At 34.6% G+C, this 57,671-nt stretch carries 45 protein-coding genes and 1 tRNA gene (2 of these 46 only partly in view); 35 read left to right on the forward strand and 11 right to left on the reverse strand.

Annotation, left to right across the window (positions count from 1 at the left end; all coding sequences use genetic code 11):
- Nucleotides 1-455: the 5' portion of a DUF3575 domain-containing protein gene (locus ACFOWM_RS00975; RefSeq protein ID WP_379705773.1), read on the reverse strand. It extends 181 nt beyond the left edge of the window; the window shows 455 of its 636 coding nt (coding positions 1-455); its start codon is at nt 453-455; the stop codon falls past the left edge of the window.
- A 262-nt stretch (nt 456-717) separates the two neighbouring features.
- Here ACFOWM_RS00975 and plsY point away from each other — a divergent pair, with 262 nt between their 5' ends.
- From plsY to tpiA, 4 genes are all read left to right on the forward strand, one after another.
- A complete protein-coding gene (gene plsY / locus ACFOWM_RS00980; RefSeq protein WP_379705776.1) occupies nt 718-1,371 on the forward strand; it encodes a glycerol-3-phosphate 1-O-acyltransferase PlsY in 654 nt (217 codons plus the stop codon).
- Nucleotides 1,372-1,438: 67 nt separating this feature from the next.
- The gene (locus ACFOWM_RS00985; RefSeq protein ID WP_379705779.1) at nt 1,439-2,239 is read left to right on the forward strand and encodes a M48 family metallopeptidase; all 801 of its coding nucleotides are present in this window, start codon (nt 1,439-1,441) and stop codon (nt 2,237-2,239) included.
- A gap of 88 nt (nt 2,240-2,327) precedes the next feature.
- A complete protein-coding gene (locus ACFOWM_RS00990; RefSeq protein WP_379705782.1) occupies nt 2,328-3,356 on the forward strand; it encodes a putative sugar nucleotidyl transferase in 1,029 nt (342 codons plus the stop codon).
- A gap of 13 nt (nt 3,357-3,369) precedes the next feature.
- Nucleotides 3,370-4,131: a triose-phosphate isomerase gene (gene tpiA, locus ACFOWM_RS00995; RefSeq protein WP_379705785.1), complete on the forward strand. Its 762-nt coding sequence runs from the start codon at nt 3,370-3,372 to the stop codon at nt 4,129-4,131.
- A gap of 54 nt (nt 4,132-4,185) precedes the next feature.
- Here the strand turns inward: tpiA and ACFOWM_RS01000 are convergent, their stop codons facing one another.
- Nucleotides 4,186-5,142, reverse strand: a complete 957-nt coding sequence (locus ACFOWM_RS01000; RefSeq protein ID WP_379705788.1) for an ion channel — start codon at nt 5,140-5,142, stop codon at nt 4,186-4,188.
- Between the two features lie 84 nt (nt 5,143-5,226).
- Between ACFOWM_RS01000 and ACFOWM_RS01005 the strand changes: the two genes are divergently transcribed.
- The 4 genes from ACFOWM_RS01005 to ACFOWM_RS01020 all read left to right on the forward strand — a co-directional run bounded on the left by ACFOWM_RS01005 (nt 5,227) and on the right by ACFOWM_RS01020 (nt 8,636).
- Entirely contained in the window at nt 5,227-6,510 is a 1,284-nt protein-coding gene (locus ACFOWM_RS01005) for a hypothetical protein (protein WP_379705791.1), read from the forward strand.
- A 3-nt stretch (nt 6,511-6,513) separates the two neighbouring features.
- Complete coding sequence (locus ACFOWM_RS01010) at nt 6,514-7,047, forward strand: hypothetical protein (RefSeq protein WP_379705794.1); 534 nt, start codon at nt 6,514-6,516, stop codon at nt 7,045-7,047.
- On the forward strand, nt 7,044-7,874 hold the full coding sequence (locus ACFOWM_RS01015; protein WP_379705797.1) for a hypothetical protein: 831 nt from the start codon (nt 7,044-7,046) through the stop codon (nt 7,872-7,874). The genes ACFOWM_RS01010 and ACFOWM_RS01015 overlap by 4 nt, the downstream gene beginning before the upstream one ends.
- Before the next feature lie 120 nt (nt 7,875-7,994).
- A complete protein-coding gene (locus ACFOWM_RS01020) occupies nt 7,995-8,636 on the forward strand; it encodes a hypothetical protein (RefSeq protein ID WP_379705800.1) in 642 nt (213 codons plus the stop codon).
- Nucleotides 8,637-8,680: 44 nt separating this feature from the next.
- Here the strand turns inward: ACFOWM_RS01020 and ACFOWM_RS01025 are convergent, their stop codons facing one another.
- Nucleotides 8,681-9,079 carry a hypothetical protein gene (locus ACFOWM_RS01025; protein WP_379705803.1) on the reverse strand — a complete coding sequence of 133 codons (399 nt, stop codon included), beginning with the start codon at nt 9,077-9,079 and terminating at the stop codon, nt 8,681-8,683.
- 202 nt (nt 9,080-9,281) lie between these two features.
- Here ACFOWM_RS01025 and lepA point away from each other — a divergent pair, with 202 nt between their 5' ends.
- Both lepA and ACFOWM_RS01035 read left to right on the forward strand, forming a co-directional pair.
- Nucleotides 9,282-11,072: a translation elongation factor 4 gene (gene lepA / locus ACFOWM_RS01030; protein WP_379705806.1), complete on the forward strand. Its 1,791-nt coding sequence runs from the start codon at nt 9,282-9,284 to the stop codon at nt 11,070-11,072.
- Nucleotides 11,073-11,167: 95 nt separating this feature from the next.
- The gene (locus tag ACFOWM_RS01035; protein ID WP_379705809.1) at nt 11,168-13,303 is read left to right on the forward strand and encodes an endonuclease MutS2; all 2,136 of its coding nucleotides are present in this window, start codon (nt 11,168-11,170) and stop codon (nt 13,301-13,303) included.
- A gap of 224 nt (nt 13,304-13,527) precedes the next feature.
- Here the strand turns inward: ACFOWM_RS01035 and ACFOWM_RS01040 are convergent.
- The 4 genes from ACFOWM_RS01040 to ACFOWM_RS01055 form a co-directional block, all read right to left on the reverse strand.
- Nucleotides 13,528-13,612 (reverse strand) — tRNA-Ser (locus ACFOWM_RS01040).
- A 64-nt stretch (nt 13,613-13,676) separates the two neighbouring features.
- Nucleotides 13,677-15,653: a PAS domain-containing sensor histidine kinase gene (locus tag ACFOWM_RS01045; RefSeq protein ID WP_379705812.1), complete on the reverse strand. Its 1,977-nt coding sequence runs from the start codon at nt 15,651-15,653 to the stop codon at nt 13,677-13,679.
- Between the two features lie 59 nt (nt 15,654-15,712).
- Complete coding sequence (locus ACFOWM_RS01050; protein WP_379705814.1) at nt 15,713-16,168, reverse strand: hypothetical protein; 456 nt, start codon at nt 16,166-16,168, stop codon at nt 15,713-15,715.
- A gap of 4 nt (nt 16,169-16,172) precedes the next feature.
- The gene (locus ACFOWM_RS01055; RefSeq protein ID WP_379705817.1) at nt 16,173-17,201 is read right to left on the reverse strand and encodes a LacI family DNA-binding transcriptional regulator; all 1,029 of its coding nucleotides are present in this window, start codon (nt 17,199-17,201) and stop codon (nt 16,173-16,175) included.
- A gap of 241 nt (nt 17,202-17,442) precedes the next feature.
- On the opposite strand from ACFOWM_RS01055, the gene ACFOWM_RS01060 reads away from it, so the two are divergent.
- The 20 genes from ACFOWM_RS01060 (at nt 17,443) to ACFOWM_RS01155 (ending at nt 50,526) form a co-directional block, all read left to right on the forward strand.
- Complete coding sequence (locus tag ACFOWM_RS01060) at nt 17,443-19,365, forward strand: T9SS type A sorting domain-containing protein (RefSeq protein WP_379705820.1); 1,923 nt, start codon at nt 17,443-17,445, stop codon at nt 19,363-19,365.
- 70 nt (nt 19,366-19,435) lie between these two features.
- Entirely contained in the window at nt 19,436-21,952 is a 2,517-nt protein-coding gene (locus ACFOWM_RS01065; protein ID WP_379705822.1) for a T9SS type A sorting domain-containing protein, read from the forward strand.
- Between the two features lie 10 nt (nt 21,953-21,962).
- On the forward strand, nt 21,963-26,543 hold the full coding sequence (locus ACFOWM_RS01070) for a pectinesterase family protein (protein ID WP_379705825.1): 4,581 nt from the start codon (nt 21,963-21,965) through the stop codon (nt 26,541-26,543).
- A 281-nt stretch (nt 26,544-26,824) separates the two neighbouring features.
- Nucleotides 26,825-30,037 (forward strand): SusC/RagA family TonB-linked outer membrane protein, encoded by a 3,213-nt coding sequence (locus ACFOWM_RS01075; RefSeq protein ID WP_379705828.1) that lies wholly within the window; start codon nt 26,825-26,827, stop codon nt 30,035-30,037.
- Between the two features lie 21 nt (nt 30,038-30,058).
- Nucleotides 30,059-31,837: a RagB/SusD family nutrient uptake outer membrane protein gene (locus ACFOWM_RS01080; protein WP_379705831.1), complete on the forward strand. Its 1,779-nt coding sequence runs from the start codon at nt 30,059-30,061 to the stop codon at nt 31,835-31,837.
- Nucleotides 31,838-31,930: 93 nt separating this feature from the next.
- Entirely contained in the window at nt 31,931-33,352 is a 1,422-nt protein-coding gene (locus ACFOWM_RS01085; RefSeq protein ID WP_379705834.1) for a pectate lyase family protein, read from the forward strand.
- A gap of 8 nt (nt 33,353-33,360) precedes the next feature.
- Nucleotides 33,361-34,134, forward strand: coding sequence for a rhamnogalacturonan acetylesterase (locus ACFOWM_RS01090; RefSeq protein WP_379705837.1), 774 nt, complete (start codon nt 33,361-33,363; stop codon nt 34,132-34,134).
- Between the two features lie 4 nt (nt 34,135-34,138).
- Nucleotides 34,139-35,095 (forward strand): pectinesterase family protein, encoded by a 957-nt coding sequence (locus ACFOWM_RS01095; RefSeq protein ID WP_379705840.1) that lies wholly within the window; start codon nt 34,139-34,141, stop codon nt 35,093-35,095.
- 9 nt (nt 35,096-35,104) lie between these two features.
- Nucleotides 35,105-35,539 carry a nuclear transport factor 2 family protein gene (locus ACFOWM_RS01100; RefSeq protein ID WP_379705842.1) on the forward strand — a complete coding sequence of 145 codons (435 nt, stop codon included), beginning with the start codon at nt 35,105-35,107 and terminating at the stop codon, nt 35,537-35,539.
- A gap of 105 nt (nt 35,540-35,644) precedes the next feature.
- Nucleotides 35,645-37,288 carry a glycoside hydrolase family 28 protein gene (locus ACFOWM_RS01105; protein WP_379705845.1) on the forward strand — a complete coding sequence of 548 codons (1,644 nt, stop codon included), beginning with the start codon at nt 35,645-35,647 and terminating at the stop codon, nt 37,286-37,288.
- Between the two features lies 1 nt (nt 37,289).
- On the forward strand, nt 37,290-39,191 hold the full coding sequence (locus tag ACFOWM_RS01110) for a glycoside hydrolase family 88 protein (protein WP_379705848.1): 1,902 nt from the start codon (nt 37,290-37,292) through the stop codon (nt 39,189-39,191).
- Nucleotides 39,191-40,216, forward strand: coding sequence for a pectinesterase family protein (locus tag ACFOWM_RS01115; RefSeq protein ID WP_379705851.1), 1,026 nt, complete (start codon nt 39,191-39,193; stop codon nt 40,214-40,216). Before ACFOWM_RS01110 ends, ACFOWM_RS01115 begins: the two co-directional genes overlap by 1 nt.
- Nucleotides 40,213-41,754, forward strand: coding sequence for a tagaturonate reductase (locus ACFOWM_RS01120; RefSeq protein WP_379705854.1), 1,542 nt, complete (start codon nt 40,213-40,215; stop codon nt 41,752-41,754). Before ACFOWM_RS01115 ends, ACFOWM_RS01120 begins: the two co-directional genes overlap by 4 nt.
- Nucleotides 41,744-43,381, forward strand: coding sequence for a UxaA family hydrolase (locus ACFOWM_RS01125; protein WP_379705857.1), 1,638 nt, complete (start codon nt 41,744-41,746; stop codon nt 43,379-43,381). Before ACFOWM_RS01120 ends, ACFOWM_RS01125 begins: the two co-directional genes overlap by 11 nt.
- Nucleotides 43,382-43,416: 35 nt before the next feature.
- Nucleotides 43,417-44,817 carry a glucuronate isomerase gene (gene uxaC, locus ACFOWM_RS01130; RefSeq protein WP_379705860.1) on the forward strand — a complete coding sequence of 467 codons (1,401 nt, stop codon included), beginning with the start codon at nt 43,417-43,419 and terminating at the stop codon, nt 44,815-44,817.
- Between the two features lie 6 nt (nt 44,818-44,823).
- The gene (locus tag ACFOWM_RS01135; RefSeq protein WP_379705863.1) at nt 44,824-45,858 is read left to right on the forward strand and encodes a PfkB family carbohydrate kinase; all 1,035 of its coding nucleotides are present in this window, start codon (nt 44,824-44,826) and stop codon (nt 45,856-45,858) included.
- Nucleotides 45,851-46,519: a bifunctional 4-hydroxy-2-oxoglutarate aldolase/2-dehydro-3-deoxy-phosphogluconate aldolase gene (locus ACFOWM_RS01140; RefSeq protein WP_379705866.1), complete on the forward strand. Its 669-nt coding sequence runs from the start codon at nt 45,851-45,853 to the stop codon at nt 46,517-46,519. The genes ACFOWM_RS01135 and ACFOWM_RS01140 overlap by 8 nt, the downstream gene beginning before the upstream one ends.
- A 3-nt stretch (nt 46,520-46,522) precedes the next feature.
- Nucleotides 46,523-47,962 carry an MFS transporter gene (locus tag ACFOWM_RS01145; RefSeq protein ID WP_379705869.1) on the forward strand — a complete coding sequence of 480 codons (1,440 nt, stop codon included), beginning with the start codon at nt 46,523-46,525 and terminating at the stop codon, nt 47,960-47,962.
- A 141-nt stretch (nt 47,963-48,103) separates the two neighbouring features.
- Nucleotides 48,104-49,933: an ABC transporter ATP-binding protein gene (locus ACFOWM_RS01150; protein ID WP_379705872.1), complete on the forward strand. Its 1,830-nt coding sequence runs from the start codon at nt 48,104-48,106 to the stop codon at nt 49,931-49,933.
- 161 nt (nt 49,934-50,094) lie between these two features.
- On the forward strand, nt 50,095-50,526 hold the full coding sequence (locus tag ACFOWM_RS01155; protein ID WP_379705875.1) for a DUF3276 family protein: 432 nt from the start codon (nt 50,095-50,097) through the stop codon (nt 50,524-50,526).
- A 64-nt stretch (nt 50,527-50,590) separates the two neighbouring features.
- Here the strand turns inward: ACFOWM_RS01155 and ACFOWM_RS01160 are convergent, their stop codons facing one another.
- The 3 genes from ACFOWM_RS01160 to ACFOWM_RS01170 form a co-directional block, all read right to left on the reverse strand.
- Nucleotides 50,591-51,538: an arginase gene (locus ACFOWM_RS01160; protein WP_379705878.1), complete on the reverse strand. Its 948-nt coding sequence runs from the start codon at nt 51,536-51,538 to the stop codon at nt 50,591-50,593.
- An 18-nt stretch (nt 51,539-51,556) separates the two neighbouring features.
- Nucleotides 51,557-52,243 (reverse strand): spheroidene monooxygenase, encoded by a 687-nt coding sequence (locus tag ACFOWM_RS01165; protein ID WP_379705881.1) that lies wholly within the window; start codon nt 52,241-52,243, stop codon nt 51,557-51,559.
- An 85-nt stretch (nt 52,244-52,328) separates the two neighbouring features.
- Nucleotides 52,329-52,748, reverse strand: coding sequence for a nucleoside-diphosphate kinase (locus tag ACFOWM_RS01170; protein ID WP_379705884.1), 420 nt, complete (start codon nt 52,746-52,748; stop codon nt 52,329-52,331).
- Nucleotides 52,749-52,897: 149 nt separating this feature from the next.
- On the opposite strand from ACFOWM_RS01170, the gene ACFOWM_RS01175 reads away from it, so the two are divergent.
- Nucleotides 52,898-53,917 (forward strand): DHH family phosphoesterase, encoded by a 1,020-nt coding sequence (locus tag ACFOWM_RS01175; protein ID WP_379705887.1) that lies wholly within the window; start codon nt 52,898-52,900, stop codon nt 53,915-53,917.
- Nucleotides 53,918-53,932: 15 nt separating this feature from the next.
- Nucleotides 53,933-54,976, forward strand: a complete 1,044-nt coding sequence (locus tag ACFOWM_RS01180) for an FKBP-type peptidyl-prolyl cis-trans isomerase (RefSeq protein ID WP_379705890.1) — start codon at nt 53,933-53,935, stop codon at nt 54,974-54,976.
- A 63-nt stretch (nt 54,977-55,039) separates the two neighbouring features.
- Here ACFOWM_RS01180 and folP read toward each other — a convergent pair whose 3' ends face one another.
- Nucleotides 55,040-55,867, reverse strand: a complete 828-nt coding sequence (gene folP, locus ACFOWM_RS01185) for a dihydropteroate synthase (protein WP_379705893.1) — start codon at nt 55,865-55,867, stop codon at nt 55,040-55,042.
- A 58-nt stretch (nt 55,868-55,925) separates the two neighbouring features.
- On the opposite strand from folP, the gene ACFOWM_RS01190 reads away from it, so the two are divergent.
- The 3 genes in view from ACFOWM_RS01190 to ACFOWM_RS01200 are tightly spaced (at most 19 nt apart) and all read left to right on the forward strand, a layout consistent with a single transcriptional unit that may run on beyond the window.
- The gene (locus tag ACFOWM_RS01190) at nt 55,926-56,477 is read left to right on the forward strand and encodes a DUF1599 domain-containing protein (protein WP_379705896.1); all 552 of its coding nucleotides are present in this window, start codon (nt 55,926-55,928) and stop codon (nt 56,475-56,477) included.
- Nucleotides 56,478-56,496: 19 nt separating this feature from the next.
- Complete coding sequence (locus ACFOWM_RS01195; protein ID WP_379705899.1) at nt 56,497-57,630, forward strand: BT_3928 family protein; 1,134 nt, start codon at nt 56,497-56,499, stop codon at nt 57,628-57,630.
- Nucleotides 57,631-57,641: 11 nt separating this feature from the next.
- On the forward strand, nt 57,642-57,671 hold the beginning of the coding sequence (locus ACFOWM_RS01200; protein ID WP_379705902.1) for an ABC transporter permease. Its footprint extends 1,014 nt past the window's final position; 30 of the gene's 1,044 nt are visible here — the first part of the coding sequence; it begins with the start codon at nt 57,642-57,644; its stop codon lies off the right edge, out of view.

Genomic DNA, 57,671 nt, shown 5'->3' on the forward strand with positions numbered 1-57,671 from the left:
TGCTTGCCAAATGTTGTAAAAACGTTTATGCTTGTATTAGTACTTTTACCCTCTTTGTTGCTGTATGTGGGCTGCATAGGATTGGTATAATCAAACTGCGTATAGGTAAATTTATTTTTCAACGTACCAAATTTTACACCAGGCGATAAATATAAACCTTGTAATCCCTCTCTACCTTTTGATATATAATACCTGTAAGCTGCTGAAACAGCAATGCCTTTTTTATTTTCGTAATCGTTTTTTAAAAGCCTTGGAGAAATACCAAATTGCAGTGATTGTTTGTTGGCTATTTTAGTTTCCCAACTTATGGCAAATGGAAAATCATCATCGCTGAAATAAGTTGCAGTACCAATTTTAATGATATTGGTGTGATTGGTATTCATTTTTTTGCCGTTTTGCGCCATCAAACAAAAAGGTGTACCTATAAAAAACAGGTATAAAATTGTTTTTTTCATGAGTTAGTTTTTTATATGACATTTATTTGATATAAAATGAAGTTAGCAAATTGTTAAAACGCTTTTAATTGCAGTTTACTCGAATTAGCAGCGCTAAAATGTGGAAATGTAAGCGTTCAATTTACAATTTCGTTAGGCGTTTTTTCATATATTTGTTACTGTTTGTTACGTAATTGTTAACAATCTACTATACGAATACATGGTGTTTGATTGAAAAGGGTGTTATGTGGTAGTGTATTCGTCACTTAAAAACAAGCATTGCATGAAAGAAGTTTTATTAATTATCACAGCATACCTCATAGGGTCAATCCCCACAGCATTAATCATAAGTAAGAAATTTTTTGGTATCGATATTAGGGACTATGGCAGTGGTAACATGGGGGCTACAAATACCTTTAGAGTATTAGGCTCAAAATATGGTACAATTGTGATGGTTTGTGATATTTTAAAAGGGTTGGTTGCTGTAGGGTTATATAATTTTTTGCCATATTACTTACAGCATGGTAATAGTTTAGATAGAACGAACTTAATGATTGGTCTTGGCTTATCAGCCGTTGTTGGCCACGTTTTCCCCATTTGGGCTAATTTTAAGGGAGGAAAAGGTGTTGCAACATTATTTGGGATGATTTTAGCAATTCAACCCATTGTAGCTGTAAGTTGTGTAGGGGTATTTTTATTGGTATTATATTTAACAAGGTTTGTATCACTTAGTTCAATATTAGCTGGTGTTATGTTGCCTATTTCTGTATTGTGGATATGGAATGAACATGAGGTTTTATACAGACTATTTGCTTTGTTAGTTGCAGTATTAGTAATTGTTACGCATCAAAAAAATATTGGTCGTTTGTTAAAAGGAGTTGAAAGTAGGATTCCAATTTTGAAATACAGAGATAGACGTAAAAATCGAAATAAATAAAATATTGATCCTGTTGCGTATTTTGGTACGGGTATTGTTTAGTTTTACAATAGATAAAAACTTTACAATGAAAAAAATATTTTTACTTTTTGCTACCGTTGCTACTTTGGTAGCTTGTACACAAAACGCCGTTACTGGCAGAAAGCAATTGAATTTAGTGCCAGAGGCACAATTACAAGCAGATGCTTTAACACAATACAAAGCTTTTTTATCTGAAAATAAAGTATTTAGTACCTCTACTAATAGAGATGCTGAAATGGTACGCAGGGTAGGTACTCGAATTGCAAATGCTATTACCTCTTATTACGGTGCTCAAGGCAAAGGCGATGTGTTGGCCGGTTATCAATGGGAATTTAATTTGGTAGATAGTAAAGATGTGAATGCTTGGTGTATGCCGGGTGGTAAAGTGGTTGTATACACTGGTTTGTTACCCATTACACAAAATGAAGCAGCCTTAGCGATTGTATTAGGGCATGAAATTACACATGCCGTAGCACAACATAGTAACGAACGTTTGAGTAAAGAGTATTTACTTCAAGGTATTGGTGCAGTTGCAGGTACAGCAGCAGGTACAAGTCAAAAAGCTAATATTTTTAATGCTGTATATGGTTTAGGTAGCCAAGCATATGGGTTAAAAAATTCTCGTAACCAAGAGTACGAAGCCGATCACTTTGGATTATTGTTTTCTGCAATGGCTGGTTATAACCCTCAAGAGGCTATTAGTTTTTGGAATAGAATGGCAGCGTCATCAGGTGGAAATAAGCCACCAGAATGGTTATCAACGCACCCGTCTGACGAAAATAGAATAGCTAGATTACAAGGATATATGCAAGAAGCATTAAGTTATTATAAGCCAATTTCAAAATAAGTATTACAAATATTTACAAGTAAGGTTCATCATTTATGATGGACCTTTTTTTATGCAGTATCTCAAAAACTTGTGGTATTTTTAGCCAATGATTGTTTTGGTTGATACACATATTAAAAGTCAATTTTATCCGTTCACTTTAACGAGGCACACGGCTGAGTTACGTATAGGTATATTAACCATCAAAGAAAAGTGGGAAGCCCTTACCAATCAAAAAGTTAGTTTAAATGAGCAGGATGATGGTATTAAAGTGCCGGCTAACATCATCCCTAATATTTTAAATTTTCAAAAAATACTGGATGCTGCTGAAAGTGAAGAAACGATAGTAGCAGGCGGTGACCTTATTATGCTCAACCACCCTTGGCATTTGTTTCAATATAATGATGTTGCTTTAAAACATGATTTCATTCTCTTAACAAAAAATAAAATATCGGAACCCATAAGCAGCACTAATACCATCATAAACTCATCGCACATTTTTATTGCACCAGGTGCAACTGTGGAGTATTGTAGTTTAAATGCTAGTAATGGACCTATTTATATAGATGCCAATGCTACTGTTATGGAAGGTTCATTTATTAGAGGATCCTTTTATGCAGGTACAAATAGTATTGTAAAAATGGGAACCAAAATATATGGGGCTACCAGTATTGGTGCTAATTGCACCATTGGCGGTGAAATAAAAAACAGTATTTTATTGGCCAATAGTAACAAAGCCCATGATGGTTATTTAGGGGATAGTGTTTTAGGTGAATGGTGTAATTTGGGAGCAGGTACCAGTAATAGTAATGTTAAAAATACAGGTGGAAATGTTGGTTACAAACTAGCTACAAACGAACCACTAATTTATGCTGGTAATAAAGCTGGTTTATTAATGGGCGATTATAGTAGGGCTGCTATCAATACTTCATTTAATACCGGGAGTGTAGTGGGGGTTTGTTGCAATATTTTTGGTAGTGCTATGCCTCCAAAATATACACCCAACTTTACTTGGGGCAATGAAAAGTATGATTTTGATAAAGCTTTGAAAGATATTGAAAATTGGAAACAAATGAAAGGACAAACTTTACAGAATGATGAAATTATACAACTAAAAAAAATATATACATTACCATAAATAATCAAAACACATGCGTAAACAAATTGCTGCTGCAAATTGGAAAATGAATTTAACCTTAGTTGAAGGTGAACAATTAATAAATGATATTGTTGAAGCTAACATTGAGTTGCAGCCAAACCAACAAGCTATTTTTGCAGTACCGTTCCCTTATTTATTATCTATCAAAAAAATTGCAGATAAAGTTGCTAATTTTAAAATTGCGGCTCAAAATTGTAACAACCATAAAAGTGGCGCCTATACAGGCGAAGTAAGTGCACCTATGTTACAACATTTGGGTATTGAATACGTAATTATTGGTCATAGCGAACGTCGTGAATATTACCACGAATCAAATGAAATGTTGGCGCAAAAAGTAAATATTGCACTCGAAAATAAAGTGGCTCCAATTTTTTGTTGCGGTGAATCATTATCAATAAGAGAGGCAAATACTCAAAACGACCATATTGAACAACAATTAAAAGAAAGTTTGTTTCATTTAACAGCTGCGCAAATGAATGGTTTTATTATTGCTTACGAACCCATTTGGGCTATTGGTACAGGCCGTACTGCAACGAGTGAACAAGCACAAGATATGCACCAACATATACGTACCGTTATTGCAAATCAATATGGAACATCAGTAGCAGCAAGTGTTTCAATTTTGTACGGCGGTAGCGTTAAAGCTAATAATGCAGTTGATATTTTTTCGAAACCAGATGTTGATGGTGGTTTAGTAGGCGGAGCAAGCTTAATACCTGCAGAATTTATTGCAATTATTAAAAGTTTAAAATAATTGTTTTTAATAACAAAAAGGGCTTGTTGTACATTTAAAACAACAAGCCCTTTTTTATAAAGTTACGTTATCATAATCACTCAGTTTATCAAGTTCGAGAACAGTGGTATTAGCTGTATGATCTCTATGAAACATTGGTTTGTATTTTGCGCCATACACAAACTCTTCAAAAGTAAATGATGAACGTGTAATAACTGTATTACTAAATAAATCATCAAAAGCTTTCATATAAATAATTAATTCACCTTTAATATTTTTAAAATCCTCTTCTGTAAATGAGTAAAGTGGGCTTTCTTCTGTTATAGGATGCACTAATGTCCAACTCAATGTAAGGGTATTAATAGTGCTAATTTCTAAGGGTAAACTAAAAAATTGGTTAGATGATGTGCCGTTTTGTTCATTAACAATTACCAATGTTAACTTTACTTCTGCATCGGATAAGCTTGTATTTTTAAAAGGTGTTAAACGTACCATCAACGCTTTTCCATCTTTATATGGTGATATCAATGCATTATCACTGAATTTTATGTAAGCTTTTGGTCTACTAAACCTTCCATACATTAAACCTGTTGCAACGGCAAAACTAAGTAAACCAATGAGCGCATGAAATGATGAAGCTACATTCATTAAAAATCCTGTTGGACTAATTCTTCCATAACCAACAGTAGTGTAGGTTTGTGTACTAAAAAAGAAGGCTTCCATAAACTTTTCTTTTTCGGTACTCATATCTAAACCAGCTAAATGTTCAACCCCAATAAGATAATATACAAACGTAAAAATTAAGTTTACACTTATGTAAAAAAATAAAATTGTAAAAAAAAATCGCCAACGAGACATTGTTAGCATGGTATGAAACCAACTATATCTTTCTAAAAAAGCAATACCGGTTTTTTTAATATTAGGTGAACCATCTTTATTTAAAAAACGGCCTCCATAGTTAGCGGCATTTGTACCAAAGCCAGTATTTGCCGTAGTTTCGCCGTGTATTTTAATTTTTTTTGTGAATGCCATTGATTGATTTTATTGATGCAAAGTAATGATTTTTAAAAGTTACGATTTTAATAAATATATTTAACTGCTTTTAAAGTTTTAGGTATGACTATTAAGCAGGCGTTACTGCACAATACAGGTTGGAAAATGGTAGCCATGTTGTTTACATTTTTAAACAACCTATTCATTGTGAAATTATTAGGCATTACTCAAAGTGCATCTTTATTTTACGCCATAGCTATTTTTACTTTTTTGGGTACTATTTTTAAAGGCAGTTTAGAAAACGGTATTATTTTTTATGCTTCACAAAATCCTGCAAGTAAAAAATTATTACTTCAATTAGTGGGGGTAGTAACTGTTGTTCAAATCATTTTGGTGTATGTTGTTTTAAAATACTTTATTAGTGTAGCGGCTAATTTTCAAATTGCATTAGCTACCATTTTTATTGTGAGCAACATCACACTGTTTTATATTACTTCGTTTTTTCAAGTAGCAAAAATGTTTTTAAGCGTTAATTTAATTAGCTGTGTTTTCACATTTTTACAAACCATACTTTTAATTGTTTGCTTGTTTAAATTGCCCCTTGGTTTCGCCATTTCACCAGATCAAAATATTGTATTGGGCATTCTTGCAATTACAAGTTTATTACAAGTATTAACATTACTGTTTTATTATGTAAACAAAGTTCCTTTTGAAAACAGTACAACACAAAGCATAACATCTTTACAAAAAGTGGTAACATTTTCTTTAACCAATTATGTTTGTGCTATTTTATTGTTTTTAATAATGAGGGCTGATTTATATTTCGTTGAAAAATATTGTGATACCAATACATTGAGTAATTATATACAGGCTTCAAAAATCGGACAATTATTATTAGTGTTTCCAGGTTTACTAGGTGGTGTAATTTTCCCTTATGCTGCAACAGATGATCAAACTTTACAACCTAAAATTAATGGACTTATTAGGTTAATTACACTTGTATTTTTAATTGGTTTTGTAATGAGCTATTTTGTAGGAAATACAGTATTTACTTGGCTTTTAGGTGATGGTTTTGGTTTAATGAACCATATTTTTCTATTAAGTTTTATAGGAATTTATAGCTTAACCATTAGCATACTTTTAATTTCTTTTTACGAAGGTGTAAATAAGCAGCGTATTATAATTATTGCCAACAGTTGTACCCTTTTAATATTACTATTAGGAGATTATTTTTTAGTAAAAAAATACGGGTTTGCTTTAGCAGCAATTATTTTTTCTGTCAGCAACTTTATTGGTTTATGTATTCTTTTAAATGAATATAAAAAAATGAATAGCCTACATTTTATTCATTTATTTTTAATAACCAAACAAGATGTTATTGATCTTCAATTTTGGAAAAAAATATAAACCTTGCATAAATTATTTTTATACCGTTTATTAAAATTTAATAAAATCGCTGCTTTATTAGTAGCAGCTTTTTTGATTTTGTATGCTGTATTTTTTTATAAGAAAATGGATATGCTATTGTTTCCGTACAACAATATGTTTACACAACAACTCAATCAAAACTATGTTGTAACTACTTATATGATGAAGGTGAACCAAAAACCTATACTTATTAGTAACGATTGGTACTCCAAAAAAGATTTTTCAGAAGCAGCACTTACAAGTTTTTCAAAATGGATACGCAATAATAAGCAAGACTATATGTATCAATTTGTACAACAAAAAACAAATGATAGTGCTACAACTGCTACTTATAAAAATAAATTATTTGTTGATGCACAAGCGGCTGAAACCTGGCCTCAATGGTTTGCTGTATATCATCATTTTAAACTTCAAAAAAATGATACTATTTTAATTTGGCAATATAATTTGCGAATGGATGTTTCACCAGTAGCGATCATGGATACTGCAATTATTTATAAAAAAATAGTGCAGTGATGGTATTTAAAAAAAATATAAATGAACCTATTGCAGTATATAGAATTATACTCACTATTCTTTTGATAGAAATTTTGGTGTATTTTTTTAGTGGGCTCAACACAAATTCTTTATACGGTAATACTTACTTCAGCTTGGAACAAGATCCTTTACTCTGGGCAGCATACTATACTGGTATACCACAGTTTATTGTTCAACATGTATGGGTAGCTATTTTTTTAGATATTGCTATTTTGTTACTGTTATGTTGGCTTGTTGTTAAACCACTAAATGTGTGGGTTGCAAGGCTGTTACTATTTTTTTTGATTTTATTTTATGTAGTTGTAGTGGGCCATCACACACATCGTAATTTTCAAACAGGTTATATTTTTGTTATGTTATTATTTGTAGTTACATCTACAAACAACAAACAAATACTTTTTGAATGTTTGCGTTATTTTTTACTAATATTTTATGTAATAGCTGCCTATTTAAAAATAACAAGTGGTGCTTTGTTCAATGCTACCCATATGAGTCATGCACTAGCAGCACAGTTTGCTCCGTATTTTACGGAGCAGCATTTAGGTTGGCGTACTGCACTCAACTCATATTTAGTTCAACATACTTTAATTGCACAAAGTTTATTAATAACGGCTACTATTGTTGAAGCATTGGCTATTGTTGGTTTTTTTACTAAAAAGTATGATTTTTTGATAGCACTATTTCTTTTAATTTTTCATTTCGCAAATTGGTTTTTAATGGATATTGCACCAATTGGTCATATTGCATTTTTATCAATATTATTTTTTAGTAAACAATTATGTTGGATCAATAAAGCATCTAACTAGTTGATTTTATTTTACTTAAACTTATTGTTTTCAACATAACTTTTTAATTCAATTTTATTAGATATTCACATTTTTTGTTGTTGGCATAGTAATTGGTTTTAGTGTAAAAAATTATTAACTATGAAGAAGATAACTTTAGTGTGTATTGTAGCATTGTCAATGCTTTCAGCGGTTGCACAAACAAAAAAATCTAGTAAAAAATATAAAAAGCCTGTTAACAAAGAAGCTGTTGCAAAGGCAAAATTTGAAAAACAAGAAGCTTTAAAAAAAATTGCTCGTGATTCAACCTTAGCAAGTTTAGTTGCATCTGACTCAACAAGAAAATCACTCGATAGTATTGCCGAAGTTCAAAAAGAAGCGGATAGATTAGCCTATATTGAAAATGGTTTAAAAGCCATTGATAGTGCCAACGCAGCAAAGTATAAAGCAATAGAAACTGATAGAGATAACATGGATAAAGTTTCTGCATCGCAAAATGCTATAACCAATGCAGTTAATTTAAGTGAATACCAAAAAAAGCAAGTGAAGTATATTAATGAATCATATACAGTAAAAGCAAAAGTTATTGAGGCAAGTGAAGCTGCTGATAAAGCAAAACAATTGGCAGCACTCAATGAAGAAAGAAGAGCGAAAATTAAAACAATTGTAGGGAAATCAAAAGAAAGAAAGCTAGAGAAAGAGCGTAAAAATTTTGTTGAAAAAAATGGGGTAGATGAAGTGAATGCATGGATTCAACAAGCTGAGTCTGTTAGTTCAAAATAAAAAAAAGGGGTAAATTATTTGCCCCTTTTTTTTTTACTAATTTTTTATTCAACGTTTCTACATTCGCCTACAATGGTATGAAAAATATCATGTGCATCCGTAATCAAAACTTTTAATTGATCATCAGTAGCTTTATCATTCACAGCTTTTTTAATTTTTTCACATTGAGCCACTAATTTAGTTAAGGCTGCCTTGGTTTCTAATGGTTTGTAATTTGCAGCAATAGGTGATGCTTGCCAGGCTTTTGAACTGCTCACTAAGCTATCCGCCTTTGCTCTTAAAGGTGCTAAATTACCTTCTTCTGTTGGGTGAAAAGTAGTTGACATAAATGAATGAAACTTTTTCATTTCAGGCCATTCTGGAGTTGTTGCCTTTTTTTGTGCTAAGGCTGTTCCACAATACGCAAGCAACATCAAAGCAAATAATTTTAATTTTTTGATCATATCAATTTTATTTAATCTATTTCAAAGATAATAAATTCAATCTTTGGTTGGTTTCAAATATAAAATCAACTTCTTCACAACTTGTATTTAAAAAATTACCTGCTTTCAACTAAAATCATTCAATTTAAAGGATAATAGTCGTTAGTTTACCGCTCAAAAATCATTATTTTTGCACATCAAAATAAAAGAGGAAAGCGTTTACATGAAGAATATCAGAAATTTTTGCATCATTGCCCACATCGATCACGGTAAAAGTACTTTAGCAGATAGGCTTTTACAATCAACCCATACCATTAGCGATAGAGATATGCAGGCGCAGGTGTTGGATGATATGGATTTGGAGAGAGAGAAAGGAATTACCATTAAAAGTCATGCTATTCAAATCAACTATCCTTACAAAGGTCAGGAGTATATTTTAAATCTTATTGATACACCCGGTCACGTTGATTTTAGTTATGAAGTAAGTAGAGCATTGGCTGCTTGTGAGGGAGCTTTATTGTTGGTAGATGCTACTCAGGGTATTCAAGCACAAACCATTAGTAATTTATATTTAGCTATTGAAAACGATTTGGAAATCATTCCTGTTATCAATAAAGTTGATATGGATGGCGCAATGATACCTGAAGTGAAAGATCAAATTATTGAGCTCATTGGTTGTAAAGATGAAGATATTGTTTTAGCAAGTGGTAAAACCGGTATTGGTATTGAAGATGTACTACGAGCTATTGTAGAACGTATACCTGCTCCACAAGGTGACCCCAATGCACCATTACAAGCACTTATTTTTGATAGTGTTTTCAATAGTTTCAGAGGTATTATTGTGTATTACCGCATTTTTAATGGTAGTTTAAAAAGAGGAGAGAAAGTAAAATTCTTTAGTACCGATCAAGAGTATAATGCCGATGAAGTGGGCATTTTAAAACTAGGAATGGAGAAAAAAGATGAAGTGAAGTGTGGTGATGTGGGTTATATTATTACCGGTATTAAAAACGCTAAAGAAGTTAAAGTTGGTGATACGTTAACGGCAGTTGCAAACCCTACTGATAAACGTATTGATGGTTTTGAAGAAGTAAAACCAATGGTATTTGCAGGTATTTTCCCTGTAGATACTGATAAGTTTGAAGAGCTTAGGGATTGTATGGAAAAACTACAATTAAATGATGCTTCTTTAACGTTTGAATTAGAAACATCACAAGCATTAGGTTTTGGTTTCCGATGCGGTTTCCTTGGGTTATTGCATATGGAAATTATACAAGAGCGTTTGGAAAGAGAGTTTAAACAAACCGTTATTACAACAGTACCAAACGTAAGTTTTATTGCACACACAACTAAAAAAGAAGTGATTCATGTGCACAACCCTGGTACCTTACCCGACCCAAGCCGTACCGAACGTATTGAAGAACCTTACATTAAAGCACAAATTATTACCAAACCAGATTATATCGGTAATATAATGACGCTTTGCATTAGTAAACGAGGTATTTTAATTCATCAAGGTTATTTATCGCCAACAAGGGTTGAGTTAACATTTGAAATGCCTTTAACTGAAATTGTATTTGATTTTTACGATAAGTTAAAATCACAAACAAGAGGCTATGCGTCGTTCGATTATCATCCAATAGGTTTTAGAGATGCGGATATTGTTCGTATGGATATTTTATTAAATGGCGAAAAAGTTGATGCCCTCAGTGCATTAATTCATAGAAGTCGTTCACAAGATTTTGGCCGTCGTTTATGTGAAAAATTAAAAGTATTGTTAGATAGGCAACAGTTTCAGGTAGCCATACAAGCAGCTATTGGTGCTAAAGTTATTGCCCGTGAAAACATTAGTGCAATCAGAAAAGATGTTACTGCTAAATGTTATGGTGGCGATATTAGTCGTAAACGTAAGTTGTTAGAAAAACAAAAAGAAGGTAAAAAGCGTATGCGCCAAATAGGTAATGTTGAAGTACCGCAAGAAGCCTTTTTAGCTGTATTGAAATTAGATGATTAAAATGTAATTAAATATGATTTTGTGAAATGTTGTATCAGTTTTGGTGCAACATTTCATTTTACAATAGTTCCATTCATTTTGCAAAATAGAGAAGATTGAAATTTTTTCCAGAGTCTGCTTTACAGCAGCTAGAGTTTGATAAAATTAAGGAGTTGCTTGCCACACATTGCAGAACAGAATTTGCAAAACTTAAAGCAAATAACCTTCGTATACATACCCGTAAAGAGTACATTGAGCTTGAGTTACAGCAATCTAACGAGTTTAAATTAATATTGGATAGTGGGGGGCATTTCCCTAATGATTTTACAAGTAATATCACAAGAGATATTAAATTGTTAAGCATACCGGGTGCATCATTATCAAGCGAACAATTTATGCTTATTAGGCGATTGGCAGAAAATACCAATGGCATATTCCGGTGGTTTGGTACGGAAATAAGAGAAACTTTTCCTGCCCTCACCAAAGTAATAGATAACAATTATTACGAAAAAAATATCAATGCACAAATTGATGAAATTTTAGATGAAACTGGTGTTGTAAAAGACAAAGCAAGCGAAGCATTAGCAGATATTCGGATGCAATTGTATCGCAAACGCAATGAGTTACGTAGGGTGTTTGATAGAATTGTTGCACGTTTAAATAAGCAAGGTTTTTTAGCTGATATTGAAGAGAGTTTCATGAATGGCAGAAGGGTATTAGCCGTACTAGCTGAGCAAAAAAGAACCGTTAAGGGGGTATTACACAGCGAAAGCGATAGCAGGCGTACCAGTTATATTGAGCCCGAAGAAACCACCGAGTTAAACAATGAAATTTTTTCGTTGGAGTATGAAGAAACAAAAGAAATTTATAGAATTTTAAGGTTACTTACTCAGCAAATAAGTGTGTATGCGCCTTTGTTAATGAGTTACCTTGAAATTGCTGGCACTTACGATTTTATTAGGGCCAAAGGTAAGTTAGCGCAAGAAATGGATGCAGCCTTACCACAGCTAGCAGACAAAGCGCATCTTCATTTAATTAAAGCCTACCATCCATTATTATTTTTATTTAATAAAAAATCTGGTAAAGAAACTTTCCCTACCAATATTTTGTTGAACGATCAACAAAGTATTTTAGTAATCAGTGGCCCTAACGCAGGTGGTAAAACAGTTACCATGAAAACAGTAGGTTTGTTACAAGTGATGATGCAAAGTGGTTTATTAGTGCCTGCTAACCCTGATAGTACCATGGGTATATTTAAACAAGTGCTTATTCATATTGGTGATACGCAAAGTATAGAGTTTGAATTGAGTACCTACTCATCGCACCTAAAAAATATGAAGCATTTTATTGAAAATGCTAATGGTAAAACCCTGTTTTTTATTGATGAATTGGGCAGTGGTAGCGATCCAAACTTAGGTGGTGCCTTTGCCGAGGTAATTATGGAAGAGTTGGCATTTAAACATGCATTTGGTATAGTAACAACCCATTATTTGAATTTAAAGGTAATGGCCAATAAGGTAAAAGGTATTATTAATGGTGCAATGCAGTTTGATGAGCAAAAGCTATTGCCTTTATATAAATTACAAATTGGTAAGCCCGGTAGTTCTTACACGTTCTCCATTGCAGAACGTATCGGTCTTGATAAAAAGTTAATTGACAGAGCCCGTACATTGGTAGATAATGACCAATTTCGATTAGATAAATTATTGAACAAAACGGAGCAAGACTTACAAAAATTATCATCCGAAAAGCAAATGCTTGATAAGTTGATGAAAGAAAATGAAGCACTCAAAAAAGAGATGCAACGAGTGTTAAAAAAAGAATTACATCAGCAAGAAATGGAGCGTATGAGAGAACAGAACCGTATTGCTGAAGATAAGTTGGTGTATTTGAAAGATATGGAGCGAAGGCTTAAAGCTATGGTGGTTGAGTGGCGCAAGGCAGAAGATAAAGACAGTATTGTAAAAATGATACAAGCTTTATTGTTTAACCAAAAAGAAAAAATTCAAAAAGATGCACAGCAAAAAAAGCTCAATGAAAAATTTGTTGAAATTGGGGGAGAAGTAAAAGTAGGCGATAAGGTAAAAATGCGTCAAAATAGGCAAGTAGGTATATTAAAGGAAATTAAAGGGAAAAAAGCCATCGTACAAATTGGTGTAATACCTATAACCGTAGCTTTAGATGATTTAACCGTTGTGAAAGATAAAGACCCTGCTTTGGCTGATGCACCGCAAAGCAAAAGCAAAAAATAACTGTTGCATATATTATCCCTCAATTGAGGGATTTTTTTATTACTACAATCAATATAATTTTACAATACCTATTTACATTATTTACATCATCATAATCAGTCACCCTTCAAGCAATACCCTTCTATTTGTGAAGGGTATTTTTATATCTACTTCAAAAAATAGTTGCAACAAAAAACCTCGATAAAATCGAGGTTGTATTGTTGTGTATTTTTATTTGCTTTATGCGGAGAGCGAGGGATTCGAACCCCCGGACCTGTAACAGTCAACAGTTTTCAAGACTGCCGCAATCGACCACTCTGCCAGCTCTCCGCGGCAAAAGTAAGGATTGAATTTTTAATAACAAAACAGTTTTGAATTTTTTATTAATTTTTTTTTACGCTTCTACAAAAATCTTTCTGTTTATGGGTAAAATAACATTAAACGTAGCGCCATTATTGGGTTGTGACGATGCACTAATAGCACCCCCATGGTTATCAGCTATTTTTTTTGCTAATGCTAAGCCAATACCTGTACCAGCGTACTCTTGCTTGCCATGTAAGCGTTGAAAAATTTCAAATATTTGAGCAGCATATTTTTGATCAAAGCCAATACCATTATCAATTACTTTGATGCTACAGTAGGTGTAAAGTGAATTTAATTTTAATGCTGCTACTTCTTCTTTATTAAGAATATTACAAGTAATTTTTATAACAGAAGCTGTATCATCTTTTGTGAATTTTAATGCGTTACCAATTAGGTTATAAAACAGTTGATTCATCTGCAATGGTATGGCATCAATTTGAGGTAAGTTGGCAAAATCTAACGTAGCATTTTTTTGTTTGATCAATAATTCATAATCTACTTTAATATCATTTATAATTTTATTTAAATCTGTAGGAACAAAAATGCGTTCTTTTGAACTTACTCTTGAAAACTCTAACAAGTCGTTTATTAAAAGCGACATTCGTTTTGCTGCTTTTTCAATTTTTTCAATGTAGATTTTTCCTTCGTCGCTAATTTCAGCTTTGCTGTTCAAGAGCATGTCAGAAAAAATATTGATTTTTCGTAATGGCTCTTGTAAATCATGACTAGCAACGTATACGAATTGCTCCAAATTTGCGTTCAGTTGACGAAGATCATTGTTGGCATTAGCAACATCTGCCGTTTTTTGTGCCACTTTATCAGCAAGTTCCTTTTCTGTTAAGCGTTGTAATGTTACATCTTGTGTAATACCAGCCATTAGCACTGGTTCATTTTGCTCATTGTAAAACGTTTTGCCTTGTGAGTGTAGCCTGCGATGCTCTTTTGTTTTAAGATTGATAATATCATATTCAACATTAATGATACCATTCGCTTCGGGTTGTAATGCTTTATGTATTTGATGGAGTACTTCATCTTCATCAAAAGCATTTTCTAAAATATTTTCAACAGTTATTACCTGCGATTGATCAATACCTCTCCAATCAAGCAAGGTTTTATTAAGTTTTATTGCTCCTGTTTTTATATCAAACTCCCAAGTACCTAAATTAGCTACTTCAATAGCACTCCGTAATTTTTCTTCTGCTTGCGCTAATTTTTGTTTTGCTTCTACTTGGTAAGTAACATCCAGCGCCATGTTTAAAATACCGTATACTTTACCATTTTTATCATACATTGGTTTGTATGATAAATTAAACCAAAATGGTTGTAATTTATTATTGACTTCTAAAATTGCTTTTTGTTCATTTGCATGGTACGTAATACCTGTTTCGTACACTTCGTCAAGCAATCTAAAAAATGGCTGATCTTCTAATTCTGGTAATACCTCTTGCAAACGTTTTCCAGTAACATTTTTATCTTTCCCCCAAAGTGCAATCATTTTATCGTTGGCTAGTTCAACTATCATTTCTTTACCAGAATAAATGGCTGTTGCAACAGGCGCATTTAAAATAAGGTTGTTTAAATCTTCTCTACTTTGTTCAGCATTTAATTTGGCTTTTACTAGTTCAGTAATATCTACGGCATGTACAAATATGCCCGTAATAATACCTTCATTATTTCTGATGGGGTTATACGCAAGACTAAAATACATTTCAGTTAAAACACCTGTACCATCAATGTTTAATTCAATTCGAAACTGATCAATTTTGTATGGAGTGCCAGTTTGAAATACAGTGTCTAATATTTCAATGATACCTTGTTCTTTTAGCTCGGGTATAATTTCAATGATGGGTAAACCAATATTACTCTCAGATTGATTAATTGATTTGAAGTATAACTTGTTACCGTATTGTAAAACGTGGTCTTTTCCTTTAAGTATGGCTATTAACGCATGAATATCATCAAACAATGTTGCTAATTCTTTTATATGCTTAGCATCTGTATACCCCATAATGTGTTGTAATTTTTAAAACAGGCAATTCAAATTTGCAACAACCAACATGCCAAATTTTACATAACCTGCAGTATGTTATATATTTTGTTTTGAAAGATGATGGGTTTGTTGTGATTAAATGATAGGAAAGCTTTGCCGAGTGGGGATTGTAGCGATAATGGATAAATTGAAATTTGATTAATAATAATTTTTTGCATCGCTACGGCAATATAAAAATAGCCTTCACTTGTAATTATTAAACTACCATTTTGTATTGATTTTTGCACACTAGTTGGGTCAATATTTGCAACCATTGCCTTTTGTTCAAGCGCTTGTTGTAACTGTATTTTTGTATTGTGCTGTTCAATTTGTAGCATGGCTAATGCTGTTTCATATTTATCGCCTGCTGTACTTTTTGTTTCATTAGCTGCACTTAGCTGTAACTCATGCAATTGTTGTTGTAACCTTGTAATATTACTGTTAATGGTATTTAAAATAGTATTATGTATTTGTTGTTTGAGTGCAAATGACATACAGCTATAATATGGTTGAGTGGCCAATGATGAGTTCAGGTGTTAGTATTCTTTTTTCAAACTGAACCACGGGGCGTTTGTTTTCAATGAGCTGTAATAATAATTCAGTAGCAGCCCTTCCCATTTCCATGGCTGGCTGTCTTACTACGGTTAATGAGGGGTTTAGTAATTCCGCCAAGTCAGAGTTGCTAAAACCGGCTAAGGCAATTTCTTGCGGTATAGCAATACCTCTTCTTAACAGCGTTTTTAAACAGCCACTACTGAGTTTATCGCTGGTTGCTAAAATGGCATCAGGTCGTTGTTTTAAGGTAAATAATTTGTTGACTGCATCTTCAATTTCCGAAAAAACCATTCCTCCGTAAAAACAGTGTTTTACATAGCTTTTGTTGTATTTAATACCATAAGCATTCAGTGCTTCTTTATAGCCTGCAAGTCGTTCATTGGTAATTGATAAAAATTCTGAATTAGCAATGGCAGCAATACGTTTGTATCCTTTTTGAATTAAATGTTCAGTAGCTTCATAAGCACCTTTAAAATTATCAACCACAACTTTGTGTGTTTCAATTTCATCAGTAACCCTATCAAATAATACAATAGGGAGCCCTTTTTTGTGTAACATTTCTAAATGGCTTAAATCATTTGTTTCGGTTGAAAGTGACACTAATAAGCCATCAACTGATCTCGATGAAAGTGAATGCAAGTTCATAATTTCTCTTTCAAATGATTCGTTGCTTTGTGTAATAATTACATTATACCCTTTATCATATGCTACGGATTCAATGCCGTTGATTACTTGCGAAAAAAAACTATTGGCAATTTCACAAACCAGTACGCCAATAGAACGACTGCGTTTTTCTTTTAAGCTTAATGCAATGGGGTTTGGGCGGTAGTTGAGTTTTTCAGCACATTCTAAAACCAATTGTTTGGTTTCGGGGCTAATTTCATAACTATCTCTTAATGCCCTCGAAACTGTTGATGTAGATATACCCAAAGCCTTGGCAATATCTTTTATTGTAACCGCTTCAAATTTCATGTTGGTAATAACGCTTTTAATTCGTTCAAAATCTACTTAAAGTTAGGTAATTGTTTTTTATGCCATTGTTTTAAAATAGTTGTGTAATAAACCAGGCTTCATCAAAAAAACTTTATAAAATGATGATAAACTCAAATGGTAACGTTATCGGGAACGATTGCGTAGAAATGATTTTGATTGATTTGTAAATCAAATATTTTTATTAACCGAATTCTTTTTACCACTCAAAAATTCATTTTTCATGAAATCTACTTTTACACTGTTACTAATTTTATGTGTTGCTTGTTTTAATCAGGTTTTTGCACAAAATCCCACTATTTATGCCTCGGTTGCTTCGGGGTCATGGGCAAGTACCTCAACTTGGGAAACCTTTACTGGCAATGCTTCAAACACACCCGGCGCACAAGGTACAGGTACACCAGCAGTTAGTGTACCATCAGGTACGCATTATGTGTACATACGTAGTGGCCATACAGTAACCATGGCTGCTAGTAGAAATACCCTAGGTTTAACCGTTGAAAGCGGCGCTACTTTGTTAGGTGGAGGAGCAGCCTTTGTATTAAAAGTAAACAATGGCGGTACAGGCTTTACATCACCACTTGATTTTGGTATCATTAATAATGGTACCATTGGCCAAGCTTCAGAATCTACTGTTTTGGAAATTCCTGTTGCTGCACGTAATGTATTAATTACGGGTACTGGTAACTATATTTTAGGCCGTTGCAGAATTGTTGGTTCTAATCCTAACCCAGTAAATGTAACTTTTGATGCTAATGTAACATTCAATATTGCAGGTAATTATGCCCTGTCAGCTATTTATAATCCTGGTACTACTGATAATTATACCGTAAATATTAATGCAGGTAAAACCGTAACAATTACAAGTGCAAATGGCTATTTTAATAATAACTCAATTGGCTCAGGAAGTGGCTTTGGAACTTACACATACAATATTAACGGCACTTTAAACCTTGCTGCCTCAACACAAACAGCAACTAATTTAACTGCTATTTCTCCAACAAGTGGCGTTGTTAACTTAAACATTGGCGCTACTGGCAAAATTATTACAGGTGCTGCTTTTAATGCTTCACCTACTTTGCCAGGTGTAGCAAATATTAATATAGCTGCTGGTGGCGAATTAGATGCTAGTTTGGCAACAGTGTTTAACTTTAATGGTAATTCAGTAATCACTAATGGAACTAATAGCATTAAAAGAGTAGTGCCTGGTGATGGTACACGTATTTTATTTCCTATTAAAACCAGCACCAGCGCTGTAAATAATGCTATTATCAGTAGGTTAAATACCAGCGGTACATCTGCAACCTATACCGCTAGTGTAAAAAATACTTTTGATAATGCACCAGCAGATTTATCAAAGTCTGTTCAAAAGCAATGGGATATTAATATTACAGGTGCACCAAGTGCAGATGATACACTTCGTTTATCATGGACAACTGCTGACCAAGGCGCTAGTTTCGACCCTGCTGGTACCGTTTCAATTATGCATTATGCTGCTGGCGCTTATGAATATTTTCCTGCAACAGTTACAGGAAGTGGTACAGCTGCTGATCCTTACGTAGCAAGGGCTACAGGCATTACTTCGTATTCTCCATTTGGAGTTACAAGTTTAAGTGTGTTGCCCCTAACCTTAACAAGTTTTACGGCAAATTTTAATGGCAAACAAAATGATATTCGCTGGACAACCGACAATGAGATAGGTGTTCAACAGTTTGAATTATTACGCAGTACCAATGCAGTTAATTTTACAAAAGTTGCCACAGTAGCAGCACGTAATAACGCTACTAATGCCTATAGCTGGTTAGATGCTGCTAATAACAACACAACTTATTACCGTTTAAAAATGATTGATTTAGATGGTAAAGTAAACTACAGTAATATTATTACCGTTAAAGCACAAAAAACAACAAGCCTAAGTGTTTTCCCAAATCCAACAACATCAAACATTACATTAAACTACCCGTTATTACGTAACAATGCAAGTGTTACAGTGTACAGTTTAGATGGTAGAAAAATAATGCAACAACAAGCTTTAAAAAATACTACCACTAATACTGTTGATGTTAGTTCATTAAAAGCAGGAACTTACAATGTTACAATCATCAACAACGATGTTACTACACATCAAATTTTTATAAAAAAATAAGTTCAATCAATCACATCCAATGGCAGGCTTTAATAGTCTGCCATTTTCACTTTTTTAATTTTTGTGGAAAATGAAATATGTCGTTACAAGTATTTTCATCATATTAATATGCATCAATGTAAAAGCCCAGCTTATTGCTTTTCCGGGTGCAGAGGGTTTTGGTAAGTTTACAACTGGGGGTAGGGGAACAGCAGCAAGCCCTCCACGTATATTTGAAGTAACTAAATTAACTGATGATGGTAGCGTTGGTACTTTGCGTTATGCATGTACCAATAATTCGCCATCAACACCCAACAGAATTATTGTATTTAGAGTGGGTGGCACTATCAGGTTGAACAGCCCTTTGAGTTTGAATAGAGCAAATACAACTATTGCAGGACAAACGGCACCTGGTGGTGGTATATGCATTGCTGATTACCCTGTTACTATTGCAGCAAATAACATGATTATTCGTTACATCAAATTCAGATTAGGCGATAAAAACCAAGCCGCAGGTTTAGGTATGGATGATGCATTTGGTGATAATGGAAGTGGTCGTCAAAAAATTATTATTGACCACTGTACGATGAGTTGGAGTACTGATGAAGCTTTAACTGTTTATAAAGGTGATAGCGTAACCCTACAATGGAACATGATCAGCGAACCGTTGGATTATAATTATCATACAGAAGGTGGTATAGTTCAGCAACATGCATACGGCGGTATTCAAAGTGGTAAGCATATTTCTATACACCATAATTTGTATGCACATATTCGTGGGCGTATGCCACGTTTTGATGGCATCAGAAATGCCGCTGTTGATACCGCTGATTTTAGAAACAATGTATTGTACAACTGGGCCGACTATACAGTTAATGGGGGTGAAGGTGGCGCTTACAACGTAGTTAATAATTTTTATAAATATGGTATCAATTCACCTTCAAGTTCATCAAGCGGCGTTATTAAACGTTCTATGATTGTTAATCCGTACAAAACGACCACCATACCATTTGGTAAATTTTTTGTTGATGGTAATTATGTAGATGGTTACCCAGCTGTAACTGCACGTAATTGGTTAGGTGCAGCCATGAATGGTGGTACTTTAAATGATACCACTTTAGCAAAATCAACTACTGAAATTAATGTAAGTATACCAATCAATACAACGGATGCTATCACCAGTTATAATGCTGTATTGCAATCTGTAGGTGCTAGTTTGCCTGTAAGAGATACACTTGATCAACGGATAGTAGACAATGTAATTAACAGAACAGGCCGTTTAATTGATACCCAAGGTGGTTATCCGGGTTACCCCACTTATACGCCCTTTAGTACCTCACAAACAGCATGGCCTACTTTATCAGCAGGTGCTACTATAACAGATACTGACCATGATGGTATGCCAGATGTTTGGGAAACACAACGTGGGCTCAATTCTAACAGTACAACTGATGCTAATTTGTACCAATCAACATTAGGCTATAGTAATATTGAAACCTATTTAAATGGTGATACCATTGTAGCACCCGGCATAATTAATACATGTATTACTACTAAAAAAATTGCATCAATCAATTCAGGTAATTGGTTGTTTGCAAGAGATACTATTTTTAGTGCTAGTGAATCAGCTTATTACTTAGCTGCATCTGACTCAAATAATATTGCAGCGGCAATTTTAGATAACGGTAACATGGGTTTGTTTGATGTTGCTTATTACACCACAAATACCATACGGGTTGATGCAAGCACTAATAAACCTTACTTAAATAGAGCTATTGCTATTACGCCACAAAACCCGGCACTTATCACTGCACCTGTTACAGTAAGGTTGTATATAAGTCAAACTGAGTTGAATGATTTAATAGCTGCTGATAACACTATTACTTCAATTAACGATATCGCTATTTTAAAAGTAAATGGTAGTAATTGTTCAGCTGATTTGTCAGCAGGTTACATTACAATAATACCAACGGTTACAGGTATTTATGGTAGTTACAATAATGGTTATTTTTTAGAATTTCAAACCAATAGTTTTAGTACATTTTATTTTGGTAGTAAGGCTAGCTTTATTTTACCCCTCAATTTGTTGTCATTTAACGCAACGCTTAATAATAAAAAAGTAAGGGTTAATTGGCAAACCACTAACGAAATTAATACGGCTTCATTTGAAGTTGAAAAAAGTACCAATCAAACAAATTTTATAAAAGTTGGAAATGCTGTTGCAGCATTTAATACAAGTGGTAATCACAGTTATCAAATTATTGATGAAACACCTTATGAAGGCATATCATATTATCGTTTAAAAACGTACGATGTTGATGGTAGTTTTTATTACAGCGACATTAAAAAAGTAATTAATAACAATAAGCAAAGTTTGTTAACTGTTACTTCACCTGTTAAAAATGTATTGAGTATTAATATAAATACGAATGTAAGTGATGCAAAGCTGGTTATCACAAACAGTATAGGAATGAAAGTGATGCAGCAAAATGTAAATAATAACCGTACGCTAAAAATGAATGTTGCTGCCCTAGCATCAGGTATTTACAATATTACCCTTTACCAAAACAACCAAACAATTTCAACCCAGTTCATAAAAATCGACTAAACTTTTAACCATGCTAACCAAAAAATTATTACCACTAATTTTATGCATATTTTATGCTACGTTCGGCAATGCACAAACGTATGATTTAATTGTTGCACCAGATGGTTCCGGAAATTATACTACAGTGCAAGCTGCTATCAATGCAGCACCTACTGGGTCAACTACGCCATATAAAATTTTTATTAAAAACGGTAAGTACCGTGAAAAAATCACCATTGCCTCTAATAAACCATTTATACAATTAATAGGCGAAAGTGTTGCCAACGTATTTGTTTATTATGATGACCCGGCAACCGTTTTAGGTACACAAAACTCAGCCAGCTTTACCATAAATGCCAATGATTTTTCTGCCTTTAATATTACGTTTGCCAATACCTACGGCGATGGTTCACAAGCAGTAGCTGTATTGGTAAATGCAGATAGAGCAGCGTTTAAAAACTGTAGGTTTTTAGCGAATCAAGATACGGTTTATTTAAAAGGTAATGGTACGCCCAGGGCTTATTTTAAAGATTGTTATATAGATGGTAATATTGATTTTATTTTTGGAAGTTCAGTTGCCTATTTTGATAATTGTGTAGTGTACGCAAAAACTAGGGTAGGTACAAGTAGCTCATTTATTACAGCACCCAATACACCAGTTGGGCAAGCATATGGTTTTGTTTTTAAAGATGCAAAACTGTATAATAATGTAGGTACAACATCTTATTTTTTAAGTCGTCCATGGCCAAGCCCTTCTGAGGCTTTAACCAGACAAAAATGTGTTTTTTTAAGTGCCATTATGAGCAGTCATATTCAACCAGCAGGTTGGTCAACTTGGGATGCCAATACCGTTACAGCTAACCTTACCAATGCCGAGTACAATTCAAGACATTTCAACGGAAATGCTGTTAGTATTGCTAGCAGGGCACCATGGTCGTTGCAATACAATGTAACCGACTCAAGTAATTTCACCATTGCAAATATGTTTACAGGGTGGGATCCTTGTGCTGTTTATCCTAACATATGTACAACCATTACTCCTGATATTGCTGTTGCTAATTTTAGAACCAATAAAGTTGCTAATACATCAAACTTTAATTGGAATATTAGTTGGCCACAAACAGGTATACAATATGATTTATATAGAAGTAGCAACAACGTATCATTTTCAATCATCAATACGCAAGTTGCAGCTAATGATACCGCTATTAATTTCAATTATGCTGAGGCTGTACCACCTCCAGGCGGAAGTTATTATTATTTTGTAAGAGCCTCAAAACCAGGTTTTACTGCCCACACTACTGATACATTAATAGTAACAAGTGTACCAACCATTACTACAGCAGGTACTTTAGGCAACTTTACACAATCAGTTGGTAGTCCATCAAACCCACAAACTTATACCGTAAGTGGTGTAAACCTATCCGATAATATTACCATTACTGCGCCTGCCAATTTTGAAATATCAATTAACAACGGTATATCTTGGAATAACAGCAGTACGCCCATTGTGCTTACGCCAACAGCGGGCTCAATAGCAAATACAAATATTTCAGTAAGACTTAATGCAAATGTTGTAGGTACATATAATGGTAACATTACACATACATCTACAGGCGCTACCAATGTAAATGTACCCGTAAATGGTACCACACAGTTAGCAGCTTTAAATGCTATTGGTATTATACAATATTGGCCTTTAAATGCTGATAACACTGATAGTGTGGCCGTTCGTGCCGCAGGTGTACTAGCCAGCACACCTACTTTTAGTAGATTGGTTTTATCTGATGGAGTAACTTTAGCAGGTTCAGTACCTGTGCCGGCGTATTCAACTCAGTTTGGCCAAGCTTATGCAACTACAGCCAATGGTTTATGGACCATTGCAGCAGGCGGAAATGGAGGCAATTTATCAAGAACGATATACGAACAATTTCAGGTAAAAGCTGGTGCTACCCATACGGTACATATTGATTCAATTATTTTAAATGCAAGCTTTTTTAATACAAGTAGTAATACAAGGTTTGCAATAGTATATTCAAAAACAGGTTTTACAACGGCTGATTCTACTGATGTTGTAGGTGCAAGCTTTGGTTCACCCATATTATTAGTGAACGAAACAACTGGTACAAATACCAATTACAGGTTTGCAATTAATAATTCAGCTGGTATAAATTTAAATGCAAACGAAACATTAACCTTTAGAATATATAATAGTTGTAGCAGTACAGGTAACCGTTATGCAAAACTTAAAAATGTACATGTAAAAGGTTACACTACATTAAACCCATTAGCAGGTGATTATCAAACCCATCAATCTGGTGAATGGGCAAATGTAAATACATGGGAAAGGTATGATGGAACGGCATGGGTTTACCCTGCACCTGCATACCCGGTATACGACAACTCAGGCACGGCTTCTATTTTGAGTGGACATACCGTTACAATTTCATCAACATTAGCTAATGGTTCTGGCTATATACATCTTACAAAAATTAAAGAAGGTGGCCAGTTAATAGTTGCCAATGGCGCTACATTAAATATTGCTAATGATGGTGCTCCATCAACCACAACTACTGATTTACAAATTGATGGTACTATGACTGCTGCAGGTGTTTTAGGTACCAATGGTAATGTATCAATTGTTATTAACGGAACATTGATCAATAGTACTACTAGTATGAATTTGAGTAATACTGGCGATAGTGTTTTTATTAACAATGGCGGTACTTACCAGCATAATACGAATAGTAATAACACACCTGCCAATTTAGTAGGTAGGGCAGGCTCAACTTTTAATGTAACAGGTATTACAAGCAACCAAACTGGCATCTTTAAAGCCAACGTTACATATGGCAACATTGTATGGAACTGTCCTGCACAAGGTGGTTACTATGCTTTTAGAGGCAATTTATCATCAAATGTATTAGGTAGTTTTACTTTGGTTAGTTCTGGTAGCACTTATATTTCGTTTCATAATGCAAGTGTAAAAACTACTTTTCCTGGAGGGTATTACCAAACGGGTGGTATTATGAACTTTAGAGAAGGCGGAACTGTAGTGGATACGCTCACAATAGGTGGCGATTTTAGCGTAACGGGTGGTACATTTAATTCAAACGTTCCATCGGGCAGTACCTTGGCATTACAATTAACAGGTAATTCAAAATCATTTAAATACGGTGGTAATACTTTAAACAATACCAATATTTTATTCAATGGTACTTACACTCTTGATAGTAATTTGGTATTACCAACAGCAGGTTTTGGTGCCATCGTAAATGGTAGCTTAACAATGGGCACAAGGGTAATAAGTGGCAGTGGTGCATTTACAATGGGTAACAATGCAACTATTAGTAGCGCAGCCCTTAATGGTTTAGATGGTAACATTAACGTAAGTGGCACCAAAGCTTTTGGTACCACAGGTAATTTCATTTTTAATGGTGCAGCTGCACAAACTACTGGCGCATTAATACCAGCAAATGCCAATAGCATTACTGTTAACAATGCTGCTGGCCTAAGTTTATCAAATAACACACAATTAGCATCTACCTTAACCCTTACAAATGGCAACCTAAGTATTGGTAATAATAATATCAGCACTGCATCAATATTAGGTGCAAATGCAAGTAAATTTATAGTTACGAATGGTGTGGGTGCTTTAAAATTAACCAATATTGGAAGTACCAATACTACATTTCCTGTTGGTATTAGTGCAAGTAGTTATACCCCAGTTTTATTAAATAACAGCGGAACGGTTGATAATTTTAGTGTAAACGTTGCAGCAGGTTTACCAGCTGGAATTAATGTTGCACCACAAGCAGATTCATCGGTGAATCGTATTTGGAATATTGCTGAAGATGTTGTTGGTGGCTCTAATGCAACCATTACATTGCAATGGAATGCAGCTGAACAAAACAGTTTATTCAATAGTAACAATGCAAGTGTAGTGCATTCTGATGGTACTGTTATTGATTATAATGGTGGCTTTGGTGCTGTAACTACTGTATCAGCGAATGTATTTAGCCGAACAGGTACAGGCTTTAACAACTTTTCTCCATTTGGTGTTACAAGTACTGTAAACGCTGTAGTGTTACCTGTAACATTATTATCATTCAATGCGGTTCAAAAACCTACAGTTGTAGATCTAAATTGGAACGTGAGTAACCAACTAAACTTACAACATTACCAAATACAAAAAAGTAGTAACGGAAACACTTTTGAAACCATTGGTACAGTCAATGCAATCAATAATACCCAAAGCTATCATCTTACTGATGTTAAACCATTTATAGGTGATAATTATTACAGGTTAAAATCAGTTGATTTCAATGGCCAATTTAGTTACAGCAAAATTGTAAAAGTTACTTATAACGCAAAGGGTTTTATAGCTGTTTATCCAAACCCAGTACAAACAACATTAACTGTAAATCATAGTATAGCAGCGGATGATGCTACGCTCATGTTATTTAACAATAGTGGTCAACAAGTTGCTTTATGGAAAGTAAAAGCCAATAGCATTCAAACCAATATACCTTTAAATGTTGCTGCAGGAACATATACATTGGTATTTGTAAATAACAACCAAAAAACGAGCTTGGTGATTTATAAAAAATAGTACAGTTGTAGTTTTAGATGAATAAAAAACCGATTGAAATTTCAGTCGGTTTTTTTATTGAAATAAATTTTAAAAAGATGTTGAAATGGTATCGTTTAAATGTTATTTGAACTGAAGAACAAAATTCAATTTTGCATGTGAAATGACATCGTTATCGGGAACGATTGCGTAAAAAATTATGGTTAACTTAATGTTACTTCAAAGTTAAATGAGTAGCATTGGGTAGAAATTGAACAGACTAAAATTTAAAACCAAACATTATCACCAACCAAACTAGTTTTATGCGTAAACGGATTTTATTGTTTACCTTTTTTGTTTTTGCAACTGTATTATCATTTGCACAAACTAAAACCATTAAAGGTAAAGTAACTGACGAAAATGGAAACCCTCTCTCTGGTGTTTCAGTACTACAAAAAGGTTCTACCAAAGGAACAAAAACGGATGCTGATGGTAACTACACCATTGAAACCTCAAACGATGTAAAATCTTTAGTATTTTCATCTGTAGGGCAAAAAAGCGTTACCGAAACAATAGGTAACAAAACTACTATCAACGTTACATTACAATCAAATGCAGTAACTGGCGATGAAGTTGTAGTAATTGGTTATCAAACCATCAAACGTAAAGATCTTACCGGTTCTGTATCATCAGTAGGCGCTAAACAAATTAAAGATATCCCTGTTAACTCAGCAGCTGAAGCATTAACGGGTCGTTTAGCTGGTGTACAATTAACTTCTACAGAAGGTAAGCCAGGTTCAGAAGTAACCATACGTGTACGTGGCGGTGGTTCCATTACACAAGATAATGCGCCTTTATACATTGTTGATGGGGTGCAAGTTGAAAATGCACTCAGCGTTTTATCACCTCAAGATATTGAAAGTGTAGATGTACTGAAAGATGCATCAGCTACTGCAATATACGGTGCTCGTGGTAGTAATGGTGTTGTTATAATCACTACAAAAAAAGGTAAAAATGGTAAAACAATAATTAGTTATAATGGTTTTTATGGTATTAGACAATTACCTAAAAAATTAAGTGTTTTAGATCCCTACGAATTTGTAAAATACCAATACGAACGTAGCAGAAGAACTGCTGATAGTACGAATTTTTTAAGAAATTACGGTACTACTTGGGATACTATAAAGAATTTTCAAAACGTGCCTTTCATTGATTGGCAAGACGAAATGTTTGGCAGAAATGCAAAATTTACTAGCCATAATATAAGCGTATCAGGTGGTTCTGCAGCAACACAATTTAATTTTGGTGCAACTTCAAACAAAGAAGAAGGTGTGCTATTAAACAATGGTTTCGATAGAAAATTATTCAATTTTAGTTTAGATCATCAAGCAAATAACCGTTTAAAAGTGGGGGTAAGTACTCGTTACAATATTACTACTGTAAATGGTGCAGGTACTTCTGCTGATGGTTCTTCAGCTTCAACAAACCGTTTGCGTCAATCAGTAAAATATCGTCCGTTATTAATCGGTCAACAAGATATTAATGACTATGACCCTGCTTATGCACAAGAAACAAATGGTAATAGTTTATCATTGGTAAACCCGATAGCTTATAATGAATCTGAATATAGAAAAAATAAAACAGAGGTAATTAATATCAGCACTTACGCTACTTTAAAATTAACCAACTTCTTATCATTTAAAACAACATTCGGTTACGATATTACCAATGGTGCTTTAAATTCATTTGACGATTCATTATCAAACAACTCTCGTTTAAATGGTTCAAATTTACCATTAGCAAGTATTAACACAACTAAAAGAATCACCTACAACAACTCAAATGTATTAACATACACAAATGGTAATCAAAAAACTAGTTTTGCAAAACGTAATAATATAACAGCTTTGTTAGGTCAAGAAATTTATGACCGTACAGATAAATCTCAATACATAGAGGCTCGTTTGTTTCCATCAAATACAAAACCTCAATATGCATTTGCAAATATGAGTTTAGGTACATCTGTTGTAGGTACGCCTCGTACTTTTGAAGTAACTAGTAGGGTAGCGTCTGCATTCGGACGTATTAATTATTCAAGAGATAATAAATATTTATTAACCTTATCTGCACGTTCAGATGGTTCATCAAAATTCTCAAAAGAAAATCGTTACAGCTTCTTCCCATCTGGTTCATTCGCATGGAAAATATCTGAAGAAAAATTCTTTAGTAAAATCAAATCTGTAGTGAATGATGCTAAATTGAGAGTGAGTTATGGAGAAGCTGGTAACAATAGAATACCTGATTACTTATACGAAACTGTTTTTGTTACGGGTACTACTTATGGTATTAATAATGCAGGTACTATTGGTTTAATACCACAAACGTTATTAGCAAACCCAGATTTGTTATGGGAAAAAACAATATCACAAAACCTTGGTTTAGATCTTAGTTTTCTTAATAACAGAATTAATGTAACTATTGATGCTTATAAAAACATTTCAAAAGATTTGTTATTATCAGTACAAATACCGGTACAAAGTGGATACACCAATCAAATTCAAAATAAAGGATCAACTCAAAACAAGGGTATTGAATTTCAAGTTGTAGCAACGCCAATACAAAAGAAAGATTTTACTTGGACAAGTAGCTTCAACATCTCTTACAATAAAAATACCGTTAGAAGTTTAGGCGGTGCAAACTTCTTCTTACAAAATTCTGGTTGGGGTTTAAACTCAAACCCTGCTGATTATATTGTAAGAGTAGGCGACCCAGTGGGCTCAATGTATGGTTATGTTACAGATGGTTTTTATACATTGGATGACTTTAACTATAACCCAACCACCCAAGTATATACTTTAAAAGCAGGCGTTGCGAATAACCAAGCTGTTACTTCAGTTGCACCGCAGCCAGGTACTTTAAAATTTAAAAACTTAAGTGGTGACTCTGTAATTGATGCAACCAACGATAGAACCATTATTGGTAATGCAAACCCTAAATATTTTGGTGGCTTTAACCAGCAGTTTACTTACAAAAACTGGGATATGAGTGTGTTTGTTAACTTTCAAGTAGGTAACGATGTTTATAATGCCAACAAATTAGAATTTACTAGTGGGTATACACCAAATTCTAATTTACTTTCAATCGTTAAGGACAGGTGGACAAACGTTGACGCTCAGGGTAATTTTGTGAGAGATCCAGCAACATTGGCGGCACTAAATACAAATGCTAAAATATGGACACCAAGTACAGCCGCTCAATCATTTGTATTACATTCATGGGCAGTTGAAAAAGGCTCTTTCTTAAGAATAAATAATATTTCATTAGGTTATACTTTACCAGCATCATTTACAAAACGTGCTAGTATTAGTCGTTTCCGTATTTATGGCACAGTGAACAACTTAAAAGTGTTCACTAATTACTCTGGTTACGATCCTGAAGTGAGTGCAAGAAGATCATCACCAGTAACACCTGGTGTTGACTATTCAGCATATCCTAAGAGTCGTTCTTATATTGTTGGTGTAAATGTTAGTTTATAAAACCTATTAAAAAAGTAAAAAATGAAAAATTTCTTTAACAAAAAATTCATCATCGGTGCTTTTGCAATAGCAACTATCAGCATCGTTTCATGTAAAAAATATTTAGACGTAGCACCTGAATCATACTTTGCACCAGAGCTTACATTCGATAATCCTACCAATGCTTTAAAAGCAATTTATGGTACGTATGCTACACTTACAGGCGATAATGGCTACGGTATTCGCTTAAGTATGTACTATACTTTAGATGATGATATTATGATGGGACAAGGTGGTACGCCTTACCCTGATGGTGAACGTAGGGATATTGCACATTATAATGTTACACCGGCAAATACGCAATTGTCTGCACCATTTAACCAAATGTATTTAGGTATTGAAAGAGCCAACTTGTGTATTTATTACATTCCTAAAATGGCACAATACGAAACGGGTAATGCACAAGAAAAGAAAGATTTAAGAAGAATGCATGGTGAGGCATTAACCTTAAGAGCATTATTGGCTACTGAGTTGATCAGAAACTGGGGTGATGTACCTATGCAATTTGAACCATCGTTTACACAAACTAATTTGTTCAAACCGAAAATGAATAGAGATTCTATTTATGACCGCCTTATTGCAGACTTAGCCGTTGCTGAAACCTTAGTACCATGGCGTACAGAAGTACCATCTGATGAGCGTATTACACAAGGTGCAGTAAGAGGATTAAGAGCTCGTATTGCCTTGTACCGTGGTGGTTATTCACTACGTGTAAACCGTCAAATGGAAAGAGGTAGTAATTACTTAACTTATTACACCATTGCAAGAGATGAGTGTGCTGCTATTATGGCTCGTCCGGCTGATCATAAATTAAACCCTAGCTTTCAAGCAGTTTGGAAAGATAATATTTGCGCCAATAAAATTGAACCAAATGGCGAAGTAATATTTGAAGTTGCCATGGCTGGTGGTAGCAGTGCAACTGGTGATAGTAAATTGGGTTATTACAATGGCCCTCGTTATAATAGTTTAGGTAATGGTGCCCTAACAATATTGCCTAACTATTTTTATATGTTTGATTCTACAGATGCTCGTAGAGATGTAACCTGTGCTCCTTACAATATCAATGTTGGTAATACTTATACCGGTCGTTCTGGCGCAACCATTGTTGATGGTAAGTTTAGAAGAGATTGGATTTCTCCTAATGTATTAACCTCTGCAGCACAATACTTTGGCGTTAACTGGCCAATTTTACGTTTCTCAGATGTATTGTTGATGTTTGCAGAAGCAGAAAACGAAATCAACCAAGGCCCTACAGCTGCTGCTAAATTGGCTTTTGAAACCGTTCGTAAAAGAGCATTTCCATTGAATGATCCTTTAATTGGTGTTACACCATCAACTTATTCAGGCTTTTTTGATGCAATTGTAAAAGAAAGAGCACTTGAGTTAGGCGGCGAAGGTATTCGTAAATACGATTTAATTCGCTGGAACTTATTGGGTACAAAAATTAATGAAACAAAAGCATTGTTACCAATAATGGCTAGCAGAACAGGTTTGCCATGGAGCGGTTACCCAGCCAATATGTACTATAATAAATTAGTTACTACAGGCTTAGTTTGGGCTGGTTCTTATTACCGTCCTTCAGTAACCCCAACACCACCAACAACTACGTTTACTTCAGTATCATGGTTAGGAAGTGCAATTACTACTACAATAATTCCATACTATGCTATTGCATTTACACCTGGTAAAAGCGAATTATTGCCAATTCCTCAATCTGCAAGAGACGCAAACCCAGCTTTAACACAAGATTACGGTTATTAATACTTTTGATTTTGGTTTAATCTCAACAAGGCTGTTCTTTATTGAAAGACAGCCTTGCTTTTCTTGACCATCGCATCGTTTAAATTTCTTCCATTGAAAAGCATACCATCTTTAATTCTTTTAACCATATTATTTATCAATAGCCATTGCACACCACAAAATAAGTTGGGTAACATGCTTAACGATGATGGCCCTGTGGCTTTTCCTGGTGCTGAAGGCTTTGGAAAGTATACAACAGGCGGTAGAGGTGGTAAGGTTTATATTGTTACCAATTTAAAAGATGATGGTGAAGGGAGCTTTAGAGCAGCGGCTGTAAAAAAAGAAAACAGAGTGATTGTATTTGCAGTGTCGGGCACAATACATCTAAATAGTAAATTAAATATTGCTGGTAATTGTACCATTGCTGGGCAATCAGCGCCTGGTGATGGCATTTGTTTTGCTGATGCACCAGTGGTATTAGCTGGTAATAATATTATTGTGCGTTTTGTACGATTTAGAATGGGCGATAAAAATCAAAAAGGTGGTATGGTTGATGGTAATGGAGCAGACGATGCATTTGGTGGTACTAAACGTAAAAATATTATTATTGATCATTGTAGTATGAGTTGGAGTACTGATGAAGTATTTAGTGTATACAATGGCGATAGTACTACCTTACAGTGGAACCTCATTGCAGAGCCATTAAATTATTCATACCATTTTGAAACAGGTGATGCTGATTATGAAAAGCATGGCTATGGTGGCATTTGGGGGGGCAGGCATTTATCTGCTCACCACAATTTATTTGCACATTGTAAAAACAGAACACCCCGTTTTGATGGTATCCGTAATATTGATGAAGAGAATGTTGATTTTCGAAATAATGTAATTTATAATTGGGGCGATAATAACGTCTATGCAGGCGAAGGGGGTACTTATAATATTGTAAATAATTATTACAAGTATGGCCCATCAACGAAAGCAACGGTTAAATTTCGAATTGCAAACCCTTATAAAATTGATGGCAAAATACCTTTTGGTAAATTTTATGTAAATGGAAATTATGTTGATGGTTCACCCGAAAATACCCAAGCTAACTGGAAAGGGGTTGATATGGAAAAAGGTAAACCAGATGATAAGTTGGCTGCTCAAATAACACAGCCATTAGCATTTATGAATGTTACCACTCAAACAGCAACAGAAGCTTATCTATACATTTTGAATAATGTTGGTGTCACAGCACCTATAAGAGATACACTTGATGCCAGAATTATTAACGATGTAAAAAATAGAACAGGTAGGTTTATTGATGTACAAGGCGGTTATGCACATGGCACGGCTTATGAAACTACTTTAAACGCTTGGCCATTGCTGAAACAAGGAAATGTTTTGAAAGATACTGATCAAGATGGTATGCCAGATGACTGGGAAATTGCCCATCAATTAAATCCGAATAACGCAGCAGATGCTTCTTATACAAGCACTTCACAACATTATACCAATATCGAAATCTACTTAAATAGTTTGGTAAAATAATTTACAGTATGATGAATGTATTTTTTTCAAAATCAAGTGTAATGTTACTTTTTTCAATATTCATTGCTGTTCAACAGCCACTTGAAAAAAAGAAAATTACCATCTTTATGGCAGGTGATAGTACCATGGCTATTAAAGAAACCAAAGCTTACCCCGAAACAGGTTGGGGCATGCCTTTTCAATATTTTTTTGATAGTTCTGTTAGCATTGTTAACAAAGCTAAAAATGGCCGAAGTACTAAAACCTTTATCAGCGAAGGTTTATGGAGCAGTATCATTGATAATGTAACTGCTGGAGATTATGTTATTATTCAGTTTGGCCATAATGATGAATCAAAAGAAAAAGTAGAACGCTACACCACTCCGGAAGAATATAAAACCAATATATTAAGGTTCATTAACGAAACTAAAGCAAAAAATGCAACACCTATTTTACTCACACCAGTAAGTAGAAGAAAATTTGATAAACAAGGTAATGCTGTGGAAACACATGAAATATATTCAGCCATTGTTCGCAGCATTGCAAAAGAAACCAATGTACTTTTTATTGATGCTGATGAACAAACGAAAGCTTTGTATCAATCATTCGGTGAAAAAAATTCGACCTTACTATTTTTACAATTACAACCAGGTGAGCATCCAAATTATCCAGAAGGTAAAAATGATAATACCCATTTTAATGAACTTGGAGCTCGTTTAGTGGCGCAACTTATTTTAAAAGCATTGCAAAGTAGTTGTCCTGATATTGCATCAAGAATCATTGTTCCTGCTCCCAAAAAATAATTTCATGCGATCTATTTCAAAAAAATATGTATTGGTTGTTTTAATAATGGTTAGTAGCATTACCGCATTTGCACAAAAGCAAATTGTTGTGGCACAAACTGGTAAAGCAGATTTTACAACAGTTCAAGCTGCTTTAGATGCACTGCCTACGCCCAATACAACGCCCATTACCATCTTGGTAAAAAGAGGTATTTATAAAGAAACCGTAGTGGTAGATAGTAGAAAACAATTTGTGCATTTAATGGGTGAACCTAATGCCGATGTTACCATCACCTACAACAACCATGCAGGTACAAAATTACCCAATGGTGATACATTAAACACTTGGACCTGCGCTACTGTTTTTATTTATGCGAATGATTTTAAAGCTACCAATATTCATTTTGAAAATAATGCAGGTTTTACAGCCGGACAAGCAGTAGCAGTAAGGGTAGAAAGTAATAGAGTGGCTTTTAAAAACTGCCGATTTACAGGCTTTCAAGATGTACTTTTTTTGAGTGGCTCGGGTGTAAAGCAATATTTTGAAGACTGTTACATTGAAGGTACTACTGATTTTATTTTTGGTGCAGCTACAGCTGTGTTTAAAAACTGTCACATTCATTCTAAAAAAAATTCGCATGTAACGGCTGCATCAACCAATAGTATCATACCATTTGGATTTGTGTTTTTTGATTGCAACCTAACGGCTGATGATAATATCAACAACGTATCATTGGGTAGGCCATGGAGCCCCACTGCAAGTGTAACTTATATTAATTGCACTTTGGGTAAACACATTAATCCTGATGGTTGGAACAACTGGAAAAACCCTAGCAATGAAGCAACGGCAAGGTATGCCGAATACAATAGCAAAGGTATAGGTGCTAGTGCTGCCACAAGGGTAAAATGGAGCAAACAATTAAATGATGAAGAGGTTAAAAAATTTACATTAAATAATATTTTAGGTGATTGGCAACCTTAATTTTTGTGTATGAAACAAAAACAGATTATAATAATTTTTTTATGCCTCATGAGTGTGCAAAGTGTAATAGCACAATCAAAAGCATATAAAGCTGTAGCAAAAGCAACAGAACAATTAAGGGTTGCTATGCTCAATGCTGATAGTGCAACATTAGTGCATCTTACCAGCGATTCATTATCATACGGTCACTCAGGTGGTGGTATTGATAACAAAGCCACATTTGTAAAAAAACTACTTACAGGTGCAACTGATTTTACAACGTTGGATATTACCCAACAGCAAATTGTAATTGTGAATAATACAGCAATAGTTCGTCACCAATTATTTGCCAATACCAACGATAATGGCAAACCAGGAACCGTAAAGTTAGCAGTAATGCAAGTGTGGGTAAAGCAAGGTAAACAGTGGCAATTTGTGGGTAGACAAGCAATTAAATTACAGTAATTTTTTTGCAATATCGTTCCCGATAACGATTGCATAAATAAACATTTTAAAAAGAATAACATTACAATTTTTAACCACTAAAATTGTAACATAACAAATAAAATTATGCTCAAATTCTGTTTATACATAGGTGTTATTTTTGCTACTCTCACAAGCAACGCACAAAAAAATACATTGCCACCTGTTAAAAAAGTAGCTTTTAAAAATGCTACGTTTTCTATAGTAAAATATGGTGCTGTGGCTGATGGTATTACGCACAATACAAAAAGTATCAACGATGCTATAATTGCATGTAATAAAAATGGTGGTGGTACAGTGCTTGTTCCAAAAGGTATTTGGCTAACTGGCCCTATCGTTTTGTTATCAAACGTAAACCTTCATCTCGATAAAAACGCATTATTACAATTTACCAATGATTTAAATCAATATAAATTAATAGAAACCAATTGGGAAGGCTTAAAAGCTGTAAGAAATGAGTCGCCCATTAGTGCAACAAATGCAACCAATATTGCTATAACAGGCAGTGGTATTATTGATGGTAATGGTGATGCTTGGCGTATGGTTAAAAAAGATAAATTATCTGACAGCCAATGGAAAAATTTATTAAAACGTGGCGGCGTTGTAAGCGATGATAAAAAAACTTGGTACCCAACACCTAGCTCTTTTGCAGGCTCAAAAGTTGATAAGCCTGGTGTAATGGCTGGTAACAAAACGATACAAGATTTTGTTGCAATTAAGGATTTTTTAAGACCTAACTTATTAGTATTGACGAAGTGCGATCAAATTTTATTAGAAGGGGTTACTTTTCAAAATTCGCCTGCTTGGAATTTGCATCCGCTCATGTGTACCAACCTTACCGTACGTAATGTATATGCAAAAAATCCATGGTATGCACAAAATGGCGATGGTATTGATATTGAAAGTTGTAAAAATGTACTGTTAGAAAATAGCACATTTGATGTAGGCGATGATGGTATTTGTATTAAGAGTGGTCGTGATGAAGAAGGAAGAAAAAGAGCGATGCCAACAGAAAATTTATTGGTTAGAAACTGTACAGTATACCATGCACATGGTGGCTTTGTAATTGGTAGCGAAATGAGTGGTGGTGCTAAAAATATTTATGTAGAAGATTGCACATTTATTGGTACAGATATCGGGTTACGTTTTAAAACTACAAGGGGCAGAGGGGGTATTGTAGAAAATATTTTTGTAAACAATATTACCATGAAAGATATTGTAGGGGATGCTATTTTATTTGATATGTATTATGCAGCAAAAGACCCTATTGTATTAGCTGGCGAAAAAAGAGAAGCACCCGTAGTTGAGTTTAAAAAAGTTGATGAAACTACACCACAGTTTAAAAATATTTACATCAAAAATGTAGTAAGTAATGGTGCTGAAAGAGCTTTATTTGTAAGAGGTTTACCTGAAATGAACATACACGATATTGCTATTGAAAACTTTACCAGTGTTTCATTAAAAGGAATTGAAATGAGTGAAGCATATAATTTCACTTTAAAAAATTGCAAATTCATAGTAAGTGAAACCACACCTACGGTTGATGTGTTAAACAGTCACGATATTGATTTTGTAAACATTTTACCTATCACTACAGCACCTCAGTTAATACGAATTGGTGGTGAACGTTCCAGTAACATCCATTGGTTTAAAAATAAAGTGAACGATATTAAAACCAAAACCATTTTTGAATTTGGTGCTACTGATAAAGCCCTTCAAATTAACGACTAACATGAAAAAATATAGTATCATATTTTTTATTTGCATAAGTTTCAATGCAACTACTTCTGCCCAAATGCAGTACAGTAAAGCTGTTACAGCAACTGCTATGAACATTTGGAAAGATTCATTTGCACTCGATGGTAAACCTGCTAAGTGGGCATACGACCAAGGCGTAATACTAGAGGGGGTTGTTGCAGTTTGGAAGGCTACAGCTGATGTTCAATATTTTAATTACATACAAAAAAGTATGGATAACTTTTTGAACGAAGATGGAACAATTAAAACGTACAAGCAAACCGATTTTAATATTGATAATGTAAAAAACGGTAGGGCTTTATTATTCTTATACAGGGTTACGGGTAAAGAAAAATATTGGAAAGCGGCTACTATTTTACGCAATCAACTTCGCAATCAACCCCGTAATGCGACAGGTGGTTTTTGGCACAAACAAGTGTATCCTAACCAAATGTGGTTAGATGGTTTGTATATGGCAGAACCCTTTTATACCGAGTATGCCATGCTAGCACATGAGGATACTGCTTTTAATGATATTGCCCAGCAGTTTATTTTAATGAATCAATTTGGGCTTGATGCAAAAACGGGTTTGTTATACCATGCTTATGATGCTTCTAAAGAAATGGGTTGGGCCAATAAAGTAACCGGACAATCACCTAATTTTTGGGCACGTTCCATAGGCTGGTATGTAATGGCATTGGTAGATGTATTGGAGAATTTTCCTGTTAATCATCCTAAACGAAATGAACTTGTAAACATACTCAATAGTAGTTTACAAGCGGTTGTAAAGTATCAAGATAAAAAATCTGGTTGTTGGTATGACATCATCGACCAACCTACCACTAAAGGTAATTACCTAGAAGCATCAGCATCAAGCATGTTCATTTATGCAATGGCAAAAGGTGCTCGTTTAAAATTGTTGCCTAATACTTACCAATCGCTGGCACAAAAAGCTTACAAAGGTTTGGTAAAGCAATTTATTCAAAACAATAATAACCAAACAGATTTAGCTGGCACCGTAAAAGTATCTGGCTTGGGTGGAAAACCTTATAGAGATGGCAGTGTAGCTTATTACTTGGGTGAACCTGTAATTGTAAACGATCCAAAAGGTATGGGTGCTTTTATACAAGCCGCTGCTGAAGTTGAAATGATTCCAACGTTACAAATTGGTAAAAATAAATCAGTATTACTCGATTATTATTTTAACCACGAAACCCAAAAAGACATCACTGGAACCACTGTACAATTTCATTACATATGGGAGCAAATGGATAATGGCGGTTACTCTATGTTAGGTCATGTTTTCAATAAATATGGTGTTGCAACAAAAAAACAAATGACGGCTGTAACGGCCGATGATTTAAAAAATACCAGTATCTATTTTATCATTGATCCTGATTGGCCAAAAGAAAATAAAAACCCACATTATATTGAACCTGCCCAAATAGATGTTATTTATAATTGGGTTAAAGCTGGTGGTGTGTTAATGTTGTTTGCGAATGATAGCAATAATGTAGAGTTTAAACATTACAATGAATTAGCCAATAAATTCGGTATTCACTTCAACGAAAATTACAGAAATATGGTAAAGGGTAATGAGTATGAAACGGGTACTTTCAACATCTTACCTAATAACCTCATTTTTAAAACAGCCAAAAAATTATACCTCAAAGAAATTTGTACCATCAATGTAAAAGCGCCTGCAAAGGCTGTTTTGTCTGATAATAGCGATGTAATAATGGCCGTTGCTAAAGTAGGTAAAGGTACTGTGTTTGCTGTAGGCGACCCTTGGTTATATAATGAATATATAGATGGTAGAAAAATACCGTCTTATTTAGAGAACTATAAAGGTGCAGAAGATTTAGTACAGTGGCTTATTAAACAGACAAAAAAATAATGAAAACCATTGTCGCTATCATATTATGTTTGAGTTGTTGTGTGCAAGGTTTTGCACAAAAAATCATCGTTGTTGCCAAAAAAGGTAAGGCCGATTTTAGTACCATACAAGGTGCCATCAATAGTTTGACCGACAGTTCAGCAACTCCTAGAGTCATTTACATAAAAAATGGTGTGTACAATGAAAAAATATATATAGAAAAGCACCAAATTATTTTAAAAGGCGAAAGTAATACGCAAACCATCATCACCAATAGTATTGCTAGAGAAGAGTGGCGTTGTATGCACAATGATGATTGGGGCGTAGCAACCGTAAATATTGATGGTAATGATATTACACTGCAAAACCTTACCATTATTAATGATTATGGTTTGGTGAATCAGCAAAATAAAAATATTTATTGTAGTACTGATACAACGGCTACAAAAATAAAAACCATTAAACCGAGTGGGCACCAAATGGCATTACGTACCATGGCTGCTACAAGGTTAAGGGCTATCAATTGTGTTTTTAAAGCTTTTGGTGGCGATACCGTAAGCCCATGGAACACCAACTTTGGTATGTTTTATTTTAAAGATTGTGCAATGTATGGTGGGGTTGATTTTTATTGTCCTCGTGGTTGGGCATATGCTGAAAATTGTACGTTTAATGCTTTAGTAGGTGATGCTGCCATTTGGCACGATGGCTCTGCAGTAAAGGATTCTAAAACGGTTTTAAAAAACTGTACGTTCAAAGGCTACAATGGTTTTAAATTAGGCCGATACCACCGTGATGCTCAGTTTTATTTAATTGATTGTTTGTTTGATGCAAATATGGCCGATAAAGATATTTACCTAGTGCCCACATCAAATACCATTCAATGGGGGCGCAGGGTGTACTATTTTAACTGTCATAAAAAAGGAGGAGATTATACATGGTTTGCAAACAATTTAGAAACAGCTGAGAACGCTGTTGAAGCGAAAAATATAAATGTTAATTGGGTGTTTGGTACACATTGGAACCCTGAAATAAATATTGTAAAATGAAATTATCACAACAAGCTTTAAAACTGCCTACATTAAAAGGGAAAGTTGTTTTACCAACAGCAAATGCTTTTTCGTTACCAGAAAAAGTATTGCAATTTGGTACAGGGGTATTGTTACGTGGACTACCTGATTTTTTAATCAACAAAGCCAATAATGAAGGTGTATTTAATGGTAGAATTGTTATTGTAAAATCAACCAACGGTGGGGGCGATGCCGAAGTATACAACGAACAAGATGGTTTGTATACGCTTTGTATAAGAGGTATTGAAGAAAAACAACGGGTAGATGAAATTCATATTTCAGCATCAGTAAGTAGGGTATTAACTGCCGCTACTGAGTGGGATGAAATTATACAATGTGCTGAAAATCCTGACATGCAGGTCATCATTTCAAATACAACTGAAGTGGGTATTACATTTACCAATGATAACATTCATGCTACACCTCCATCATCTTTCCCCGGTAAATTATTAGCATTTTTATACCATCGTTTTAAATTTTTTAATAAAGATGTTACCAAAGGAATGGTCATTGTGCCTACAGAGTTGGTGCCCAATAATGCGGATAAATTATTGTCAATAGTAATTGAGTTGGCGCATCAAAACGGTTTGGAAACATCTTTTATTGATTGGCTCGAAAATGCCAACCACTTTTGTAATTCATTGGTAGATAGAATTGTGCCGGGTAAATTATCGGCTGATGAACAAAACCAACTACAAAATGAATTAGGCTATGAAGATGGGTTAATGATCATGTCAGAAGTATATGCATTATGGGCTATTCAAGCCAATGATGATGAGGTTAAAAATATTTTATCATTTGCTGATGCCAATGAAAGTGTGGTTATTGCAAAAGATATTAATAAGTTTAGGGAGTTGAAATTGCGGCTGCTCAATGGCTCTCATACCTTCACTTGTGGGTTAGCATTTTTAGCAGGTTTTGATACAGTGAAAGATGCCATGGAAAATGCTGATTTTGCTCAGTTTATTCAACAATTAATGTTCGATGAAATTGTTCCATCCATTATTAGTGATGCTATTACGGAAGCAGAAGCAATCAACTTTGCCAATAAGGTATTAGATAGGTACCGCAATGCGTTCATTGATCATCATTGGTTAAGTATTACTGCACAATACTCATCAAAAATGCACTTACGTAATACTGCCGTTATACAACAATACCACCAACGCTTTGCTGAAGTACCTTCATTAATGGCGTTAGGTGTAGCAGCACATATTTTATTTATGTGTGGTGAACAAGGGGCTGATGGTAAATATTATGGCACGGTTAACGGACATAAATACCTTATTACCGATGCTAATGCTGCTTTGTATGCTTCTAGTTGGAAAGATGTTGGCGCAACCATGATTGTAAACAATATTTTAAGTAATAATGATTTATGGCAAACAGATTTGAATACCATAACAGGTTTTAGCCAAGAGGTAAATTATTGGTTACAAATTTTAAAAGAAAATGGGGCAGTTGCAGCTATAAAATTAGCCGTTGCAACCAATAACTTAGTTGAACATGAAAAGTAAGATTGTAAAAATAAATGCAGTTGATAATGTAGCCGTAGCACTACAAAATTTGTTGAAAGATGAACAAGTTGTGGTAGATGGTCATACTATTACTTTGTTAGAAGATATTCCTGCTAAACATAAATTTTATTTAAACGAAATGTTACCAGGTTCATCAGTTACAATGTACGGTGTACTAGTAGGCAAAATACAAACGCATGTGTGGCCTGGTATGCGTATGAGTACTGATAATTTAAAACATGCCGCTGAAGGCTATGCTTATAGAAATAATGTTTTTACTTGGCAGCCACCTGATGTATCAAAGTTTCAACAGCAAACATTTAATGGGTATCATCGTAAAGATGGTAGGGTAGGTACGGCTAATTATTGGTTATTTATACCAACCGTTTTTTGTGAGAATAGAAATTTAGATGTTATTAAAGAGGCTTTGCAAAATCAACTCGGTTATGGTAACACCGCAAAGTATAAAAATTATGTTGGTGATTTAATCAATGCATATCAAAGTAACGAAAGTATTGATGCTATTGATTTTGCACCCACACAATATCATCATAAAAGAGTATTTAAAAATATTGATGGTATCAAGTTTTTAAATCACCAAGGTGGTTGTGGGGGTATTCGTCAAGATGCTGCTGTGTTGAGTAAATTATTAGCAGCATATGCTGATCACCCTAATGTAGCTGGTGTAACAGTGTTGAGCTTGGGTTGCCAAAATTTACAAACACAAGATTTTTTAAGTGATTTAAAAACGTTACATCCGCAATACGATAAGCCTACATTTATATTTGAACAACAACAGTCGCAGAGTGAAGAGCAACTGATTAGCGATGCTATTAAACAAACTTTTGAAGGTTTAATAGAAGCCAACAAAATAGAGCGTTCGCCAGCACCTTTAAGTAAGTTAAGTTTAGGCGTTAAATGTGGCGGTAGCGATGGTTTTAGTGGTATTTCAGCAAACCCAGCCGTTGGTTATGCAGCTGATTTATTGGTTGCTTTGGGTGGTACTGTTTTGTTAGCCGAATTTCCTGAATTATGTGGTGTTGAACAAAATTTAATTGATCGTACCAATAGTAAAGAAGATGCTGAAAAGTTCATTCATTTAATGCAACGGTATGATGATATTGTAACCAAAGCAGGTTCATCATTCAGCATGAATCCTTCACCTGGTAATATTAAAGACGGTTTAATTACTGATGCGATTAAAAGTGCAGGAGCAGCAAAAAAGGGAGGTACATCGCCTGTGGTTGATGTGCTTGATTATACAGAAGTGGCTACCAAACCAGGTTTAAATTTAGTTTGTACACCAGGTAATGATGTTGAAGCTACCACTGGTAAAGCCGCTGCTGGCGCTACATTAATTTTATTCACAACTGGTTTAGGTACACCAACGGGTAACCCTATTTGTCCGGTTATTAAAGTGGCTACCAATACTACCTTAGCTACTAAAATGAGCGATATTATTGATATTGATACTGGAGGTATTATTGAAGGTACTGTAACCATTGAGCAAATGGGCGAACAAATTTTAACCTATTGTATTGCAGCTGCAAGTGGTGAAGTAGTTCCAAAATCTGTGCAATTAAATCAAGATGATTTTATCCCTTGGAAACGTGGTGTGTCATTATAATTTACTTAATCTAATAACTATTTATTTATACGATAATGAAAAACTTTTTAGACGATAATTTTTTGCTTAATAATAAAACGGCTGAAACCTTGTACCATCAGTATGCGAAGGATATGCCCATTATTGATTACCATTGTCATCTTCCACCCAATCATATAGCGAATAACACACAGTTTGAAAACCTTACACAAATTTGGTTATATGGCGATCATTACAAATGGAGGGCCATGCGTACCAATGGTGTTGATGAACATTTTATTACAGGCACTGCATCAGATAAAGATAAGTTTTTACAATGGGCTAAAACAGTACCTTATACATTACGCAATCCTTTGTACCATTGGACGCATTTAGAATTACAGCGTTATTTTGATGTACATACGGTGTTAAATGAGCAAACTGCCAATAAAATTTATGATGAATGCTCCGAAAAATTACGTTCGCCGGAATACTCCGTAAAAAATTTATTGCGTAAAATGAATGTACATACGGTTTGTACTACTGATGACCCTATTGATAGTTTAGAATACCATCAACAATTAAAAAACGATGGATTTGAAATTCCTATATTACCAGCATACAGGCCAGATGCTGCTATGAATCCCGATAATCCGGTAAACTTTAATAAGTATGTTGATGCAGTTGCAACAGCTTCTGCAATTACCATTAATAGTTACGATGATTATTTAGCAGCACTCAAAAACAGGCATGATTATTTTACAGCTAACGGTTGTAAAGTGTCTGACCATGGTTTAGAAGAAATGTATGTAACCCCTGCTGATGAAGCTACTGTTGCACAAATATTTTTAAAAGTTAGAAACGGTGCAACACTTACACTTACTGAAAATCATCAACTACGTGCAGCCTTACTGCAACAATTTGCAGAGTGGGATCATGAAAAAGGCTGGATTCAGCAATATCACCTCGGTGCAATCAGAAACAACAATACTCGTATGGCTACCAAACTTGGTGCTGATACAGGTTGGGACTCAATTGGTGATTTTTCACATGCTAAAGCAACTGCCACTTTTCTTAATAAATTAGATACCAATAATAAACTCACAAAAACTATTTTATACAACCTTAACCCAGCTGATAACGAGTTAATGGCTACCATGATTGGTAACTTTAATGATGGTTCTGCAGCAGGAAAAATACAATGGGGTTCTGCTTGGTGGTTTTTAGATCAGAAAGATGGTATGACCAAACAGATCAATGCACTTTCTAATATGGGCTTGTTGAGTAAGTTTGTAGGTATGTTAACAGATTCAAGAAGTTTTCTTTCATACCCTCGTCATGAATATTTCAGGCGTTTGTTGTGTAATATGTTTGGCGAAGAAATAGAAAATGGAGAATTACCTAATGATATTGAGTGGACGGGTAGTATTATAAAAGATATTTGTTTCAACAATGCCCAAACGTATTTTAATTTTTAAGCTTTCATGACCCAACGTTCTCAAAAAAATATTGTTTGTTTTGGTGAATTACTCTTAAGGTATTCACCTTATATGAATGGCGCATTTATTAGAGATGCTCAAATGCCTGTGTACATTGGTGGTGCAGAGTTAAATGTAGCAAGCGCCTTAGCTCAATGGCAACAACCTGTTAGCTACGTTACTGCATTGCCGAACCATTACTTAGCAAATGAAATTGTAGATTATGTAAAAAGTAACAATATCAAAACCCAACATATTCATTATGCAGGTGAACGTATTGGCGCTTACTACTTGCCACAAGGTGCTGATTTAAAAAATAATGCAGTCATTTATGATCGCAACTATTCATCATTTGCACAATTGCAACCTGGTGATATTGATTGGCATACTGTGTTGAAAGATGCACATTGGTTTCACTTTTCAGCTATTAGTCCTGCATTAAATGCTACAGCCGCAGCGGTCTGTTTAGAGGCTGTTCAAGTAGCTTCATCATTGGGTATTACTATTTCAGTTGATTTAAATTATAGGGCAAAATTGTGGCAGTATGGTGAAACGCCAGTATCAGTTATGCAGCCCTTATTAAAGTATTGTGATGTAATAATGGGTAATATTTGGGCTGCTGAAAAATTGGCTGGTATTGCATTACCTTCAAATTTTGATGCAACTTCAACTGATGAGCATATTTTTTTACAAACCTCTCAAACATCTGCCCAACAATTACAACAACAATACCCAACTTGTAAAATAGTGGCCAATACTTTTAGGTTTGATGATGGTGCAGGTATAAAATACTATGCAGCTTATCATACAGGTGCTACTATGGCTCATACACAAACATTTAAAGTACCACATATTGTAGATAAAATTGGCAGTGGCGATTGTTTTATGGCCGGGTTAATTTATGGAATTGACCAGCAATTGCCGCCACAACAAATTATTGATACGGCCGCAACTGCCGCTATTCTTAAATTACAACAGTTGGGTGATGCTACGAGTAGTACCTTAGCTGATATTAAAAATGCATTGCCCATTTATGAATAAGCAACAAGCTATTATCTATACAATACAATCACAAGGCTTAATGCCACTGTTTTTTAATGCTGATGAAACGGTGAGTATCGCTGTTTTAAAAGCTTTGTATGCAGCTGGTGTTCGTATTGTAGAATACACTAACAGAGGTGCAACCGCTTTGCAAAATTTTAAAGCATTAAAACATGTGGTTCAACATGAAATGCCCGATTTATACTTGGGTATTGGTACCATTAAAGATGCTGCCGCTGCAACAGCATTTATAGAGGCAGGTGCCGATTTTTTAATTAGCCCTGCTTTAATTGATGAAGTACATGAAATAGCTGTGCAGCATGCTGTACTTTGGTTACCCGGTTGTATGACGGTTACTGAAATTGTTAAGGCAGAAAAAATGGGCGTTTCCTTGGTAAAATTATTTCCGGGTAATGTGTTGGGGCCAGGGTTTGTAAGTGCAATAAAGGCAGTATTCCCTACTATGTTATTTATGCCTACAGGAGGAGTAGATACTACTGCGGCGAATATACAAGCTTGGTTTAATGCTGGTGTGTGTGCCGTTGGTATGGGTAGTAATTTAATAACCGCCTCCATATTAGCTGAGCAACAATACCAACAACTTCAAAATGAAGCAAGCAAGGTTTTGCAAATTATTCAACAAATTAAACTTAAAGACTAACTCATGCAAGCTTCTAAAAAATCATCATTTCGTTGGTCAATTACCATATTATTATTTTTCGCAACTACCATAAATTACCTTGATAGGCAAGTGTTATCACTTACATGGAAAGATTTTATTGTTCCTGAGTTTCACTGGACCAACAATGACTATGGTACCATTACAGCAACTTTTTCATTGGTGTATGCCTTTGCCATGTTGTTTGCCGGTCGTATTATAGATTTTATGGATACTAAAAAGGGGTTCTTTTGGTTCATATTTGTATGGTCGGTAGGTGCATGTTTGCATGCATTTTGTGGTATTGCAACAGCAGGCTGGTTAAATGGTACTTGGTTAGTAGGGTTTGCTGAAGCCAAACAAAATATAAGTACGTTAACCAATACGGCACAAGTGATATCAGTAAGCGTATCGTTTTTTATTTTCGCTAGGGTAGTATTGGCTATTGGTGAAGCTGGTAATTTTCCAGCATCCATTAAGGCAACCGCTGAATATTTTCCTAAAAAAGATAGGGCATTAGCCACCAGCGTTTTCAATGCTGGAGCAACTGTTGGGGCACTGTTAGCACCACTTAGTATTCCTTTTATCGCAAAAGCTTTTGGCTGGGAAATGGCTTTCATCATCATTGGTTCACTCGGCTTTATATGGATGGGCTTTTGGGTATTTATTTACAAAAAACCGCATCTTAACCCAAAAGTTAATGAGGCAGAGTTACTGTATATTCAGCAAGACGATCACGACAATAATGCTACCAATACCACTAATACAAATGCCGCTGCAAAAATTGGTTTTATACAAGCATTACAATACAAACAAACTTGGGCATTTGCAATAGGTAAATTTATGACCGATGGTGTTTGGTGGTTCTTTTTATTTTGGACGCCTGCCTACTTAAGTTCTGTTTATAACCTCAATGCAACCCAAAGCGCTCCTCAAATTTTTGTGCTGTATGGTATTACTTTGTTATCAATTATTGGCGGTTGGTTGCCCACTTATTTTGTTGATAAAAAAGCAATGAACCCGTATAACGGTCGTATGAAAGCCATGCTCATATTTGCTTTTATACCATTACTTACATTGTTAGCTCAACCATTAGGCAGCATATCTGTATGGTTGCCAGTTATCATAATTGGTGTAGCTGGCGCTGCACACCAATCATGGTCGGCCAATATTTTTACCACTGTTGGCGATATGTTCCCCAAACATGCTATTGCAACCATTACGGGCATTGGTGGTATGGCTGGTGGTATTGGCTCATTTTTAATCAATAAAGGTTCAGGTGTTTTGTTTGATTATACAACAAAATCGCAAATGGTATTTTTTGGTTTTAAAGGCATTGAAGCAGGTTATTTCATCATTTTTTCAATATGTGCTGTTGCCTATTTAATTGGGTGGATTATCATGAAATCATTGGTACCACATTACAAACCCATTACTGATTTATAGTTGGTGGGGTAGTCATCAGTTGAAAATATGGCAGCATCGTTGCGTCGCACACTTCAACATTGGTACTTTTTTGAGCGTTTTTAAACATAACAATGATGGCCTTTTGCATCATTGCTAAACTATTGCTTATTTTTGCAAACAATGACGCAATTATCTACGCTCAATAAGTATTTCAGCAAATATAAATATCGGTTTACACTAGGAGTATTGTTTGTTATACTCACCAATTACTTTCGAATATTAGCACCCCAATTAACGGGTTTTGTGGTTAATGCTGTTGTAACGGTTTTAAAAGGTAAAAACGAACCTTTAACCGATGCTCAACTGCATAATTATGATTTTATTGTAGTGAAAATTATTCAATGGTTTAACAACGAAAGCTTTCAACATAAAATTTTATATACGGGTTTAATCTTACTTATTTTAGCACTCATTAGTGGTTTTTTTATGTTTTTAATGCGACAAACCATTATTGTAATGAGTCGTTATATTGAGTACGATCAAAAAAGTGAAATATTTGCCCATTACCAACAATTAGATACCGGCTTTTATAAAACCCATAGCACTGGCGATTTAATGAACCGTATTTCTGAAGATGTAAGTAGGGTTCGCATGTACACAGGGCCAGCCATTATGTACTTCATTAACCTAGCAGCTATTATCGGGTTTAGTTTATTTTTTATGATACGGTCAGATGTTAAGTTGACCATTGTGGCATTATCGCCTTTACCCATATTAGCTATTACTATTTATTTCGTGAATACCATCATCAATAAAAAAAGTGAACGTATTCAAGCATTGTTGAGCGATTTAACTACCAATGCACAAGAAACCTACTCTGGTATTCGTGTCATTAAATCATTTGTGCAAGAAAAAGCCATGCTCCGTTTCTTTAAAAATAATAGCGAAGCGTACAGAAATAATGCACTGAGTTTAGCTAAAACAGAAGCTATATATTTTCCATCAATGAGTTTAATGATAGGCTTAAGTACGCTTACCACAATATTGGTAGGAGGGTTAGATGTGGTGAACAATGTACCGGGCGCCGATTTGGGTAAAATAGCAGAATTTGTGTTGTACATACAAATGCTTACGTTTCCCGTTAGTGCCATTGGTTGGACTGCCAGCATGACCCAAAGAGCCGTAGCATCGCAACGCAGAATCAATGAATTTTTGTTAACACAACCTAATATTGTAGATGCTGAAAATGCGATGGATATTAAGGTTGAAGGTAATATTAGCATCAATAATGTAAATTTTACGTATCCACATACAGGTATACATGCCATCAAAAACTTTAACCTGCAAATTAACAAAGGTGAAAAAGTAGCCATTATTGGTAAAACGGGTTCTGGAAAAACCACCATTGCCCAGCTTTTGTTACGTATGTATGATGTTAACGAGGGCAGTATTTTATATGATGGTACCAACGTACAGCAACTGCAAAAAAATAGTATACGTTCGCAAATAAGTTATGTGCCTCAAGATGTGTTTTTATTTAGCGATACCATCAAAAACAATATACGTTTTGGTTTAAAAGAGGCCAGTGATGAAGCCGTATTTACGGCCGCAAAGCAAGCCAACATCTACCATGAAATAAACCAGTTTGATGAAAAATTTGAAACCATGGTGGGGGAGAGAGGTGTAACCCTAAGTGGTGGTCAAAAGCAACGTATTTCTATAGCTAGGGCACTTATTAAAAACCCATCAATGGTAATATTTGATGATTGTTTGAGTGCGGTAGATGCAAAAACTGAAAATGCTATTATTAGTAGTTTGTACGAATATTTGAAAAACAAAACGGCTATCATCATCACCCATCGCATATTTGCCTTATTTAATTTTGATAAAATTGTGGTGATGGATGAAGGCAATGTGGTAGAGCAGGGTACGCATGAATCGTTGATGCAACTAAAAGGATTGTATTACAGCATGTATCAAAATCAGCAAGAAAATAATTCAGGGGAATAATCTTTAAAAGCTAATAACCGTTAGTTTGTAATTCCATCAAATACACTATTTTCGGCACTTGAAGCGTTTAGGAGCGGTAGGATAGTATTTTGATATTTCGAAAACAATTTTATCTTTGCTGAACATATTTTTAAACAATCTTTTTAAAAAACTTTATAAAAGTGGCGTACGACAATAACGAAAAAAAACAAGAAAGTGTTTACAGTAAACGCATTAAAGCAGGTAAGCGTAGAACATACTTTTTTGATGTAAGAGAAACTAGGGGTAGTGATTATTATTTAACCATTACTGAAAGTCGTAAAAGGTTTGATTCAGACGGGTATGACAGACATAAAATCTTTTTGTACAAAGAAGATTTTAATAAGTTTTACAAAGGTTTAGGCGAAGCAATTGAATATGTAAAAACTGATTTAATGCCAGATTTTGATTTTGATGCCTTCAATCATGATACACCTTACGAAGGTGATGAACATGTAGCTTCAAATGAAGAAGTTGCAACTAGTGTTACAACAACAGAACCAGCACTTGAAACACCTAATACAGCTATTGATACAACTGATAACGGCAGTACTGAAGAAGTTGATAAATGGTAATGTAAACATACTTAAAAAAAGGCTCACCATTGGTGAGCCTTTTTTATTACATGCATTCTAATTATTAGTTCATCATTAAAACATTTACACTTCGCTGTAAAATATTAAAAGCAATTTCAGCCATTAGGTTTTCTTTATCAAGCGTTGGGTTTACTTCGGTAATTTCAAAACAGCAAATTTTACGGTTTTGCATAAACTTACTAATTAAATCTTCTGCTTCTCTTTCTCTTAAACCATTGCCCACTGGGGTTCCTGTGCCTCTCGAAATGGCAGAGTCTAAACTGTCTACATCAAAGCTTACGTAAATATCAGTGCAATCGCTTAAGTAACGCAATACTTTTCTGCTTACACTTTCTGCACCGTTTCTTCTAACTTCGGCAGTGGTAATTACCTTCATACCATATTTTTCAATTAAGTGTTTTTCTTCTTTTTCAAAATCTCTTAATGAAATAAACACAATATCTTCTGGGTCAACTTTTTGAGCAATTTTACCCAAGCCTTTTAATTGGTTCCACATGGCGGCTGTTTTTTCATCAACTTCATGTACTTTACTTTCTTCATTATCTTCTGCAATAGCGGTTGATAAAGGCATACCATGCATATTGCCCGATGGTGTGGTGTAAGGTGTATGTAAATCAGCATGGGCATCAATCCAAATAACGCCTAATTTGCTTTTGGGTTTTGCTATTTTTATTCCTGCGATGGTACCTCCAGCATTGCTATGGTCGCCACTGAGTATTACCGGAAAAAAATTACCTTTTATACTTTCACTTACCGCTTTGCTAATGCGTTCGTACATGGTTAATACACCTTGTATACGTTTAGCGTAAGGCGATTTTATGGGTTCAAATAATAAGTTATTTTCAACTTCAATTTTTTCTGAAGGAAAATGTACAAAGAAGTTACTCATAAAATCAAGCGCAGCAATTTTAATAGCATCTATGCCTAAACTAGCGCCTCTAGTACCTGCACCAATTTCTGATGGTACTTCAATTAATTTAATATTTTTCATAACGTTTGTTTATTATGATCATAAAGTACGGTCGATAATATTTTGAACTTTAAAACGTACAAACATATCTTCACTGTACCATTTTTGTTGTCTGGTTTTTTTTATCACTTCCGCATGTTCTTTCATGCCGTAGGCAAAATCTTTCATAGCAGCTTTTGATTGCCACATGCTAAAAGTAGCTTGTTTTATCCAAGGTAGTTCACCCACACCATACGATTTTATAAAACCTGGTGCAGTATTCATTTTAGCTGCAATGGGTGCCACATGTTGCCAAAAATATTTTAATTTGTTTAATCTGATGGTGGCCCTCGTTAACACTGCAATTGTGCCTTCGTAATCTGATTTTGGTTGTAAGTTTCCAAATGGTTTTTTGCCATCCCAAGTTCCATGTCCTTCAATAGGTTGCAGTATATAGGTGATGGTGGTGCAATTGCATTTTTGTAACCAAGTTGCTATAAATGTTCCATACAATTGTTGTAACGTAGCAGTATAGTCAAGCGTAGTATTTGTTTGATGGGCTGCTAAAATACCCCATTGGTGCCAATCGGGTTGTTTATCAAAAGTACCATTTTTGCCTGTACCCATTAATTTATAAAAATGAATACTTTTATTACGCCATAAAAAAAAACGGTGTATAACCATCGCAAAAAAAGCTATGGGAACAAACCTAGTAGGATATTTTATAATGGTAAGCGAAACTTGCATAATTCGTTTGCAAGTTAAGGCAATGTGTTTGTAAATAAAAAAGGCCTTGCATGTGCAAGACCTTTTCAAAAGCTATTGTAATTTATTAAAATTGCTCTAATTGACTAAAGAAGAAAGCACCTTCAATTGCAGCGTTTTCGTTACTATCGCTACCATGTACGGCGTTTTCACCAATTGAACTTGCATATTTTTTACGAATAGTACCTTCTGCCGCTTGCGCAGGGTTGGTTGCACCAATGAGGGTACGAAAATCTTCAACAGCATTATCTTTCTCTAAAATTGCAGCAGTAATTGGACCACGGCTCATAAATTCTACTAATTCACCGTAAAAAGGACGCTCTTTGTGCACTGCGTAAAATTCACCTGCTTTAGCTGCACTTAAATGAACCATTTTCATTGCAACAATACGAAAACCTGCCTCATTAATCATCGCTAAAATACCACCTGTGTTACCTTTTTCAGTAGCATCAGGCTTTATCATTGTAAATGTTCTGTTAGTTGTCATCTTTTAAAAATTTTTGCAAAAGTATATAAAAGAAGCTAAAAATTGGAGTGATTTTATCAATAAATACATGATTTCAAAAATATAAATAATAAAACATGGCAACCTTTTAGTAAATCAACCATGTTTTTACTTACTTTTGCGCCGCCTTTATGCAGCCTATACACAACATTTACAACCAATTAGCTACACCCCAAAAAGTAGTGATTACCATGCACCAAAAGCCTGATGGCGATGCTATGGGTTCAACATTAGGGTTGTATCATTTTTTAAAACAAATAGGGCACACTGTTACTGTAATTTCGCCTACTAATTGGGCTCATTTTTTAAATTGGATGCCCGATGTAGCAACTGTTATCGATTACGAAAACAAACAAGCTATTGCTGATGAAATAATAGCTGCGGCTGATATTATTTTTTGCTTAGATTTTAATACACTGAGCAGAACCAAGCGTATGGAGCCCGTTTTATCAAACACTAATGCCACATTGGTATTAATAGATCACCATCGTGAACCGCAACAAAATACCTTTACTTTCGGTATAAGTGATACGGGTAAAAGTAGTACTTGCGAAATGGTGTATGATTTTATTATGGCTAGCCCTTGGCAACAGCTCATTAATAACGACATTGCACAATGTTTATATGCTGGTGTAATGACAGATACTGGTTCGTTCAGGTTTCCTTCAACCACAGCAAGTGTACATAAAATGGTAGCCCATTTAAAAGAATTGGGTTTGCAACATTCAACTATACATGAGGCTTTGTTTGATAATGGTACCGAAAATAGGTTGCGTTTTATCGGCAATGTGTTGAGCAACAGAATGCAAGTATTTTATGAGTACAATACCGCTTTAATTGCTATACCACAAGCTGACTTAATAAAATTTGATATTAAAACTGGTGATACTGAAGGTTTGGTCAATTACCCTTTAAGCATTGAGGGCATTAAATTCGCCAGCATTATTATCGATAGAGGTGAAGAACGTAAATGTTCATTTAGAAGCAAAGGCGCTTTTGATGTAAATACATTTGCTCGAACTTATTTTAATGGTGGTGGCCATTATAATGCTGCAGGCGGTGCTACTACTGATACACTTGAAAAAGCAGTTGCTGATTTTATAACTGCTATGAAGGCTAATAGAGAACAATTAAGTACATATACATTTTAAAAATAAAAACAAACAATGAGAAAAATTGCGTATTTATTATTTGCAGTGGTAACACTAACTGCATGTAACCAATCATTCAAAAAAGGTGATGAAGGCATTCAATACAAAATTATTGCTGATGGTAAAGGTGAAACTATTAAACCAGGCGATTATATTGAATTTCATTTTACATCAATATTAAACAACGGTAAAAAAGATTCTATTTTAAATACCACAAGAGAAATGGGTGCACCACAAATCATCCTTTTCGATTCAACAAGTTTACCACCAGCATATTTTAAAATATTTAAATTATTAAGAAAAGGTGATAGCTTATGTACGAAAGTATTAACTGATTCAGTGTTTAAAAAACAACCAGAAGGTAGTATGCCTCCGTTCATGAAAAAAGGACAGTACTTGTTTACTAATATTAAAATCACCAACGTTTACAAAACAAAAGAGGCGGCTGATAGTGCACAAAAATTAGCAGCTACTGCTATGCAAGAAGCTGCAAAAGCAAAAAGTGCTGCACAATTAGTGAAAGACGATAAAGTTTTGAACGAGTATTTTGCTAAAAATAACATTAAAGCTATTAAAACACCAGTAGGTGCCTATGTAGAAATTTTACAACCAGGTACTGGTGCTAATTTAGATACTACATCAGTAGCTAAAATTAACTACACCGGTAAAACATTGGCTGGTAAAATGTTCGATTCAAATACGGATCCATCGATGAAGCATGTTGAACCATTAACGGTTAACTTAACCAACGACCAAAGTTTAGGTGGCGGTGTTATTGTTGGTATGGCTGATGCTTTAAAGTTGTTAAACAAAGGTGCTAAAGCAAAGTTGTACATACCATCAACTTTAGGCTACGGACCACAAGGTAATGGTGGCGATATTGGACCAAATGAAAACTTAATTTTTGAAGTAGAAATATTAAATGTACTTGATAAAGCAGCAGCAGCGGCAGATGCAGCAGCAGCGCAGAAGAAGTTTCAAGAAATGCAAAAAAGATACATGGATAGTATCCAAAAAGCAAATCCGCAACCAGCACAAACTGCACCAGCAGGTAAATAATTATAAATTATGTATTAAAAAAGCAGCTCCATAGAGCTGCTTTTTTATTGTGTAAAGTTTTGGTTATTGGTGATAGGCAGCAAGCAATTGTACTGCTTCTTTTGCTGCCTTCACATCATGTACTCTTAATATATTGGCACCATTTTCAAGAGCTAATGTATGCAACACTGTACTACCATTTAATGCTTCATCAGCTGTAATGTTCAATGTTTTATAAACAGTACTTTTTCTTGATAAACCAACTAATATGGGGCATTGTAATATTTTTAACTGCGATAAATTTTTGAGTAATGTAAAATTGTGTGTAATGGTTTTAGCAAAACCAAAACCGGGATCAATGATAACATCTTTTATACCTACAGCGCTACAATCGTGTACTTTTTTAATAAAAAAATCAAGTACCTCTAAAGTAACATCATCATACATAGCTAACTGTTGCATAGTTTGTGGGTTACCTTTCATATGCATACATATGTAGGGTACTTGTAATGCGGCTACTGTTGGTAACATAGCTTCATCAATAGTACCGCCACTCACATCATTTACGATACTAGCGCCAGCTGCAATAGCTTGTTTAGCCACTTCGCTATAAAAAGTATCTACAGATATAATCAGTTGTGGGTGTAGTGTATGGAGTGCACTAATTATAGGTATAACCCTTTCTAACTCTTCTTGTATTGTAAGTAAAGTAGCGTTTGGTCGAGTGCTTTGTCCGCCAACATCAATGATATCAACACCTTCAGCAATCATTTGTTGTGCCTTATTAATAAGGCCATCCATCCCTAATAAAATATCTCCTTTATAAAACGAGTCGGGTGTAGCGTTAATAATCCCCATAATAAGTGGGGTTTCTATCGATATCAATTTTCCTTTACAGTTAATGCTGTACATGTGCTTTATGAATTGTATTTTTGAAGCAATACACAAATATCTATAAATAAAATCGTGCATGAACACAGTTGAACAATATGATGCTATCATTGAACAATGCAGAAATACTTTTGTAAAAAAAACGAAAGATTATGGTACATCTTGGAGGGTGTATCGTACCATTTCTGTAGCTGATCAAATTTATATAAAGGCAAAACGCATACGTACTATACAAGAAAATAAAATACAAAAAATAGGCGACGATATAAAAAGTGAATTTGCTGGTATTTTAAATTATGCCATTATTGGGTTAATTCAATTAGATTTTAAAAGTGATGAGCCTGAAGAATTAGCACCATCGTTGGTAGCTGAATTGTACGATCAAAAAGCTGCCGCAGCCAAAGCTTTGATGCAACAAAAAAACCATGATTATGGAGAAGCATGGCGTAGTATGAGTCAGCAAAGTTTTGTTGATTTATCATTAGCTAAAATTTTACGTATTAAACAAATTATTGCAAATGATGGCGCTACTTTAGTGAGTGAAGGTATTGATGCTAATTTTTTTGACATATTAAATTATGCTGTTTTTGCCTTGATTTTAATTGATGAAGGCGTACACACTGTTTCGTAAATTTTAAAAAATCTACTGCATGAAACTTATAATAACTTTAATAAGAATTGTAACAGGCGTATTGTTTATTTTTTCAGGGTTAGTGAAAGCCATTGATCCTAAAGGGTTAGCCTACAAAATGCAAGAATTTTTTGAAGCATGGAGTAACAGCGGTTTTATGCCCGGGCTAATGAAAAGCTTGGATGCTTATGCCCTTAGTTTTTCTATTATTATGATTGCGTTAGAAGTAGTGGTAGGTATTGCTTTACTTATAGGTTATAAAAAGAAAATTACCGTTTGGGTATTGCTGTTGTTAATGTTGTTTTTTACATTTTTAACTTCTTATGTATTATTTACGGGCAAAATTAGGGCTTGTGGTTGTTTTGGTGATTGTATTCCGTTAACGCCGCAACAAACATTTGGAAAAGATATTGTTTTACTCATTTTTGCTATTTTGTTGTTGATTTATATCAAACACATAACACCTATTGCAAAGCCTTTTTTAAGCGGACTTTATGTAAGCTTAGCCACTATAGCTATAATAACCCTACAATGGTATGTGCTTAGAAATTTACCATTAGTAGATTGTTTGCCATACAAAGTAGGTAATAATATTATTGAGCTTCGTAAAATGCCCCCTAACGCTGTACCTGATAAGTTTGATTATGTGTTCAACTACAAAAAAAATGGAACTGTTCAATCATTTAAAGCAGGTGAAACACCTGATAGTACTTGGGAATTTGTAGATCGTATTCAAACATTGGTTGAAAAAGGCAGTAACAACATTCCTGTAATCAGTGATTTTTCATTAACTACAGAAAGTGGTAATGATAGCACCGAAGCAATTTTAACAATACCCAAGCCATATTATTTACTGTACATAAAAGATGTAACAGACTTTGCGCCAAATTGGAAAGCAGATGCTGACTTGATAAAAAGAATTACTGCAACAGGTATGCCCATTTATATTGTTACAGCTCAATTAGCTAAAACTAAGGAACGGTATCAGTCATTTAAATCGCTGCAAGGTGTTTATTCATCATTAGTATTTTTAACCTGCGATGCTACCGTTTTAAAAACAGTGGCAAGGGTTAACCCCACTTTGTATTTGATGAATGGCCCCGTTGTTCAACGAAAATGGAGTTATACAAGCTTTGAACATTTACCTGAATAAAGTAGTAGCCATTGAAAAACCTTATAAAAAAAATAGTCATT

It is taken from the genome of Ferruginibacter yonginensis (assembly GCF_042651465.1).
Taxonomy (GTDB): domain Bacteria; phylum Bacteroidota; class Bacteroidia; order Chitinophagales; family Chitinophagaceae; genus Ferruginibacter; species Ferruginibacter yonginensis.

Bases quoted from the DNA above. Each gene is read 5' to 3' on its own strand.
- plsY (WP_379705776.1), top strand. From the start codon at position 718: ATGAAAGAAGTTTTATTAATTATCACAGCATACCTCATAGGGTCAATC.
- ACFOWM_RS00985 (WP_379705779.1), top strand. From the start codon at position 1,439: ATGAAAAAAATATTTTTACTTTTTGCTACCGTTGCTACTTTGGTAGCT.
- ACFOWM_RS00990 (WP_379705782.1), top strand. From the start codon at position 2,328: ATGATTGTTTTGGTTGATACACATATTAAAAGTCAATTTTATCCGTTC.
- tpiA (WP_379705785.1), top strand. From the start codon at position 3,370: ATGCGTAAACAAATTGCTGCTGCAAATTGGAAAATGAATTTAACCTTA.
- ACFOWM_RS01000 (WP_379705788.1), bottom strand. From the start codon at position 5,142: ATGGCATTCACAAAAAAAATTAAAATACACGGCGAAACTACGGCAAAT.
- ACFOWM_RS01005 (WP_379705791.1), top strand. From the start codon at position 5,227: ATGACTATTAAGCAGGCGTTACTGCACAATACAGGTTGGAAAATGGTA.
- ACFOWM_RS01020 (WP_379705800.1), top strand. From the start codon at position 7,995: ATGAAGAAGATAACTTTAGTGTGTATTGTAGCATTGTCAATGCTTTCA.
- ACFOWM_RS01025 (WP_379705803.1), bottom strand. From the start codon at position 9,079: ATGATCAAAAAATTAAAATTATTTGCTTTGATGTTGCTTGCGTATTGT.
- lepA (WP_379705806.1), top strand. From the start codon at position 9,282: ATGAAGAATATCAGAAATTTTTGCATCATTGCCCACATCGATCACGGT.
- ACFOWM_RS01045 (WP_379705812.1), bottom strand. From the start codon at position 15,653: ATGGGGTATACAGATGCTAAGCATATAAAAGAATTAGCAACATTGTTT.
- ACFOWM_RS01050 (WP_379705814.1), bottom strand. From the start codon at position 16,168: ATGTCATTTGCACTCAAACAACAAATACATAATACTATTTTAAATACC.
- ACFOWM_RS01055 (WP_379705817.1), bottom strand. From the start codon at position 17,201: ATGAAATTTGAAGCGGTTACAATAAAAGATATTGCCAAGGCTTTGGGT.
- ACFOWM_RS01060 (WP_379705820.1), top strand. From the start codon at position 17,443: ATGAAATCTACTTTTACACTGTTACTAATTTTATGTGTTGCTTGTTTT.
- ACFOWM_RS01065 (WP_379705822.1), top strand. From the start codon at position 19,436: ATGAAATATGTCGTTACAAGTATTTTCATCATATTAATATGCATCAAT.
- ACFOWM_RS01070 (WP_379705825.1), top strand. From the start codon at position 21,963: ATGCTAACCAAAAAATTATTACCACTAATTTTATGCATATTTTATGCT.
- ACFOWM_RS01075 (WP_379705828.1), top strand. From the start codon at position 26,825: ATGCGTAAACGGATTTTATTGTTTACCTTTTTTGTTTTTGCAACTGTA.
- ACFOWM_RS01080 (WP_379705831.1), top strand. From the start codon at position 30,059: ATGAAAAATTTCTTTAACAAAAAATTCATCATCGGTGCTTTTGCAATA.
- ACFOWM_RS01090 (WP_379705837.1), top strand. From the start codon at position 33,361: ATGATGAATGTATTTTTTTCAAAATCAAGTGTAATGTTACTTTTTTCA.
- ACFOWM_RS01095 (WP_379705840.1), top strand. From the start codon at position 34,139: ATGCGATCTATTTCAAAAAAATATGTATTGGTTGTTTTAATAATGGTT.
- ACFOWM_RS01100 (WP_379705842.1), top strand. From the start codon at position 35,105: ATGAAACAAAAACAGATTATAATAATTTTTTTATGCCTCATGAGTGTG.
- ACFOWM_RS01105 (WP_379705845.1), top strand. From the start codon at position 35,645: ATGCTCAAATTCTGTTTATACATAGGTGTTATTTTTGCTACTCTCACA.
- ACFOWM_RS01110 (WP_379705848.1), top strand. From the start codon at position 37,290: ATGAAAAAATATAGTATCATATTTTTTATTTGCATAAGTTTCAATGCA.
- ACFOWM_RS01115 (WP_379705851.1), top strand. From the start codon at position 39,191: ATGAAAACCATTGTCGCTATCATATTATGTTTGAGTTGTTGTGTGCAA.
- ACFOWM_RS01120 (WP_379705854.1), top strand. From the start codon at position 40,213: ATGAAATTATCACAACAAGCTTTAAAACTGCCTACATTAAAAGGGAAA.
- ACFOWM_RS01125 (WP_379705857.1), top strand. From the start codon at position 41,744: ATGAAAAGTAAGATTGTAAAAATAAATGCAGTTGATAATGTAGCCGTA.
- uxaC (WP_379705860.1), top strand. From the start codon at position 43,417: ATGAAAAACTTTTTAGACGATAATTTTTTGCTTAATAATAAAACGGCT.
- ACFOWM_RS01135 (WP_379705863.1), top strand. From the start codon at position 44,824: ATGACCCAACGTTCTCAAAAAAATATTGTTTGTTTTGGTGAATTACTC.
- ACFOWM_RS01140 (WP_379705866.1), top strand. From the start codon at position 45,851: ATGAATAAGCAACAAGCTATTATCTATACAATACAATCACAAGGCTTA.
- ACFOWM_RS01145 (WP_379705869.1), top strand. From the start codon at position 46,523: ATGCAAGCTTCTAAAAAATCATCATTTCGTTGGTCAATTACCATATTA.
- ACFOWM_RS01150 (WP_379705872.1), top strand. From the start codon at position 48,104: ATGACGCAATTATCTACGCTCAATAAGTATTTCAGCAAATATAAATAT.
- ACFOWM_RS01160 (WP_379705878.1), bottom strand. From the start codon at position 51,538: ATGAAAAATATTAAATTAATTGAAGTACCATCAGAAATTGGTGCAGGT.
- ACFOWM_RS01165 (WP_379705881.1), bottom strand. From the start codon at position 52,243: ATGCAAGTTTCGCTTACCATTATAAAATATCCTACTAGGTTTGTTCCC.
- ACFOWM_RS01170 (WP_379705884.1), bottom strand. From the start codon at position 52,748: ATGACAACTAACAGAACATTTACAATGATAAAGCCTGATGCTACTGAA.
- ACFOWM_RS01175 (WP_379705887.1), top strand. From the start codon at position 52,898: ATGCAGCCTATACACAACATTTACAACCAATTAGCTACACCCCAAAAA.
- ACFOWM_RS01180 (WP_379705890.1), top strand. From the start codon at position 53,933: ATGAGAAAAATTGCGTATTTATTATTTGCAGTGGTAACACTAACTGCA.
- folP (WP_379705893.1), bottom strand. From the start codon at position 55,867: ATGTACAGCATTAACTGTAAAGGAAAATTGATATCGATAGAAACCCCA.
- ACFOWM_RS01190 (WP_379705896.1), top strand. From the start codon at position 55,926: ATGAACACAGTTGAACAATATGATGCTATCATTGAACAATGCAGAAAT.
- ACFOWM_RS01195 (WP_379705899.1), top strand. From the start codon at position 56,497: ATGAAACTTATAATAACTTTAATAAGAATTGTAACAGGCGTATTGTTT.